General features: G+C 45.4%; 59 protein-coding genes, 1 tRNA gene, 1 pseudogene and 2 riboswitches. Of the genes and pseudogenes, 17 read left to right on the forward strand and 44 right to left on the reverse strand.

The window, feature by feature from the left end:
- Positions 1-121: 121 nt before the first annotated feature.
- From BLW49_RS17890 to BLW49_RS17900, 3 genes are all read right to left on the reverse strand, one after another.
- Positions 122-946 (reverse strand): metallophosphoesterase family protein, encoded by an 825-nt coding sequence (locus BLW49_RS17890; protein WP_090725933.1) that lies wholly within the window; start codon positions 944-946, stop codon positions 122-124.
- A 5-nt stretch (positions 947-951) separates the two neighbouring features.
- The gene (locus tag BLW49_RS17895; RefSeq protein WP_090725935.1) at positions 952-1,935 is read right to left on the reverse strand and encodes a metallophosphoesterase family protein; all 984 of its coding nucleotides are present in this window, start codon (positions 1,933-1,935) and stop codon (positions 952-954) included.
- A gap of 155 nt (positions 1,936-2,090) precedes the next feature.
- Complete coding sequence (locus BLW49_RS17900; protein ID WP_090725937.1) at positions 2,091-2,738, reverse strand: GntR family transcriptional regulator; 648 nt, start codon at positions 2,736-2,738, stop codon at positions 2,091-2,093.
- 184 nt (positions 2,739-2,922) lie between these two features.
- Between BLW49_RS17900 and BLW49_RS17905 the strand changes: the two genes are divergently transcribed.
- Positions 2,923-4,113 (forward strand): transposase, encoded by a 1,191-nt coding sequence (locus BLW49_RS17905; RefSeq protein WP_090725939.1) that lies wholly within the window; start codon positions 2,923-2,925, stop codon positions 4,111-4,113.
- Positions 4,114-4,207: 94 nt separating this feature from the next.
- Here BLW49_RS17905 and BLW49_RS17910 read toward each other — a convergent pair whose 3' ends face one another.
- Positions 4,208-4,723, reverse strand: a complete 516-nt coding sequence (locus BLW49_RS17910) for a hypothetical protein (RefSeq protein WP_090725941.1) — start codon at positions 4,721-4,723, stop codon at positions 4,208-4,210.
- 274 nt (positions 4,724-4,997) lie between these two features.
- On the opposite strand from BLW49_RS17910, the gene tnpB reads away from it, so the two are divergent.
- Entirely contained in the window at positions 4,998-6,119 is a 1,122-nt protein-coding gene (gene tnpB / locus BLW49_RS17915) for an IS200/IS605 family element RNA-guided endonuclease TnpB (RefSeq protein WP_090725943.1), read from the forward strand.
- A 76-nt stretch (positions 6,120-6,195) separates the two neighbouring features.
- Here tnpB and BLW49_RS17920 read toward each other — a convergent pair whose 3' ends face one another.
- The 20 genes from BLW49_RS17920 to BLW49_RS18010 all read right to left on the reverse strand — a co-directional run bounded on the left by BLW49_RS17920 (position 6,196) and on the right by BLW49_RS18010 (position 23,289).
- Positions 6,196-7,479: a hypothetical protein gene (locus BLW49_RS17920; protein ID WP_090725945.1), complete on the reverse strand. Its 1,284-nt coding sequence runs from the start codon at positions 7,477-7,479 to the stop codon at positions 6,196-6,198.
- Positions 7,457-7,882 (reverse strand): hypothetical protein, encoded by a 426-nt coding sequence (locus BLW49_RS17925; RefSeq protein WP_090725947.1) that lies wholly within the window; start codon positions 7,880-7,882, stop codon positions 7,457-7,459. The genes BLW49_RS17920 and BLW49_RS17925 overlap by 23 nt, the downstream gene beginning before the upstream one ends.
- A 133-nt stretch (positions 7,883-8,015) precedes the next feature.
- Positions 8,016-9,728 (reverse strand): M23 family metallopeptidase, encoded by a 1,713-nt coding sequence (locus tag BLW49_RS17930; protein WP_050769774.1) that lies wholly within the window; start codon positions 9,726-9,728, stop codon positions 8,016-8,018.
- 9 nt (positions 9,729-9,737) lie between these two features.
- On the reverse strand, positions 9,738-11,690 hold the full coding sequence (locus BLW49_RS17935) for a hypothetical protein (protein WP_090725949.1): 1,953 nt from the start codon (positions 11,688-11,690) through the stop codon (positions 9,738-9,740).
- Between the two features lie 17 nt (positions 11,691-11,707).
- Positions 11,708-13,705 carry a VirB4 family type IV secretion system protein gene (locus BLW49_RS17940; protein WP_090725951.1) on the reverse strand — a complete coding sequence of 666 codons (1,998 nt, stop codon included), beginning with the start codon at positions 13,703-13,705 and terminating at the stop codon, positions 11,708-11,710.
- Positions 13,706-13,879: 174 nt separating this feature from the next.
- A complete protein-coding gene (locus BLW49_RS17945; protein ID WP_090725953.1) occupies positions 13,880-14,665 on the reverse strand; it encodes a hypothetical protein in 786 nt (261 codons plus the stop codon).
- Position 14,666: 1 nt separating this feature from the next.
- Positions 14,667-14,993: a hypothetical protein gene (locus tag BLW49_RS17950; RefSeq protein ID WP_036714839.1), complete on the reverse strand. Its 327-nt coding sequence runs from the start codon at positions 14,991-14,993 to the stop codon at positions 14,667-14,669.
- A 10-nt stretch (positions 14,994-15,003) separates the two neighbouring features.
- A complete protein-coding gene (locus BLW49_RS17955) occupies positions 15,004-15,396 on the reverse strand; it encodes a hypothetical protein (protein ID WP_036714838.1) in 393 nt (130 codons plus the stop codon).
- 181 nt (positions 15,397-15,577) lie between these two features.
- Positions 15,578-16,030: a metal-dependent hydrolase gene (locus tag BLW49_RS17960; RefSeq protein ID WP_090725955.1), complete on the reverse strand. Its 453-nt coding sequence runs from the start codon at positions 16,028-16,030 to the stop codon at positions 15,578-15,580.
- On the reverse strand, positions 16,027-16,545 hold the full coding sequence (locus BLW49_RS17965) for an HD-GYP domain-containing protein (RefSeq protein ID WP_256209839.1): 519 nt from the start codon (positions 16,543-16,545) through the stop codon (positions 16,027-16,029). Before BLW49_RS17965 ends, BLW49_RS17960 begins: the two co-directional genes overlap by 4 nt.
- A 20-nt stretch (positions 16,546-16,565) precedes the next feature.
- On the reverse strand, positions 16,566-17,405 hold the full coding sequence (locus tag BLW49_RS17970) for an HNH endonuclease (protein ID WP_090725959.1): 840 nt from the start codon (positions 17,403-17,405) through the stop codon (positions 16,566-16,568).
- 22 nt (positions 17,406-17,427) lie between these two features.
- The gene (locus tag BLW49_RS17975; protein WP_090725961.1) at positions 17,428-17,841 is read right to left on the reverse strand and encodes a hypothetical protein; all 414 of its coding nucleotides are present in this window, start codon (positions 17,839-17,841) and stop codon (positions 17,428-17,430) included.
- A gap of 41 nt (positions 17,842-17,882) precedes the next feature.
- Positions 17,883-18,158, reverse strand: coding sequence for a stage V sporulation protein S (locus BLW49_RS17980; RefSeq protein ID WP_036714833.1), 276 nt, complete (start codon positions 18,156-18,158; stop codon positions 17,883-17,885).
- 122 nt (positions 18,159-18,280) lie between these two features.
- Entirely contained in the window at positions 18,281-18,526 is a 246-nt protein-coding gene (locus BLW49_RS17985) for a DUF3850 domain-containing protein (protein ID WP_036714832.1), read from the reverse strand.
- Between the two features lie 229 nt (positions 18,527-18,755).
- Entirely contained in the window at positions 18,756-18,974 is a 219-nt protein-coding gene (locus BLW49_RS17990) for a hypothetical protein (protein ID WP_090725962.1), read from the reverse strand.
- A gap of 195 nt (positions 18,975-19,169) precedes the next feature.
- On the reverse strand, positions 19,170-19,835 hold the full coding sequence (locus BLW49_RS17995) for a hypothetical protein (RefSeq protein WP_090725964.1): 666 nt from the start codon (positions 19,833-19,835) through the stop codon (positions 19,170-19,172).
- Complete coding sequence (locus BLW49_RS18000; protein ID WP_090725966.1) at positions 19,828-22,059, reverse strand: SF1B family DNA helicase RecD2; 2,232 nt, start codon at positions 22,057-22,059, stop codon at positions 19,828-19,830. The genes BLW49_RS17995 and BLW49_RS18000 overlap by 8 nt, the downstream gene beginning before the upstream one ends.
- Positions 22,059-22,853, reverse strand: coding sequence for a transcription termination/antitermination NusG family protein (locus BLW49_RS18005; protein WP_090725968.1), 795 nt, complete (start codon positions 22,851-22,853; stop codon positions 22,059-22,061). Before BLW49_RS18005 ends, BLW49_RS18000 begins: the two co-directional genes overlap by 1 nt.
- A gap of 28 nt (positions 22,854-22,881) precedes the next feature.
- Positions 22,882-23,025, reverse strand: coding sequence for a hypothetical protein (locus tag BLW49_RS28845; RefSeq protein ID WP_177178784.1), 144 nt, complete (start codon positions 23,023-23,025; stop codon positions 22,882-22,884).
- 33 nt (positions 23,026-23,058) lie between these two features.
- Positions 23,059-23,289 (reverse strand): helix-turn-helix transcriptional regulator, encoded by a 231-nt coding sequence (locus BLW49_RS18010; RefSeq protein WP_090725971.1) that lies wholly within the window; start codon positions 23,287-23,289, stop codon positions 23,059-23,061.
- A 134-nt stretch (positions 23,290-23,423) separates the two neighbouring features.
- Between BLW49_RS18010 and BLW49_RS18015 the strand changes: the two genes are divergently transcribed.
- From BLW49_RS18015 to BLW49_RS18025, 3 genes are all read left to right on the forward strand, one after another.
- Positions 23,424-23,843, forward strand: a complete 420-nt coding sequence (locus BLW49_RS18015; protein ID WP_177178785.1) for a helix-turn-helix domain-containing protein — start codon at positions 23,424-23,426, stop codon at positions 23,841-23,843.
- Between the two features lie 113 nt (positions 23,844-23,956).
- Positions 23,957-24,436, forward strand: coding sequence for an ImmA/IrrE family metallo-endopeptidase (locus tag BLW49_RS18020; protein WP_090725975.1), 480 nt, complete (start codon positions 23,957-23,959; stop codon positions 24,434-24,436).
- Positions 24,437-24,451: 15 nt separating this feature from the next.
- Positions 24,452-25,933: a recombinase family protein gene (locus BLW49_RS18025; protein WP_090725977.1), complete on the forward strand. Its 1,482-nt coding sequence runs from the start codon at positions 24,452-24,454 to the stop codon at positions 25,931-25,933.
- Between the two features lie 100 nt (positions 25,934-26,033).
- On the opposite strand, the pseudogene BLW49_RS18030 reads toward BLW49_RS18025, so the two are convergent.
- Together BLW49_RS18030 and BLW49_RS18035 are read right to left on the reverse strand one after the other, a co-directional pair.
- A pseudogene (locus BLW49_RS18030) lies at positions 26,034-26,921 on the reverse strand (CpaF family protein); the annotation flags it as partial.
- Positions 26,918-28,090 carry a nucleotide-binding protein gene (locus tag BLW49_RS18035; RefSeq protein WP_076312589.1) on the reverse strand — a complete coding sequence of 391 codons (1,173 nt, stop codon included), beginning with the start codon at positions 28,088-28,090 and terminating at the stop codon, positions 26,918-26,920. The pseudogene BLW49_RS18030 and the gene BLW49_RS18035, both read right to left, overlap by 4 nt.
- 296 nt (positions 28,091-28,386) lie before the next feature.
- Here BLW49_RS18035 and BLW49_RS18040 point away from each other — a divergent pair, with 296 nt between their 5' ends.
- Positions 28,387-29,091, forward strand: coding sequence for a thermonuclease family protein (locus tag BLW49_RS18040; RefSeq protein WP_076312590.1), 705 nt, complete (start codon positions 28,387-28,389; stop codon positions 29,089-29,091).
- Positions 29,092-29,221: 130 nt separating this feature from the next.
- Here BLW49_RS18040 and BLW49_RS18045 read toward each other — a convergent pair whose 3' ends face one another.
- The 9 genes from BLW49_RS18045 to BLW49_RS18085 all read right to left on the reverse strand — a co-directional run bounded on the left by BLW49_RS18045 (position 29,222) and on the right by BLW49_RS18085 (position 39,652).
- Positions 29,222-29,635: a thiol-disulfide oxidoreductase DCC family protein gene (locus BLW49_RS18045; protein WP_076311949.1), complete on the reverse strand. Its 414-nt coding sequence runs from the start codon at positions 29,633-29,635 to the stop codon at positions 29,222-29,224.
- 97 nt (positions 29,636-29,732) lie between these two features.
- Positions 29,733-30,008 (reverse strand): hypothetical protein, encoded by a 276-nt coding sequence (locus tag BLW49_RS18050; RefSeq protein WP_047912116.1) that lies wholly within the window; start codon positions 30,006-30,008, stop codon positions 29,733-29,735.
- Positions 30,009-30,222: 214 nt separating this feature from the next.
- Positions 30,223-30,642 carry an organic hydroperoxide resistance protein gene (locus tag BLW49_RS18055; protein ID WP_076311951.1) on the reverse strand — a complete coding sequence of 140 codons (420 nt, stop codon included), beginning with the start codon at positions 30,640-30,642 and terminating at the stop codon, positions 30,223-30,225.
- A 228-nt stretch (positions 30,643-30,870) separates the two neighbouring features.
- Positions 30,871-31,836 (reverse strand): LacI family DNA-binding transcriptional regulator, encoded by a 966-nt coding sequence (locus BLW49_RS18060; protein ID WP_090725983.1) that lies wholly within the window; start codon positions 31,834-31,836, stop codon positions 30,871-30,873.
- Between the two features lie 72 nt (positions 31,837-31,908).
- Positions 31,909-35,274, reverse strand: coding sequence for an amylo-alpha-1,6-glucosidase (locus tag BLW49_RS18065; RefSeq protein WP_090725985.1), 3,366 nt, complete (start codon positions 35,272-35,274; stop codon positions 31,909-31,911).
- Positions 35,275-35,327: 53 nt separating this feature from the next.
- Positions 35,328-36,920 carry an extracellular solute-binding protein gene (locus tag BLW49_RS18070; protein ID WP_090725987.1) on the reverse strand — a complete coding sequence of 531 codons (1,593 nt, stop codon included), beginning with the start codon at positions 36,918-36,920 and terminating at the stop codon, positions 35,328-35,330.
- Positions 36,921-36,972: 52 nt separating this feature from the next.
- Complete coding sequence (locus BLW49_RS18075) at positions 36,973-37,875, reverse strand: carbohydrate ABC transporter permease (RefSeq protein WP_090725990.1); 903 nt, start codon at positions 37,873-37,875, stop codon at positions 36,973-36,975.
- A 17-nt stretch (positions 37,876-37,892) separates the two neighbouring features.
- On the reverse strand, positions 37,893-38,861 hold the full coding sequence (locus tag BLW49_RS18080; protein ID WP_090725992.1) for an ABC transporter permease: 969 nt from the start codon (positions 38,859-38,861) through the stop codon (positions 37,893-37,895).
- A 35-nt stretch (positions 38,862-38,896) separates the two neighbouring features.
- On the reverse strand, positions 38,897-39,652 hold the full coding sequence (locus BLW49_RS18085) for an alpha/beta hydrolase (RefSeq protein ID WP_090725994.1): 756 nt from the start codon (positions 39,650-39,652) through the stop codon (positions 38,897-38,899).
- Positions 39,653-40,032: 380 nt separating this feature from the next.
- On the opposite strand from BLW49_RS18085, the gene BLW49_RS18090 reads away from it, so the two are divergent.
- Positions 40,033-40,947 (forward strand): serine hydrolase domain-containing protein, encoded by a 915-nt coding sequence (locus BLW49_RS18090; protein WP_090725996.1) that lies wholly within the window; start codon positions 40,033-40,035, stop codon positions 40,945-40,947.
- A 140-nt stretch (positions 40,948-41,087) separates the two neighbouring features.
- On the opposite strand, the gene BLW49_RS18095 is transcribed toward BLW49_RS18090, so the two are convergent.
- Positions 41,088-41,741, reverse strand: a complete 654-nt coding sequence (locus tag BLW49_RS18095) for an HAD family hydrolase (protein WP_177178786.1) — start codon at positions 41,739-41,741, stop codon at positions 41,088-41,090.
- A 212-nt stretch (positions 41,742-41,953) separates the two neighbouring features.
- Entirely contained in the window at positions 41,954-42,367 is a 414-nt protein-coding gene (locus tag BLW49_RS18100; RefSeq protein ID WP_047912125.1) for a hypothetical protein, read from the reverse strand.
- 140 nt (positions 42,368-42,507) lie between these two features.
- A riboswitch (cyclic di-AMP (ydaO/yuaA leader) is annotated at positions 42,508-42,665 on the reverse strand.
- 140 nt (positions 42,666-42,805) lie between these two features.
- Positions 42,806-43,029: riboswitch (cyclic di-AMP (ydaO/yuaA leader) on the reverse strand.
- Between the two features lie 376 nt (positions 43,030-43,405).
- Between BLW49_RS18100 and BLW49_RS18105 the strand changes: the two genes are divergently transcribed.
- Complete coding sequence (locus BLW49_RS18105) at positions 43,406-43,885, forward strand: glutathione peroxidase (protein ID WP_090726000.1); 480 nt, start codon at positions 43,406-43,408, stop codon at positions 43,883-43,885.
- 86 nt (positions 43,886-43,971) lie between these two features.
- Here BLW49_RS18105 and BLW49_RS18110 read toward each other — a convergent pair.
- A tRNA-Leu gene (locus tag BLW49_RS18110) sits at positions 43,972-44,054 on the reverse strand.
- A 319-nt stretch (positions 44,055-44,373) separates the two neighbouring features.
- Between BLW49_RS18110 and BLW49_RS18115 the strand changes: the two genes are divergently transcribed.
- Complete coding sequence (locus BLW49_RS18115) at positions 44,374-45,072, forward strand: urease accessory protein UreF (protein WP_090726002.1); 699 nt, start codon at positions 44,374-44,376, stop codon at positions 45,070-45,072.
- Between the two features lie 273 nt (positions 45,073-45,345).
- A complete protein-coding gene (locus tag BLW49_RS18120; protein ID WP_090726004.1) occupies positions 45,346-45,969 on the forward strand; it encodes a nitrogen regulation protein NR(II) in 624 nt (207 codons plus the stop codon).
- A gap of 123 nt (positions 45,970-46,092) precedes the next feature.
- Here BLW49_RS18120 and urtE read toward each other — a convergent pair whose 3' ends face one another.
- Genes urtE through urtA form a run of 5 tightly spaced genes read right to left on the reverse strand, consistent with a single transcriptional unit; the run spans position 46,093 to position 50,858 of the window.
- Positions 46,093-46,788, reverse strand: a complete 696-nt coding sequence (gene urtE / locus BLW49_RS18125) for an urea ABC transporter ATP-binding subunit UrtE (protein WP_090726006.1) — start codon at positions 46,786-46,788, stop codon at positions 46,093-46,095.
- Complete coding sequence (gene urtD, locus BLW49_RS18130; RefSeq protein WP_090726008.1) at positions 46,775-47,578, reverse strand: urea ABC transporter ATP-binding protein UrtD; 804 nt, start codon at positions 47,576-47,578, stop codon at positions 46,775-46,777. Before urtD ends, urtE begins: the two co-directional genes overlap by 14 nt.
- Positions 47,538-48,632 (reverse strand): urea ABC transporter permease subunit UrtC, encoded by a 1,095-nt coding sequence (gene urtC, locus BLW49_RS18135; protein WP_090726010.1) that lies wholly within the window; start codon positions 48,630-48,632, stop codon positions 47,538-47,540. The genes urtD and urtC overlap by 41 nt, the downstream gene beginning before the upstream one ends.
- Before the next feature lie 13 nt (positions 48,633-48,645).
- On the reverse strand, positions 48,646-49,551 hold the full coding sequence (gene urtB / locus BLW49_RS18140) for an urea ABC transporter permease subunit UrtB (protein ID WP_090726012.1): 906 nt from the start codon (positions 49,549-49,551) through the stop codon (positions 48,646-48,648).
- Positions 49,552-49,592: 41 nt separating this feature from the next.
- Entirely contained in the window at positions 49,593-50,858 is a 1,266-nt protein-coding gene (gene urtA, locus BLW49_RS18145) for an urea ABC transporter substrate-binding protein (protein WP_256209818.1), read from the reverse strand.
- A 403-nt stretch (positions 50,859-51,261) separates the two neighbouring features.
- Here urtA and BLW49_RS18150 point away from each other — a divergent pair, with 403 nt between their 5' ends.
- From BLW49_RS18150 to BLW49_RS18175, 6 genes are read left to right on the forward strand one after another with little or no spacing between them, the layout of a single operon-like run.
- On the forward strand, positions 51,262-51,564 hold the full coding sequence (locus BLW49_RS18150; protein ID WP_090726365.1) for an urease subunit gamma: 303 nt from the start codon (positions 51,262-51,264) through the stop codon (positions 51,562-51,564).
- 51 nt (positions 51,565-51,615) lie between these two features.
- Complete coding sequence (locus BLW49_RS18155) at positions 51,616-52,005, forward strand: urease subunit beta (protein WP_076311967.1); 390 nt, start codon at positions 51,616-51,618, stop codon at positions 52,003-52,005.
- Complete coding sequence (gene ureC, locus BLW49_RS18160; RefSeq protein WP_090726014.1) at positions 52,002-53,720, forward strand: urease subunit alpha; 1,719 nt, start codon at positions 52,002-52,004, stop codon at positions 53,718-53,720. Before BLW49_RS18155 ends, ureC begins: the two co-directional genes overlap by 4 nt.
- 33 nt (positions 53,721-53,753) lie before the next feature.
- Positions 53,754-54,452, forward strand: a complete 699-nt coding sequence (locus BLW49_RS18165) for an urease accessory protein UreF (protein ID WP_090726016.1) — start codon at positions 53,754-53,756, stop codon at positions 54,450-54,452.
- A gap of 45 nt (positions 54,453-54,497) precedes the next feature.
- Positions 54,498-55,217: an urease accessory protein UreG gene (gene ureG / locus BLW49_RS18170; protein ID WP_076311970.1), complete on the forward strand. Its 720-nt coding sequence runs from the start codon at positions 54,498-54,500 to the stop codon at positions 55,215-55,217.
- Positions 55,177-56,076: an urease accessory protein UreD gene (locus BLW49_RS18175; protein ID WP_076311971.1), complete on the forward strand. Its 900-nt coding sequence runs from the start codon at positions 55,177-55,179 to the stop codon at positions 56,074-56,076. The genes ureG and BLW49_RS18175 overlap by 41 nt, the downstream gene beginning before the upstream one ends.
- Before the next feature lie 75 nt (positions 56,077-56,151).
- On the opposite strand, the gene BLW49_RS18180 is transcribed toward BLW49_RS18175, so the two are convergent.
- Complete coding sequence (locus BLW49_RS18180) at positions 56,152-56,535, reverse strand: helix-turn-helix domain-containing protein (RefSeq protein WP_090726018.1); 384 nt, start codon at positions 56,533-56,535, stop codon at positions 56,152-56,154.
- Positions 56,536-56,800: 265 nt separating this feature from the next.
- On the opposite strand from BLW49_RS18180, the gene BLW49_RS18185 reads away from it, so the two are divergent.
- A complete protein-coding gene (locus tag BLW49_RS18185) occupies positions 56,801-57,643 on the forward strand; it encodes a DegV family protein (RefSeq protein ID WP_090726020.1) in 843 nt (280 codons plus the stop codon).
- Positions 57,644-57,671 lie beyond the last annotated feature (28 nt).

Consider the following 57,671-nt stretch of genomic DNA (forward strand, 5'->3'; position numbering starts at 1 on the left):
TGATATTGTCATTTTTCTAGACTCAAAGCACTTTTCACATAGAAAATTTCCAATTTACTCGAATCTAGGACTTGACATCATACCGCTGGACTTTTGAGCGGTGTTTTATCTTTGAGGTTTGTTACTTGTGAGCGGTAAGCTTCTGCGGATCGTATTCGTACACCAGCCGGTGTTCCCCCGGCAAATAACGCGGTTGGACGGCGATTTGCCCGTTCTTGACCGTAACGAGGTTGTAGCCGCTGTTATCGAGAAAATCCATGCTATGCCGGGCCGTCGGGTCGAGCCCGAAAGCGACTCCGGTCGCGGCGCAGCTTGGAATGCCGTTCAGGCTGCCGATATTGTGAAAATGAATGTGCCCGGACAACAGCCCGATGACGCCGCGGCCGGATATGGCTTCCGCCAGATCTTGCGGATTTTGCAGCAGGTGGCTGTCCATCAGTTCGGTCGGCGTTGCCGTTACCGGGTGGTGCAGCACGACGATGCTGCCTTGCTCCGCCGGTTCGTTCAACGTGGCTTCGAGCCAGGCAAGCTGAACCTCATCCAGACGTCCGTCGTGCGTGCCGGGAACTTGCGTATTCAGCATCACGATCCGCAGTCCGCGATCGACGAAGCTGTAATAATACGATTCTTCCGACGGCGCTTCTTCCAAATATCCTTCGCGGAACGGCGCGCGGAAGTCGTGGTTGCCGAGACCGACATGCACCGGAATGCCCGCCTTTGCGGATTCTTCATCGATCAGCGCTTTCAGATGGCGGTAATCCTCCAAATCGCCGTCCTGCGTCAAGTCGCCGCTGATCAGAATGAACGACGGCTTCGTTTTCAACCCGCGGATATCCTCGAACACTTTGCGCAGTTTGGCGGTCGTGTCGATCCCGAACAAGGGATTGTTTTTCGCCGGGGCGTTAATGTGAATATCCGTCAGATGGGCAAAATAAATCGGCTCCATATATGTCACGCCTCCTCGTGTCCATGGGCATGCGGCGGGTAAGCCGCTACGTCGGTTACGCCATCCAAATGAACGACACGGTAAGAGATTTCGCCCTCGCGCACGGTAGCCCACAAGATCAGGTTATCGTCCCCTCTCGTAGTTCCATGCGCCGCAGCTCCGGTACGGCCCAATTGAATATATGTGCGGTTGTTCTGCCGCGAAAACTCGAGCGAATGGAAATGTCCGGCAAACACGGTGTAGGGCCGCTCGCCCAGCAACGCTTCGATCCGGGCAAATTCGCCGCTGTCCGACTTCCAGCCCGGCTTGTGCATGCTGATGAACGTATGTTTTGCATCCGCATGGTCCGCCAGCACCTTTTCGACAAATGCCATCTGCTGCTCGCTGATTCCGATGCCGACTTTCGTCATCCCTTCCATCTGGTCCGGCGTCAAGCCGCTGTAGAACTCTTTCATATATTCCGACGTACGCTCGGGGTCGTGATGAACCTTCTCCGTTGCCCGCTTGACGAGGTCGATAAATTCATCCGGCATCTCCTCGAACGGGTCTTCCGTATTTAAGGTTATGAACAGCATGTCTCCGACGCGGAAAGCGTAATAGTCCATCCCTTTGCGCTCGCGCCACACGTCGACCATCGCCTGCGTCCCATAATCGTGATTGCCGACCGTCTGGAAGAAAGGCAGGCCGGCTGCCGCGATTTGCGCGTCGATGTACTCCCATTCTTCGCGGGCTTTCGCCGCGTCTTTCCAGTAGCCTTCCACCAGATCGCCGACAAACAACACGAAGTCCGGCCGCAAATCCCTCAGCAGTTGAAGACCTTGCTCGAACACCCCGGCCGTCATCATGCCGCAGCGGTCGCCCATGACCGCGAAGGAGAAATTGCCGGTCAAATCCTCGGGCAGCCGTCCGAACCATGGACGTTTGTCCGTCGCGATCCGGCTTTCGTCTATAAACATTTCGTTGCGCTTGCGATCCAATGGTGTCGTCATTTTCAAGCACGCTCTCCTTTCGAGTGAAAGCTGATTACACAAATAAGTATGCAGGTTGTATGTAAGTTGTGTGTTAACCTATTCAAGTACTTTTGTAAATTATTATTGGGGCGCAAAAAAACGAGCCCCACTGAGGGAAGCCCGCTTACCGAGAATTATATAATTCCGTTCATGATCAAGGTTTCGTAAGTCACCGTGTAAATTTCCAACACCGCCGCCTTGGCGGCATCCAGATCTCCCTTTACAAGCGCCTCATACGCTTTGCAGTTCGACTCCAGCGATTTGTGGGGTTTATATTGAGGGTACTGTTTGCGGTATGAAATCATTTTGAACAAAAACTTGCCTCTAATCTGTTCCAGCACGCCAAGCATATGCTGGTTGTGCAGCGTTCGGATGATCGTTTCGCCGAACTGAAGAAAACTCTCGTAATAGGCCGGAATGTCATGGTTCTCCTTGGCCTGGATTTGACGCTCCAGATGTTTGTTCAGCTCCGGCAGGTCAAACGCCAACCCGCGCCGCTCCGCCGTATTGATGGCGTATAGCTGCATGGAAATCAGCATTTCAAGCATTTCCGCATATTCGCGGAACGTAATTTCCTTCACCAGAACCCCCCGCCCGCGGTACGATTCCACGAATCCTTCCGTCACGAGCAATGAAATGGCAGCCCTGATCGGCGTCCGGCTCATTTCCAGCTGCTCGGCCAGATCGTTCTCCGACAGCAGCGTCCCCGGCAAATATTCGGCGGCAATGATTCGCCGGCGCAGTTCCTGATAAGCCCTGGTTTCCAATGTTGGGGAAGACATGTTATTCGCACAAATCCTTTGCTTTTTTAGCTTTATGTTAGCAGAACGATTTGTTTAAGCGTTTTGCAGTAATCTGAGGCCTTGAGCCGTAAGGATTTTCGGACATAAAAAAGGGACTTCACCCCAACTTGGAGAAGTTTTCAAGTGACCAAACCCAAAAACCTCAAGGATGGAGGAAGTCACTTTGTATATTCTCCAAGAATGTCTGTTTTCCTTCGAAGAACTTTTAAAAATTCAACCCAAGGAGAGATTGCCGATCTTCTTCAGTTCTCTTGATCTGAGACCGTATGCCAAGGAACTGAGAAGCCGTTCACCCCGAGGCGCTGAGGGATACTGCAGACAAGGTATTCTACGAGCACTCTTGGCTGCGCCGCTTGAAGGAATAAGTACCTTTTCAGGGTTGCATAAGCGTTTGGATACGGATCTCCGGTTTCGTTATCAGTGTGGTCTTCCGCTGGATCGAGAAGCTCCTTCCATATCCACATTAAGCCGAGTTTTCTCAGAACTGACGAGAAAGGACTTGGCAAAACGGCTTTTTGAGGATTTGGTCACACGCTGTCAGCAGGAAGGTATCATAGAAGGCAGTAACGTCGCCATAGACAGCGCCGCTCTCCGCGCTTACGAGAAAAAGCAGCCCAAACGCAAAAGCGAGCAAACGGGTAATGCGAACTGGGGCGCAAAAATTGATTCCTTCGGCAATAAAATCACATGGTTTGGTTACAAAATTCATCTGGCGGTCGATACGAAAAGTGAATTGCCGATCGCCTTGGAAGTAACGCCGGCGCATGTCAATGATGGAGAAATGGCGCCGGGCCTGATCGAGAAAACAGCGTCCAGGACGAGCACACGATTTTTCATACTCGATGCGGGCTACGACCAAATGAAAGTTTATGAGGCCGCCCGCAACGTCAAGGCACAAGCCATCATTCCCCTTAATCTTCGGGGGGAGAAGGAACCGCCTGCTGGCATGACCTCGAACGGAACACCGTGCTGTTCCATGGGTTATGCGATGACATACTGGGGAGTTGACGGCGATATGCATAAATTTCGCTGCCCGCATGCCACGGGTAAAGTCGACTGTCCGCTTGGCATGGCTGCCTGCTCGTCTTCAAACTATGGAATGGTCGTCAAAGTAAATGCGAAGGATGATCTCCGGCGATACAGCATCCCTCATCGGGATACAAAGCGTTGGAAGGAACTTTACGATGAGCGAACCAGCGTCGAGCGTTGCAACGCGCGGCTGAAAAGCTACTTGACGGCAGATGCCTTGCATGTCCGCGGGATTCAGAAAGTCACAACTCACCTGTATCTGAACGCCATCGTCCTGCTTGTATCTGCACTTACGGCAGCTCGTTCAACAAAAGCGGTCGCTTAAAAAACGAGCGTTTCCCAAAATTCTGCAGGTCTGCCCATTTGGAAAACCATAAAATTCCAAATGGCAAAAATACCTGCTGTCGAGCAAAGATCCGCTATGACTTTAACTCCGAAACAAAATTATGCAAAAGGCTCAACGAGAAAAAGGTCATTGGATGAATCAGTTGCCCCTGCAGGACCGTAAAGACGTAGTGATATCCAGACAAATGGACTTTCAAATACGCGGGCAATTCACTCAGCGTCTTTTCTTGCTGTAGCTTAATCAGCGTAGGGCTGTCAGGCTTGCTCTTGGGCTGAATCAGTAATCCATCAAACCCATCAAAGTGATGTAAATACTGGTGAATCCCCTGTAACATCCCCCTATCATAGTCAATCAGCAACTGATCCACCGACTGTGCATGCTCCAGCTCCGACACCCCCATGCGGTAAGCCACGCGCGGCAAACCCAAACATGGAAACTCAACAACCACGGCCGTTTCTTCCCGTTTTTTTACCAGATTCAACAGCTTCTCTAAGAGAAGTGAAGAATCTGTACCCGCTGGGTTCCATAGTGCAACCATAACGCCTGTCGGTGAGCGCGGTGGTTCTTTTTCTTTCTTCCATCTAAGCATTTCGTGTCTCCTTTCCGAATAAAAATCACGGGGATTAGATGTTCCCCTCATTCTTAAATAAAAAAAGCCTCCACTCAAAAATAGAGTAGAGGCTTACTTTATTGTATTTAGGCGAGAAGACTCCATCCTCAGCGAAGCAGGGTGGAGATGAATCGCCTTCGGACAAGGGATAACCCTCAACAATCTAACTAGTATTTTTCAAATAATGGGGATACTTTCACATGAATGTATACTATAATAGAAACAAATGTTCCTGTGAAAAGAGGTGAGTATCATGCTAGTCAATAAAGCATATAAGTTTCGCATCTATCCGAATAAAGAACAAGAAATTCTAATTGCCAAAACGATTGGTTGCAGTCGATTTGTGTTTAATTATTTTTTGGACAAGTGGAATCAAGCATACAAAGAAAACGGCAAAGGCTTAACCTACCATGCTTGTTCCGCCAGACTTACCCACCTCAAGAAAGAATTCGCATGGTTAAAAGAAGTCGATAGCATTGCGATTCAATCCTCACTCAAAAACCTCGCTGATTCGTTTTCTCGTTTCTTCAAGAAACAGAATAAAGCACCACGTTTCAAGTCTAAGAAGAATAAGGTACAATCTTACACGACAAAGCACACAAACAATAATATCGCCATTGTTGGTAACAAAATCAAATTACCGAAACTGGGTCTTGTTCGTTTTGCAAAAAGTCGCGAACTTGAAGGTCGAATTCTTAACGTTACAGTTAGACGTCATCCAAGTGGCAAATACTCAGTATCCATTCTTGTCGAAACAGAAGTGAATCCATTACCAAAAACAGATTCTGCTATTGGTATTGATGTTGGGTTAAAAGACTTTGCGATCTTGTCAGACGAAACAGTATATAAGAATCCTAAATTCTTCCGTACATTGGAGAAAAAATTAGCAAAAGCACAACGTATACTGTCAAGACGAAAAAAAGGTTCTTCGAATTGGCATAAACAACGAATCAAGGTTGCAAGGTTACATGAAAAAATGACGAACGCAAGAAAGGATTACCTGCATAAAATCTCTACCGAAATCATCAAAAACCACGATGTCATCGGGATTGAAGATTTGCAAGTATCCAATCTGTTAAAGAACTACAAATTAGCAAAAGCTATTAGTGAAGTAAGTTGGTCAGAGTTTCGCACCATGCTTGAATACAAGGCAAAATGGTACGGAAAACAGGTTATAACAGTTGCGAAAACCTTCCCTTCCAGTCAACTATGTTCTAGTTGTGGCTACCGCAACAAAGACGTTAAGAATCTCGCATTGCGTGAGTGGGAATGCAAAGAATGTGGTACACATCACGACAGGGATATTAACGCAAGTAGGAATCTTAAAAATGAAGCCATAAGACTTCTAACCGCAGGAACTGCGGGGATAGCCTAATAAAAAACTTTCGGTTACGAAGGTGTTCTTAGGAATCTCCATCTTCAAATTTCGTAAGAAATTAAGGTGGAGTAGTTCAATGTACAAACCATCGTTTTCTTTTTGCCTTGGGCTGCTCCAGCCAATAAGCAAGTTCCCCTGCATCCGTAAATGGATTAGCCTTTAGAGGATTCATAATAGAGGTTATAGCAGGGAACATCTCTCTAAATTCCTTGATCATATCTTCATCGGCATAGTTAATGATGAATGATGATTTTCTCAAGAGAACAGAGAGTTCGTTCAGATGTTGGACGATATAGTGCAAATCCCATGGTGCAGCTGAGAGCGTAATGAGTTGATATGGGCAACGCAAAAATTCTTGAGCAGCCGAATTCATTTTTAATCTTCCTTCGTTCTCATCCACCAATACGCCAAGGTCAAGAATAACTGAGTCATACTCGAGCGTATAAACTTCAGCTACATCAAATGGTGAACGATTAGGGAAGAAATCAATACCGTGTCGCTTGAACTTTAAACCGTCAAAATCTGTAGCAAAACTCACGATGTCTGATGGTCTGGGCTTATTCCTATATTCAACAAAAGCCGTTTTCAATCCCTTACTCGCTGTCTCATAGGCAATCTGGAGGGCTGTGTGTGTATTCCCACTCCTACGTGCCAGTCCCCCAACTGCAACGATGTAGGGCTGGGATACATGGATCGGCAGTTTCTCCGGTTGAGAATCGGTTTTCTTCTGCTTATCCACGTTTACATATTCCTGTTTTTCTTCTATAGTCACAGGACTCTCTACATGATCTGTTAACTCCCGGGCTTCTCTCTCTTTACTTTCATCATTTACCGGTACAGTATTTTTTTCAGCCCGTTTAAATCCCCTTGTCCAGTCAGACAACAGCGTCTGGACCTTTCCCTTATTCTTCTCTAAAGAGAACCCAACTTTCCTCTCAACTTTCTTTTGAGAAGGTAATTCAGGATTAAAGCCAGGAATATCAGCCAATGTTTTTTTCGTTTGAATCCATCTTTGTACATCCTCTATCCCGAATTGTTCAGCGGCATAAACATCATATATACCATACATTCCTAAACTCCGTTGCCACTCGCTATCTAATTCAGGCAAGATGACAATTAGCCGCATATCGGGTACGCGCATGCGCACCTCTTTAAGATGGGTTACGCAATCCTGTCTACGTATAACCCCCAGACTACCGTCAACAATCGCAATCTCTGCATCCACCTGCCCTGCTGATGCAGCAACTGCAAACTGCTCAAGCGTTACATCCGTACCAGTAATTGAGTGTCCCTGTTTTTCCAAGGCTCCAGCGAGCGGAGTCAGTATTGATAAATCAAATACCAAGTGCAGCTTCAACGTTACTTCCTCCCTTATCGAACAGCCAATCTAATATAGACACAACCGTATCAAATATCTGAGGCCAGAAATTGATGATCAGATATCCAATAATCGATAGAAACAAGAGTAGAAAAGCAATTGAAAGTAACTTCTTATAGAACAACCCGCCGATAAGTAAAATGAGAAAAACAGCTAGTGCAAGATAGATATAAAAGTTACTTCCCGATCGTGCTGCTTCGAAAAGTTCTTCTCCTTTCTTGTTTAAGCGGCTTCCTACTTCCTCGGGATTAAATCCCTTAGACCCTTCTACAATCTCCTGAGTTATTGAAGATGCTTCACTAGAAGCTGCATGGGCAGTAAAGGGGACAAAACTAACTAGTATAAGAACTGTGAATACTATCACCTGAATTTTTGAAATCAATGTACATCCTCCCTTTTATGGCATAACAAAAACAACCCCTAAAATAGAGGTTGTTGTTTTGGTATATTTTTACAATTAAAAGTCCATAGCTTCGCTAAGGGCAATACTATTGTATCTCGACTTTGGACACCCGTCAATCCCCTAATTGAGATAATTGTTCATAAATACTAGTTACGTTTTTAACCCAATTTGTTCCTGTTGCATATACCCCGTTTGGATTTTCAGGATCACTTAACCAAGCAATAGGACTAACTGTACTGGGCTTTCCCTTAGAAAGCTTTACTATCGTCTTAGCCGCAATTATAGCGGCATCCTTGGTTGTTAATTCAGCCCCCCTCCCCTCTTGCCAGCTTCCAAAGACATTCCATGGATTCTTCACTATCTTATCCGCATACTTATTGCTTTTTGGAACAAAGGATTGTTCTGCTCCAGTTATGGCAATTAGCAAATAAGGATCAACTCCTTGAGCTTTTGCCGCATCGTCAATCATGGTTAATATCTCTTTTGTAGCCAACATCGAATTTCGTTTGCCTAACCATTCAAGTAATACAGGAATATCCAAAGGGCGGTAAGTCAATATATCGGATGATTCATCGTAACCGAAATAAACCAGCGGATTCACAGGCTCTCCATTTACGCGCACTTCAAAGTGTAAATGCGGGCCTGTTGAACCGCCAGTATTCCCTGATTCAGCAATTTCTTCCCCTGCTTCAACCTCTTGACCCGATTCCACCTTAATTTTATCAAGATGATAATACCTTGTTTCTATACCATCATGCTGAATCATGATTGCATTACCTGCATTCCCCATGTAATCCGCAAAGATCACTTTTCCCGACTTCGCAGCATACACAGGTGTGCCTATTGGAACCCCAATATCCACGCCTGCATGCAGTTTAATAATTCCCGTAATTGGATGGACTCGGCTGCCAAAAGTGGATGTAATCTTGCTCCCCTCTGTCGGCCAAACTAATTCTCCTCCAACTGGATTAAATCCAATTAAGGAATCACCTTCCCCGTCACCATCTGAAAGATATGAAAGCCAGTATTCCAGAAGAAAATCCTGATCTTCTACTCTCTTGGCACCATGAGCATTAAGGATTTCTCTTAATGGCTCCCAATCTTCACTGTACATCGGTTCAATCCGTTGTAATTTGTCTTGGGTTACAGTTGTCGTCAGATCACCGCATGGAGATGGGGAAGTTTCAGTTGTTGTTTCTGAATCATAAGTATAGACATAATCATTTTGAATCGTCTCTGCCTTTTTCAGAAGAAGAACGGGCTGACGTTCAGTCACTGTTGACTTTTCGTACGTAACCTCACCATCCTCATCTTCATTTCGAAGACAAACCTCTTTCACCGTAACAATCTCAGAACTTTTCCATGTGAACTTGGGGCGTACTTCTTTAAAAGTCTCCTCTGGTTTCAGCACTACTTCCTTGACGTTTTCATCTAAAAATGCGTTAAAAAAAGATGGATCGTTGAGTGAACGATCCACCTGAGCCAGCCACTGCCAATTCAATGCATAGGTTTGGACTTGAGATTCTTGCTCTGCTGTTAACTCTTCATGCCAGCGGTCAGCAATAGCCTGATACTCATCAAACAACTGTTCATCTGAGTCTTCTTTGGTACCATAGAAAAAACCAGATGTACGATCCTTGATTGTATCGAACGTCCCTATCACTGACTGCTTCGGAAGCTCAAAGATCATAAAATAGAGCAAAAACAGCAGTAGTGCAATCCCTCCAATAGCCAGTACATAAGGAAGGATAGCTTTCAATATCGGCTTTAATGCTTTGTTAAGGAGTACTCGTCCTCCTTGCTTTAGTATTTTTTCAATATCCATTCTTTCCCCCTAAACATAATAATTATAGTGCTTACCTCCAGTTGATGGAGACTTATCAGGCCCTGATTTTGGAGACGGAATATTTTCTCTTGAAGATGAATTTACAGTTTCACCATTCGCATTCTTGATTTTATTGGCATCCATGACCCCTCCTGTGACTTCTCCACCATCTGAAATAATGTTACCTTTAAAATTTTCACCGTTGGTTCTAACACCCCGGTTTACGGCAACATTTCCAGAAGCACTTCCGGATCCACGAGCACGAGTCGGCTCAGTCTCAGCAAAGTTCGACTTACCCTGTGTCTTTGTTCCTTTGTCAGTATTATCCCCATCAAACTTCCCACCATTTATAGATACACCCTCATTGATAACACCTCCACCTGTTGCTTTTGGTCTGAAAGGCTGTTCAGTCACAACGTTCGTTAAACGTTGCATTGGCTTTTCTTCATACGGCTGCGGTTCCTCTATAGCTTCCTCTCTACCGCTGTTAACCCAATCTGCGACCTTCTGTGCACCGGAGTATGTTTTCTTGCCTAACCACATGCCGCCTTTTCCCACCAACTGAGCACCTTTTCCAATTCCTCCTCCAACAGCCCCGCCAACAAATGCTCCTTCTAATGGCTTACCTGCCATTAATCCAACTGTGGCTCCTAAAGCGGCCCCAACGCCTTTTGCTCCTTGATTTAGAGCAAATCCAGCAGCCTTCTTACTTATATTCGTCGCCCTATTTCTGAAACTCGGCTTTGCACCAGACATTACCCTAGATGATGAGCCGCTAGAAACAGCTCCTGCTGTACCAGCGGACGTAACATCACCAGAAGACGTATCGCCCATCAATTCAGATGAGCCGCCACCAGCCGACTGTGCTTTTCCCGATTTCTTTCCAGAAAACATTTTACCCATTGCAAGTAACGTACCAAAACCTAATGCTCGACCCATTTTGGTATCTGGTTGCTCTGTTCCCAAGAGACGTTTAACAAGATTTTGTATGGAGGAAAAGCCAAATAAATACGCCACAATCACCCAATTAGATACACCATCGCTACTAAAATAGAGCAAGAAAAAAAATAGCCCTAATGCCAAAGCATGGGCAACGGGCAATATCATATTGGCAACAAATTGATCCCACCATGTTTGCAAAGCGTTGCGATAACGAGGAAACAAGGTCAACATACAGCATGCAACAAACGTTACTAGTAGGATCATTAGATTAATAGATCGCATGGTATAGTCATAGTTTAGTTTTGCTGTCATAAGCGCAGCCAGCAGAACCAAAATGGAAACGATAAATCCCCGATAGCTAACCATATCATCATACCCAGCTTCACCTGTCCCCCAAATCGTATTGAGGAAGAGTCCTGGCTGAAGTCCGTAATCGACCATAACCGCCCAGATTAAATCCGTAAACCAGCTAACAATCGTAGCAACGAACTTCCACAAATACACACCAAATCTTAAAGATATTAGTCCAACAACAAAGGCTGTTGCATAATCTTTGGCCTTTGTTCTGCCTTCTCCAGTGTATCCGTGCCAGAGAAGTAAAAAAGCCATCAGTATAAGAGCAATAAAAATAGGATACGGTATAAAACGTTCCAAAGCAGTATAGATCGCGTCTATCGCATCCATCATTCCCTCGGAAAATACTCCAAGGTATAAACTTGATCGAAGGTCTTCCGTACCCCCCTGCAAGAACCCATCATTGGATGTTTCGGGATTTTTGCCGAATACCAGCAAAGTTACATCTTTCATATTAAATTTTTTTATCAAAAAATTAGCCGCTCCAATGAGGACATCAGAAAGGGTTCGCTCCATCAATCCCGGCTTGTTATCCTCGTCCGAATAATATTCCTCGACTTGCTTACCTATAATACCCTTTTCTTCGGCTGCAAAGGCAGGAGTTGCAAGGGCAAAACTGTGAACCAGCATTAGAAATAAACACGAAATGATCGTAATGCGGCGCAAGCTTATTCCCTCCCTTCCTATGCTGTTCCCTCAGCCCTAGTTCTTTCCTTGATATATCGTTTACGCTCCGCGTATAACGGATCGTTCGGGTCTGTGGTAAACAACATATGCTCATATGGGGATGCATCTACATGTACGATAGCCGATTGATTATCAACTTTGACGAGCATATCTCCCTTGCGAGCTTGATAAACAAGGAAGTCGGCTTCTCCTTCAGTTAACGCTAGTTTTCCGCGCACAGCATCAATATCCAGCGCCTCCTGAATGCCGATAATCTTAATCGGGCTGTTTTTAATGGCAGCCATTCCAGCTTGAGAGCGAGTAAACACCTCCAACCCCTGAGTAACAGGAACAATCCCTGTATTAGTGGCGCGTCCTTCACGAAACGCACTTTCTGCCCAAACAGCTCCAAAATCTTCGTCAAGAAATATATTCTGGCATTCCTCAATAATAAGGAGTTTCTTAACCTCTGGATGTTTCTTCGCCCAGCGTTCCATCATCCAACGCTCTGTAACAAACAAACCAATTGGACGCATGATCTCCGGATCAAGCCGATTGATAGCAAAACCAAAGATTGGCGCATTCTTCAACTCTACTGTAGAAGGACCATCAAATATCGAATATGAACTCATTTCACCTTTTCGGGTAAATGGCTGCAGCAACTCACTTGCTTTTCGGATCGCTTCACTTTTATGGGCATTCATTTTCTCCCATAACCCAATCAATTCAGGCATTGCTTTTCTTACCTTACCAGTCCTGAAAATGCCTTGACCTTGCATTGTTTGATCTGTCGTATATAAGCTCTCAGGATCTGTAGTTATCTCGTACTCCGCATACTGCTGTCTTATAGCTCGACCAATAAATACTTTCACTTCGCCGGTTAATACACTTCGGTCATAAACAGAAATCATTTTAAAGACTAGTGCCTGCACAGAATTCGCCGCTTCTTCGATATCAACAAATCTTGTTCCGTCTGCAAGTTCTGTAATGTCAACATCATATGGATTGATACGATGCTTAGAATGCTCGTGGAGTTCAATAAATGGGCAGCCCAAAGCACGAAGAAAGTCGCCGTACTCTCCCTTCCAATCAATAATTCCAATTTGCCTTCTTAGATGTGAGGAACGATGTGTAACTAACATGGTCACAAACGTTTTCCCGGCACCTGAACGTCCAATGATGCACATATTATAATTCGCTAGTTCTGGATGCCAGTTGTCCAGCCACACCGGGCGGCCCATCCTATCTTTACCAATTACAACACCACTACGATGATTTAAGCTACCTCCACCCCATGGAAAAAGATCAGCCACGTTAGAGCTTTCCAATGATAGAATGTGCTCTTTTTGAACTGCCGTAGTTTCGGCAGTAGGTAATACGGATTGCAACGCCGCAAGTTGTTGACCATCGGCTGATCGGAGATAGATCGACTTCCCAGCAAAGCGCTGAACAAGTGAGCGACACAGTTTCATGAGTTCTTTCCATTCAGGGGCGCTGACGATGACCTGAATAGACACTCGAAAACTTCGTTCAACATTCAATCGAATGCGTTTTTGTCGTTCTTTCAAGTCTGCAATTTCGTCTCTCATGGCATCAATCTTACGAACATCTTTTTCATCAGCCAAATCTGATAACAATCCTGCTATCCGTCTGCCGATCTCATCCAGTTCTCGATCATTTGATGACGGCTGAACATGGATCGCTAAGTCCACATCCCCATTACCATGATCTGCTCGAATTAAGGAATCCAGCATCCCTGCCCAGGTATTGCCCGAAGAAATCTCAGCATAAAAACTACGGAAATATCGAGTTGGTGTAATTGTTCCACCGACTTCTACCGCATAGTCATCAAGCTTAATTTGGTTAGCGCTTATATCTTTCGGAATTGTTTCTCGAATAAATGAAGGGGCAGCGAAGTCAGCTCCACTAGCTTTCCCGGTATCAAGATGAGCCTGGGTTTCATTTCCCATCCCCTCACCTTTTTTATTCCTTTTTAAAAAATTGAACACTTCCATTCCACCTTCTTACACCGCTAATTTATCTCCACAAACTTTACATGTACGCACAAGCTGACCGCCTAAATAGCTCAGTGAAAATCTTACACTCCCACAAGGACAACTCCGGGCCTACTTGAAACTTGATCAATTTCATTCTTCCTGACCCTTTTTACTGCATCTGACCAGGTTCCTTTACGCATTTTGCAACTCTTCCTGTGTTAAAGAGTGCTTTAATCTTTTGAATGAATCTGATCGTATTGCATCAATCATCCGCGCTTGTGGAGCCAGCTCACGTTGTAAGGTTTGGTAGGTATAGTTCCATATTCCCGCCTTATCCAGACGCTGATATCGCATTCCTACTTGTTCACAGAAGCCATATAAGATGTTCTCTACCTCTTCTAATACTTGCAATGCCAGATCAGATTGCTCTTCTTCTGATAAGTTATTTTTCTTAGGAGCGGCTTTGTCCAAAATCGCATTCATTCTCCCTGCCCCTGCCACACCTGTCTCTGCCTTCAAAGGGTCGTATTCAAAAATAATATATCCGTGATAATTCCTGATCGTGCCTTGATCCAAACTCTCTATCAAATATTGTCTTACCAATTCTCCCGATTTCTTCAGGTCAGGATATTCATCAGGAAGCTCTTGAACTGATTGTCCGTAGGCATCCGTATAATCCTTCATCTCAAACAGTTGGGATTGCGTGATGAATGTAACCGGTAATGAGATCGTGTTAATGAGGCCAAGAAAGTTAAGCCAAACTGCTTTGTTTTCCTCAATTGAGGCATTATCCAGATTAATAGGTTCGACTTCAACTACTAAGCGATATTTATTGCCGTTTTGAACAAGCCCATCCCATGTGATTTTGGAATTTTTCGCTCCGATTAGTTCCTGAACGGTAAGTGGTTTCTCTTTTTTTTGATAGTTCATAAAATAGAACACCGCTGCCGCTAAAGCTAAAATGAGCATCAGGACCATATCATGCTCCTCCTTTCTTGTACAAATATCTCCTTCTCCGCAATCTCAGCCGAAGCATCAGATAGTAATACTTCCATACCGGGAGGTTAGTCCCGGTATGTTTGAAATAGCAAAGATACATGCAGAATAAGAACGGTATAGAATAGTGGAGCCTTGAATAGAACCAGTCTGTCCCAATGCGCGGAACCACCTTGGACATTTGAACAGACAAATACCCTCCAACTGTCCACCATGCCGCTTGACTGAGACTAAGGCCAATGCCAAAGATTGTAATGAACTTTTCTTTGATCGCGCTTTTGTACGGTATCGGATGATATTGTCCCCACATAGCCAATTCCTCACAGTTTGGATAGGTCTATACCAAATAATTTGAAGACCGCGCCCAAGATATCTTCTGTCCAAAACGACAAAACTAAGAAAGCAAGGAAAAACACAATTTTCCCTTTCGTCTCTCTTAAAGTGTCCGGGGAAAAACCTGCCCGGAAATAGCTGATAGCAAGCCACAGCCCAAAGATAATTGTGAGTGTCACAAAAATGCGCCGCGCCATATCAACACCAGCAGTGGTTGATTCATCTACCTTTTTCTCCAAATTAGATACTTCGCTACCTTGGCTGCCTTGAATTCTCTCCTTGATGCTCTGTGCATGTACAGAATTCTGAAGAGGGACAGCACTGAACATAAACAACAAACCTGCCATCATAACAACTAAAATCTGCTTTAACCTTTTCAAGTGAATGACCTCCCTATTTGCATACTCCTACTCGTTTGTCTTTCCGGAACTCACTTACCGACCACGCAATACCATACTTTTTGCTAATCCAACCTGCAAACATCTTGGTTTCCTCCTTTCATATGTTCTCGATAAAAGCAAAAAAGCTCCTGCAATATGCAGGAGCCTCAATGTTGGTTGATTAAGTGATATAGAAATAATTATAGCCGCCAAGTACCATCCATGCTCCCCAAGCTGCCATTGCTGCTGTCTCCACAAATACCGGAGGTATACCAAAGAGCGGTATGCCGAATTTCCATGGAATCGGCCACAGTAAAGCAACTCTACCTGTAATGACATCCAACAACAGATGGGATACATAACCAATTAAAAAAGGCCATTGCCAGCTTGAATGAATGCTAAGCAATAACCATACGCAAAGCCCAAAAATGATGCTGTGTGTCAATGTTCTCTTACCAAAAGTAGCCTCTAAGACACTCGGTAAAACAGGAATACAACGCCCTAATAAGCTGTTCTGACGATCTATATCCGGCAATAAGGATGATACTGCTACAACGGCAAGCTGGGCTGGAGAGTGGATGCCAAGCACCATTGCGGCGGTCACTCCGCCAACTAGATGAGAAGCCCCATTCATACCGCAACACCCTCTGCCATCATCTGCAAGAATGCTTCGACCACTCTTGGATCGAATACCTCACCACTTTGATCTTTAATATAGTCCAACGCTTTTCCTACAGGCCACGCTGCCTTGTACGGTCGATCAGAACATAGAGCGTCAAACACATCACATACAGCAACAATGCGACCATACAGTGGAATGGCTTCACTCATAAGACCACGCGGATATCCTTGTCCGTCCCAACGTTCATGATGTGAGGCAATAATCTCCCTCGCCACTTCAATCTCTTCGCCTGTATGTACAGATAGAATGGATAATCCGTACTCTACATGCCGTTGCATCAACCTATATTCCTCTTCATTAAACTTTTCTTTCGATTGCAGTAAGTACGTTGGAATAGCTATTTTACCAATGTCATGATACAAGGCTCCCTGACCTATCAGATGAATCTCATGCTCACTTAGTCCCAACTGACGCGCTAATGACATTGAAAGTTTACTGACTCGCCTAGCATGATTATGATCAAGCATATTTAGCACATTTTCTAAAATCAATTTTGCTCCTCCTTAAGCAACTGCTTTAATTCATTTTCAAGCCACTTGGCGGCCTCGCCTCCGGTAGCCAGCATCTTTTGTACAGATGCCAATAACCGCTGAGCCTTCTTCTGTTCCTGATCTTCCTCTTGTTTAACAATCTCACCATCCCCCTCCTGCTCCAAAATGACCTTTCTTAAATCCCTCGTACTCAGAGATTCATCATTAGCTTTGGCCAATAGCACAGCAGGTTGGTTTGAATGACTGGCTACTCGGTGGTGATACCAACTGAGCGAAGGGATACGAGATTCTGGTGTCGGGAATGTACGGTACACATGCACCAGCTCCCGAATTTGCGCCGGGCTGATTCCAATCTGAGATGACAGGAATTTTTGCTTGGCTCCGGCAGCCAACATTGCGTCCAGCAACTGCCCTTTAACGAACCTTGTTTCTTGCTCTTGTTCATCAATCTGGATATACGCTTGCAGCAGTTCCTCAACCTTGGGCTGAGGGGCTGGCTGGGCTGGAGGAGACTGATAGCTCAGTTTCAAAATATCCGCCACTTCCTCTGGTGTTAGCCCTTCACGCTTGGCAACGACAGCTATTAATTCATTTCTGTCCAAATTGCCATCATGAAACAGTCTATGATGCCAACCACACAAATGAATTAGATTTTCCCTTCGATCATCCCCGCCAGCCCCACGAGTACGAATATGATGAGGTTCACCTTCTGCTGGATGACTACAACGTTCTCCAGTAGCAAGGTCGATGTACTCACAACTATGTCCAGATTCTTCACGTATGTTCTGGATGTTTTCTCTACTACGAATTCGTTCAGGCTTTGTTAATGTGCTCATATGAACGATTCCTCCAGGCTAATTATTGAGTTAATGACAATATTGGAGAAGAGCGGCGCAAATCTATGGCCTGTAGTGCCACGAGGTATAGCTCTCTATCCCAAGAACGTAAACCCACGGACAAGTCAAAATCACGACCATTCCAAAGATTCAAACCAAGCTCCAACAAGCATCTAGTTTGTCCGGTAAGCGGGGCAGTATCACCAGTTGTTTCTCCGCGATCTCTGCGCTCGGCAAAGTCACCCGGATCACTTAAATAATCAAAATACCAGTCAAACGGACCATGTACTTGCTTCTCTAAAACAAAGCATTTGTAAATCTCAGGATATGCTCCGATGTAACAAGCAGCGTAATAATCTCTTGCCTTTTTTACGTCAGGAAATTTCGCTGCAATACGTTGAAAATTAATTTTGTGTTGTTCGTTAGCAAAGTACATCCTTCCCGCCCCTTTCCACTTTCCAGAAAGTTTGTCATTGATCAATGGCTCTCAGACTCGACAATCAGTTTCATAGCTGTTCTCTGTTCCCCCTCGATCACGACATCCACAAAAGCAGGTATACAAGTCAAGTTGATACCTTGGGATGATACATACCCCCTAGCTACAGCTACAGCTTTAAGCGCCTGGTTGACAGCTGCTGCACCAACGGCTTGTAACTCCAGCTTCACCTTTCCATCGCGGATAAAGCCAGCCACAGCACCAGCTAGTGCGTTTACCGAAGATTTTGAAGATACTTTAAATACATTTTCAGACATATCGAATTCCTCCGTTTTTACTTTTTAAGAGTTGTCTCACTCTCTATAAAATACAAAAAGCCTCTGACCTGATAAGCAGTCAAAGGCTATCTATTGCGTTGCATTAAATTTCGGAATGTGCATTAAGCCGGCTCAATCGCCATGATTACATACCCTTCTGGTACAAATGGTTGCTCGTCGAAAATGTAAGTCACTTCCCGACCAACGTAACCTCCGGTGTACTTGTTGGTAACAGGATCAAACTCCTTGAGTAAAAGGACATCTCCAACTTTATAATCCTGATCTTTTTTGCGTACCTCGAATGTTTTTATTCCAGTTACCACAGCGCTAAAATATTTCGGATGGATTTTTAGTTCATGCGTTGTCATTTATCTCACTTCCTTTCGCTATTTGTGTCTTTAGTGCAATAACAGGCTTTGAGATATGGGGCTGACAGGGCTAGGGATGGGATTGCTCCATGTCTGCTTGACGCCATCATGCCTGCTTAGCGCTCCCTGTTCCTCCCTCCAGTGCCCCTCAGCCCATTCGCCAAAGTGACACCCACCACAGCCGGTGCTTCAAAGACTGTTCATGGTGCGCACGCGCATGCCCTGAGTTTTAAGGATCATCCTCCTCAACTTCAACCTCTTCCCATGTATAACTCACATTTTCTCTGATCCATTTTCGTACTACTTCATCCAACGACGTTTTAATCTCTGTTTCTGTTGGGTTTGATGCTTCCCATGAAATTTGAAGATCAATATCGTATGTATCTTCTGTATCTTCATCATCTTCACCAAAGCTAAATTGAATACGCACGTTTTTTGTTATCCTCAATCATTTCATCTCCTCCTGAATTCCATGGTCACTGTATTATATATAGATTAAGAAAGAAGACCACTCGCTAAAATCATGAAACCCTTGATACATAAGCATTTTTCGGCATTTTTGGGTGTCACCTTTTCGTGACACATGTGTCCCCTTTTGGTGACACCCCCTGCTCGCAAAAAACCTGTATTTTTTTGAACTGTATTATTTTCCCTTCTGCTTTTTTACAACTTCCAAAAACTTCTTTCTCTTAACCAACTTTCCATACTGACTATGTGGTTCAACAATGGCTTTGATCGGCAGTTTCACTCCAGACCTTTCCAAGATGTTGTAATGAATCATCAGTTGGACAATCCCACTTTGAAGCCTATTTTTATCCCCACAGCATATAATCTCTGGATTCAAGAAAAACGGACGCCGAGTGACATGACGTCCGTAAATTTTTAGTTCATGAACATTGGCGAATTCATACATAATCCCTTTTTCAATTAATGCAGATATCATTTCACTTGTCTTTTGCCGACTTCGCTTCAGATATGTTGCAATCTCCGACACGGAACAATATTGCCCGGATGTAGGATCGACAATAGCATTAACGTTCATTTTGAGCATTGGGGCAAGCGTAAAGATAAAGCTAAACTCAGCACTGGTTAAATATTGAATCTGACATAGATAAGCTATATTTTCATCAATGGTTTGAGAGAACCTTGTTTGATTTACTGCTCTCTGCCTTTTGCGTACAATCATGAACCCTTGTTCATTAGCTTTGGCTTCTTCGTCATTGACCTTACCTAGATCAATCTCAGTTCGCCTTTTCGCCTTCAATTCTGCCTGTTGAAGTGTCTGCTTTAACGCCCCAATCTTATCCATATACCTTCCTCTGCCCTGTAGGAATACTCTGCAAATTACTCTCAATCTTCTCCCTTAGCGCCGTATTACGCTGCACCATCTTGTTGTTGCTTATAGCCATACTAAGTGCCTTGCGAGTCCCTATCATGACACAAACCCTCTCTGCTCTCGTCAGGCCAGTATAGATCAGATTTCGAGCCAACATAACGTAATGGCTGGTAGAGACAGGCATAATAACTACAGGGGCTTGTCCACCTTGAGCCTTGTGTATGGTAATGGCATAGGCCAAGAGCAAGTCCTTTAGTTCGTGCTTACTATAGACCACTACTTTCCCGTGAAAATCACAAGCAAGCCCTATTTCATCCGTCAACTCACCACTTTCATTTTTGATGGATATCGTACCAATTACCGTCCCTATATCACCGTTTAATACCTGTTTATCATAATCATTCTTAGTCTGGATAACCTTATCTCCTTGACGATAGATGCGCCCAGCGGTCTTTATCTCGGCTTTATCTAATGCCGGTGGATTCACCACCGCTTGGAGTGCATTATTTAATTCTTCCGTACCAATAACCCCTTTTTTCATCGGTGAAAGCACAAGAATGTCTTCCAACCTATACCCCTTGTCCAAGAATCTTAGCACACTAAGTACGACCAGATGAGCAATTCGTTCCGGCTCGGGCTGCTCGATGAAAAAGAAATCATCTTTGGTTTTATCAATGACGACCTGCTCACCATGATTTATACGATGAGCGTTCATTATAATTTGGCTTTCTTGGGCTTGACGAAAGATTTCTGTTAGACGTACATGAGGAATACAAGCAGCGATCATGTCATGCAGCACATTTCCAGGTCCCACAGATGGAAGTTGGTCGCTGTCTCCTATAAGAACCACTTTTGTATTTGGCCCGATGGCTTGAAACAAGTTATATGCAAGCTGCAAATCCTTCATTGACACTTCGTCAATAAATATCAGATCAAAGGGCAGAGGCATATTCTCGCCATACTCCGGCTCAGCACCAAGACGGAATCCAAGCATCATATGAATAGTGGAAGAGTCCATGCCTGTTAGCTCTCCAAGTTTACGAGCCGCACGGCCTGTAGGCGCACATAGCCCAATGGTTGCTTCTGGATAGTGCTTTTTATAGATGTCAATCATGGCCTTTACCACAGTGGTTTTACCTGTGCCTGGATTGCCGGTAATGATCAACAATTGTTGCCTGAACAGTTCTCGAACTGCCTCACGTTGCTTTTCAGCCAGTACAATTCCGTGTTGCAGCTGATACTCGCGAATCATCGGTTCTAAAAAAGACATAGCTCCGCCACTCCGGGTTGCCATGCAAGCCAGCTTATGGGCAAGTTTATTTTCATAGATATACAGGTGCTTCGGATAAATCTTATCTTCTTCCCATATTACTTGTTCGTGAGCTGCCATTAACTGAAGCTCTGTTTCAATATCCTGTTCTGAAACGCCTCGTAAAAGCTCTTTAGTCCGATCAATTAGTTCGTGTTCAAAGACAAAGCAATGACCACCCTTATAGCACGTCTCGTTAAGAACATGCTGTAACGCTGCATTTAAGCGATACGGTGAGTCCATACTAATGCCTATTGTCATAGCTATCTCATCAGCCTTAAGAAACCCGATTAGATGAATCTCCGTGAGTCGATATGGGTTGCGCCGCACAATATCAACGCACTCGTTCCCCCATTGCTTATACATTTTCGTTACAGTATCCGCAGAAATTCCGTAGGGCAACAGCGTCATCATAATCTGCTGAATTTCAAAATTGCTTTTAATGCTATCTGCAATTTTCACTGCACTTTTCGTGCCAATCCCCTTAATACCCATTAGACAAGCGGCACCCTCATGCATAATTCGTTCCAGTGCCCGATCACCGAGCTTTTGAACGATCAATTCAGCAGTTTTCACTCCGCACCCTTTGACGAATTTAGAACTGAGGAAGGAAATAATCTGGTCCTTGGTTTTAGGCAAAGGCCGCTCCCAGTGATCTACAGCAAACTGTAGTCCATATTTGGGGTGAGTCTCCCACTTACCATGAACAGTAATCCGCTCCCCTTTGTTTACTCCGTAAAGATTGCCTTTAATGGCAAAGGGTTCACCGCCGTTTTCCGGCTGCCAACGCGCTACACCAAAGGTATCCTCCTCACTCAAACTACCGTTACGTGGATGGATGAAGTACACCACATGGCCTGTGCTCATTTCTAGTAATGGTGCTTCCATCAGCTAACACCTGGCTCACGAAGATATTTAAACAATAAAGTTATCAATGATCGCGGTGATTGCAGCCATTTGCTTTGAAGATCAACAGAGTATATAATTTTGTCCAAAAAGGTTCTTGGAAAACTCACAATTTCTTTGTTATTTCTTACAAATGCTCGTACCCTTTCAGCCATACGATTCTTAAGCTGCTGAATACCACTCAGTTCCTTCGCTACTACTCCAACCGGCTCTTCATAAACCTTTTCAACCAATACATTCATCTGTTGTTCAGCAACATCCAAAGCTTTTAGTGCTTGCGCGCGCTCTTCCTTAGTCTTGGCCATATTGACTTCATGCAGAGCATTCTTCATATTTTTCTCAACTTCATCGACTTCATTAGATGCCGATGTTTCTTCAACAGGGACTGCTATCTCAACTTGTTGTTCTTCTGGTTCCAGCCCGAGCATTTTTTGAAACTCATCAGCTCCGATAACTTGTCCAGAGCCAGTAAATTGTTTTATTACTCCGGGGATACTCTTGATGAGATGCCACACATCGACAGGTAAATGCGCCGAGCAATTATTTTCATCGACTGAGTAATTCATTTCAATAAAAATATAACCGGGCATAATAGCACGTTTAATCTCTTTTCCAAGCTTTCCCTGACCGAGCAATCGTCGAGTAGTTGTTGTAAATGTATGTACGGCCTTAATCCAATTTTGAGCGGATTCATTTCGAGCAAACGCCCACTCCATCAGCTTTTTAACATTGTTCTCTTTACCAGTCATAACCTGTATTGCAAATGCAGCTCCCATCAGAGTACCTCCTTCATCGTTCTACTCACTACATAGCTTTTTCTTGTTTTGCTTTTCGGCTAGCTTGAATCTCAGCAGCGTATTTGATATTTAAAGCTGCCAGCATTTTGTGCAGCTTATTCCAAGCTTTTTCAGATAAACCAGGGTTATAGAAAATTGGCTTCTCGCTCATTGGAGTCTCCTTTCAAACCGCTAGTAATATTCACTATTCGTGCACTAATGGACACTTATAGTAGTCGAAATGATCAAAAAAAAGCCATTCAATGCTAACATTATAGTAATGCGCAATCTTTGTTTTCAGATCATCTTTTGGAGTTCTTTCCCCTTGCTCATAAGACTTTAAAGTTCTTACAGGGATTCCGAGGTCGTTAGCAACTTGTTCAGCTCTTCTTTCTCCTCGAAGTTCTACTAGCTTTTGCCCGACTTCTTTGGACATTTTCAACACACCTCTTTTTTCACGTTTTGTAATCTACATCAATAATATAACACATTTAGTAACCTGTAAACACTTTTTGTGAGTTTTCGTATAAACAATCACAAAACGTGGTAATATATGAATAGGTGATGTACATGTCAAATTTCGGTGAGAGACTCACTAGCTTAAGGCAAAAACATAAAATGAGCCAAGAAGCATTAGCTGAGAAGTTAAAAGTCAGTAAAAGCTCAATTGGTATGTACGAGCGAGGGCAACGTGAGCCTTCACATGAAACTTTGCTCTTGATAGCTGATCTTTTTGATGTATCACTTGATTACTTAATGGGGAGAGATAAGGGTACTGCACCTAAAGCAGATTTCACTCGGATAGCACCAACTAATACGTCAAAACTCCCTCTGCTTGAACAAATTTTTTTCGATGGTTTTTTAGAGGCTTCAAACGAAGAAAAGGAAGAAATTATTCGCTACTGGCATGAAGAAATCAAAAAGAAAAAGAAAGTACCTCCTACAGAAAGAGACACTGACGAATCCGCTTGGGATTTGAAAGATAAATAATTCTATAGCCCTTTAGGGCTTTTCTTTTACAGTTTAAACAGAACATACGTTCCGTTTAAACGTGTTTTCAAAGCTTAGAACACCATAATCACCAAGAAAAAGGACGATGTTTCATGAACTTAAACTTAGAGCAGCAAGTGAATAAACTCTTGAATTATCTCAATATCCACTACCCACACGAAATTGACATCGAAGCCATCGCTTATGCTTGTAAAGCCGAAGTCTTTCCAACTTCAATCCGTAGCCATTGTACCGCCCATCCCACAAAAATAGGTTGGAGCGGTTTATATATCAACGATCAGTTATCTCTACCTGAATGGCGGCAGACCGTAGCCCATGAGTTGTGTCATCATGTTCTACATGTAGCCTCCCACTTAGAAATATCGAACTTACATATCCAGCGCCACGAAATACAAGCAGCACACTTCGCTGAGTATCTGCTTGTACCCCTTCACATGATCAATCATGACGATATTGCACACATCAATTACCTTGATGAAGGTATTCGCTGGATTGCTGAAGAATTTGTCGTTCCACTCGACTTAGCAAAAAATAGATGGGAAGCATGGAATGCACAAAACATTAATGTTTAAGGAAGCGATGTATAAATGCGTGTTGCTATCTATATTCGTGTATCAACAGACATGCAAGCAGAAGAAGGTTTTAGCATTGAGGGGCAACGTAGTCGTTTAATCAGCTTTGCAGAATCACAGGATTGGGTCATACACGACTTTTACGTTGATGATGGCTATTCAGCAAAAGACTTAAAACGCCCAGATATGCAGCGTATGTTGGAAGATATGGAGAAGAAACTGTTTGATGTTGTTCTCGTTTACAAACTCGACCGCCTTACTCGTTCCGTAGGCGACCTACACTCCCTACTTAAAACATTTGATCTTTATGGCGTGAAGTTTAAGAGCGCTACAGAGATTTTTGAGACGACGACAGCAATGGGGAGGTTCTTTATCACCCTTGTCGGTGCAATGGCTGAGTGGGAGCGTGGGACGATCTCAGAGCGTGTACGCTTCGGAGTCGAGCAAATGGTTGCGGAGGGGCGACGTCCAGGTGGCGTAGTGCCCTATGGATACACGCAGGACGAGCAACTCATTCCTGAAGAGGCTGCACTGATTCGTGAAGTCAGAGATTTGTATATGAGTGGTAAAGGTTATAAATCTGTGGCTATGATTATGAATCGCTCGGGTAAGCTTCGAAGAGGGCGAGAGTGGACTGATGCTACCGTTGCCTACACATTAGAGAACCCATATTACGCAGGAATCATTAGAATTAGTTCAAAGACCCCTGCCGGTACATATGTTAACAGCAAACGGGATGAGAGGGTAAAGTGCGTATATGGTAAAGGATCACATGAACCTATTTTTACTCAAGAGGAGTATGAAGAACTCAAGAAATTCATGAAACGGAAAGCTCAAGGCGGATTCAGCAAAGTGGGTGAATACTGGTTTAGTGGCGTACTGCGTTGCGGCCGTTGTGGAGCAGCTATGTTCGGAAGGATGACAACTAAAAGAACAACAACCAAAGGGACTGTTCGAACTCAGTATTACATCTGCTCTAACCGTCATCACAGTAAAACATGCGATCTTCCCATCTTTCGTCAGACACATATCGAACACTTGGTGTTCCAATACATTAATCAAATTCAAGAAGATATGGAAAAACTTAACGAAGAGGCTATGAAAATATTTGCTGATGAAGGAAAAAAGAAAAGTGCAATCGACAGCGCCAAACGCGAACTTTCAAAGGTAGCTGAACGTCGGGAAAAGTGGCAGTACATGTTTGTTGAAGGCTTGATTGGGAAGCAGGAAATTCGTAAGAGAATGGCTGAAGAGGATGAGCGTGAGAAGGAAATTCGCCAACGGATTGCCCAAGAACAAAAGGCTTTTTCTGGCATACCTCGAATTGAAGAACTGGTTGGATTAGCAGAAGGCTGGGCGTATTTCGATGATCAAGAGAAAAAAGAAATTATTCATACTGTCTTCGACAAGATTGTAGTAAACACTGACTTAAGAAAAATTAAAGGTGTAAAAAACAAGTTTTTTGATGCTTACATCCAAGAGATCTCGTTCAACTAAAGACTCCATGTTTGATTCACTACCACAATACCCATGATGGACTCCTTTCATGTATATTGTGGTGTTGATTCCAACTCATTTTTCTATACCACAATACCCATGATGGAGATCCTTCATGCCCGGTGTTCATGGCCTGCAGCATATCCAGCGCCTCACTTCCCCGAACCTCACCGACAATGATTCGGTTAGGACGCATTCGCAGAGAGGAGCGGATTAAATCCCGAATGGAAATTTCTCCTTTTCCCTCCGTATTTGCATTTCGGGTCTCCAGCGATACCAGATTCGGAACAGTAACGATCTGAAGCTCTGCTGAATCTTCAATCGTAATGATTCTTTCATCCGGAGGGATGAACTGAGACAATGCATTAAGAAAGGTTGTCTTCCCTGAGCCCGTGCCTCCACTGATAAACATGTTGTATTTGCTTCGAACAAGCTTGCGGAGCAGCTCCGCCGCTTCATCGCTAATGGCTCTTATTCGAACAAGATCCTCCATTGTCATTGGCTTGTCCGGAAATTTACGGATTGTCATCGTGGGTCCCTTTAACGCAACTGGCGGCAGCACGATATTCACCCTTGAGCCGTCCTTTAGCCTGGCATCCACTATGGGTGAGGATTCATTCACGATTCTGTTGACTCCGGAGACGATCGTCTGGATGATATCCTGCAGCCTCTCTTCCGATTCAAACGTGACAGGTGCCTGGCGCACTTCCCCCCTTTCTTCAATGAATATCTCCGTATGACCGTTAATCATAATTTCTGTAATATGGGGATTATCGATCAGCGGCTGAAGCACATCAAGTCCGCGAAAGGAATCATACAGCCTTCGGATGAGAGCATGCTTCTCACCGGAGGTTAGATGAAGGAGCCCGGAATGGCGGAATACCCTTGCCTCAATATGCTCCATCAGCTCCGAGTCACCTGCCGCAGAAGTAACATCAAGCGTCGAACGAATAGAATTCCTAAGTTCTCTAAACGAAGTATCCATCATGGCGAATATTCCTTCTGCAGCATTCCGGCAGCATCGCATAATCTTCGCATTTCTTTTTGATAAATCGGTGACCCGAGCAGCAATTCCGGCTCTTTCATCTGCTTCCACGATGGAATATATGGCAAATATAAGCCGGTATGCATATATTCATCAGGCATCGTATTTACAACCGTTCCCGTATACCGATTAATGACATAAGTGGACTTCTCCTGAATCTGCCCCGTCCTTATCGGATCAAGCTGCTCTTGATATTTCATCCACGCCGAAGCCTTAGCCAGCGTATGGATATCATCAGACAGAAGCCAGATCAACAGATGGGATCTATCCATTAAGGCCTCTGCTCTCTCATCCCATACCGAGTCATGGTCAGTAATGATATATTGATAATGCTCTGATGCAATCAGCACTTCTAATAGTGCGTGCACATCCGACTTTGTGAGCTGGCGCAGCTCATTCCGATTCCTGGCCGGGTAGAAATAATGGGATTTAATCTGTTCATTCCACATGACATAGGATCTGACATCAATTCTCTGTTCCGAAGCCTTTCCTCCTGAACGCCGTGCTCTGATAAGATACATAAGTCTGGAAAAGGCTTCTCCCAGCTCTTCCTCGCTTCCCGCCTGAAGGCTTGTCTGAAGAAACGGCTTGGTGCTGTCGAGTGTTTCCAGGTTCAAATAAAATACCGAATACCCCGCACGGCCTAGCTGCTTCGCAAGGTTTAAAGCAACTGTCGTTTTGCCGCAGCCCCCGGAAGCCGACGTGACCCCAATCACCAATGACTCCTCTCCGGATCTGCTGACTAAACGAACGTTGCCTGAGCTTGAAACAGCTTCTTCCAAGGCTCCAAGCAGAGCAGATAAGGGCTGGTACTTCATCACGAGGGGCAGATCTCCGTCAGGTGAATCCTGCTCTGCCAGCAATAGGATCGGGACACGCGCTTGATCTAATCCATCCCGCATTAGCTCTATAAATTCCAATTCACCAACGATTAAATCCGGCATCGATGCACGAGTCTGTTCATTCATATATCTCATCATCGCTTCCGGTTGCGAGAAGGCCGTTACATGAAACTTCCTTGAATATTCACTTCCTTGCACGTAATCGAGCACCGCATCTACGTACTCACGCGTTCTGCTTGCCAGTACAATCTTCCTTATGATCAGATGCATCTCTCCCTTCCAGCACAACGAAAAAAAGCACCGTCCATTTCCCGTATCTCCTACGGTATAATGGACGGTGCTTCCGTCACGTGCTGTTTAATTTAATGCTAGATTAGCATAATATTCCATGCTGAGCAAGCACATTTTATGATTATTTATTACGGAATCAAACATCCGTTCCCTTTTCTCATCTTATATAGTACACTATTGAAATGCCTGCTGCCTACATAACAACACCTTAGAATGGAGTGATCAATGTGTCGAAGAAGTGGGCAATCTTAAGCATTCTATGCCTCTTTGTAATTATGATAGGCTGTACGCAGCAAGATGAGCATGAATTTCCCAGGGTACCCGTTACACTGGATCGAGCCGTAGATGGAGATACATTCAAAGTCATCTACGAAGGCAAGAGCCAATCTGTTCGTATGCTGCTCGTGGATACCCCGGAGACCTCTCATCCGAAGCTCGGTGTTCAGCCTCTCGGCATTGAAGCGAAAGAGTATACCAAACAGGTACTTGAACAAGCTGACAAGATCGAGCTGGAGTTTGACATTGGGCAGAACCGGGACAAATATTCTAGACTGCTTGCTTATGTATACGTCGATGGTGTCATGCTTCAGGAATCATTGCTTGAAAAAGGCTATGCAAGAGTCGCCTATATTTATCCGCCAAATGTGCGATATGTGGATCAGTTCGAAGCCATACAGAAAGAAAGTCAGCGTGCAGCCATCGGTATATGGGAATACGAAAATTACGTCCAGGAGGACGGTTTCCACAAGGACGAATATGAATCTGAGACGGTACCAGGTACGAAAGACAACATTGCAGCTAATGGCAATTCTAGTCAACAGCCGGATCGTTCCTGTACCATCAAGGGCAATATCAACTCCAGTGGAGAAAAAATATATCACACCAAGGAATCCCCTCAATATACTAAAACCATACCCGAGGAATGGTTCTGTACAGAGGAAGAGGCTGAACTGGCCGGTTTTCGTGCACCCAAAAAATAATCCTGTGGATACGCCGGCTGGAGCATCCAGCCTCTTTGGCAGCATTCACAGCTCTAGCAATATACGCATTCAAAAAGCCGCCTTTCCATTATACTGAAAGGCGGCTAAAATCATATTTTATGCTTATTACTTATAAGAAACGTTCCCGAATCTCCGGTGTCGGCAGCATACAGGCATCTTCCCCATCTCGTCCGAACCAGCGATAGCGATTGCGGGCAATGAAATTATACATAATGTCTCGAATAAAATTTGGTACAACTATGAAGCCATAAGCCAAGTAATATGGAAACTTCAATCTTCGAGCTACCTTCAGCGCAGCTGTTGAGCGCGTGTGATATACTCCTTTTTCAATATATACAAAGGTATCCATGGCATCCACGGATAATCCGCCCTGCTCCAGTAAACGTCTTCCGACTTCAGATTGAAGCGAAGCAAAGTAGAATACACCTTCCGAATCCCGCTGAATAATCCATTTCGTTATACCCTGGCATAAATGGCACACACCATCAATGAGGACGATATGCTTGTCGCTATAATTCTGCATCCTTCATCTCTCCCGGATTATAATGAATGCATATAACAATATATAGAAAAAAAGCGCTAGGATGCTCTTCCTAGTCGCTCATCATCGAAGCCGCTTCTTACTTCGTCGCTTGTTCGATCAATTGATTATCCTGAATTTGCTCATGAATCTCGCCTGCAAACTTCTCCATGCACTTGCAGATAAAGTCTTTGCGGCATACCGGACAAGGTGTCTTCTGAAGACGGCTGATGCTTGTCATTTTCCATTCCGGATCACGGGAATAGAATACACGGCACAGTGTTCCGTCCGCGAGCTTCATTGTAAACTCGTAAAGTCCGGCTTCTTCATTTCGGCTGGCAGTTGTTAAGTCTACAATCTGTGGTCTATAAGACATGTAATCACCTGTGATTTCAAATTTATTCATGCCACGTAGCGCATTAGTACTTAGTCATATTAAAGAATTTTAACCCTGATGTCAAATCCCTATACACGAAAAATGAATAAACCTTCCTATTATCTGAAAATTTTCAGAATATAATCATTAAAAAAGCCGGGAACTCCAGCGTTTATGCAAGAGCCCCGGCATTTTAAACGAGATCGGATCGACCTTAAATTACATTAAGCTCAACCGGAATATTACCACGTGTCGCTTTGGAGTAAGGGCAGAACTCATGCGCTTTCTTCGCCAGTTCCTCTGCCTGTGCGCGGTCTATACCCGGAATTTTGACATCCAGACGAACAGCGAGCTGGAATCCGTCATCCTGCGGGTCCTTACCGATCATAACGTTGCTGGTTACTTCAACATCACTGAGCTTCACGCCTTCTTTGCGGGCGATGTTGGAAAGGGCGCTCTCATAGCATGCTCCATATCCAGCTGCGAACAACTGCTCCGGATTCGTTGCGTTGCCGCCTGCACCGCCGAGCTCCTTCGGAGTTGACAAGTCATGACGCAATACACCATCCGATGTTTCGAATTTACCGTCTCTGCCACCGCGTACTGTCGCTGTTGCTGTATACAATGCTTCCATTATAATCGCTCCTTCTCATCTGTAATCTTGGATTATCGTGCACTGCTCTTTGCTCTGTTATTCATAACAGCAAGGCAAGAGCAAACCATAGCAAGCTGTATATCCTCTTGCTGCAAAATCATATGCTGTAACTGATGCAGCACCAGCTGCAGCATCCGCTTGCCTATGCTTTTTTCTTAACCTTGTTATATACAATTTAAACATATGTGCATGCACGATAACTTCCAATCAGACTCGATTAGCAGATTCTCCCCTCACCAAAGTTACGTATATCCGCTCATTCTCCACCGTATCTCCGGAGAGCAGCTTAAGGAGCTGCTCCGCAGCGAGAGCTCCCCACTTTTGCTTAGAGTAGTTAATAGTAGATAATCTTGGCTGCATATAGCCTGCCAGCTCAATATTATCAAACCCGATCAGATGGATATGCTCACCGATCTTCAGATCCGTTTCCGAAATTCGATTCCATAATCCGATGGCCATCTCATCATTTAGACAGAACACAGCAACCGGCTCTTTGTATTCAGCAATAATTTGTTCAGCCGCCTTCTCTCCTCCGGTCTTCTCGAAGTTGCCGCCGATCTCGATACATTCCACATCATGAGAGCGCTCCGAGACCATACGCACTGCTTTCATCCGCTGCATAGAATCGTAAGAGCCTTCTGGACCGGTCACGACATATATTTTCTTATGTCCGAGTTCGATCAGATGCTCCATTGCCAGGGTAGCACCTGCTTTGTTATCCAAGAGCACCTGGTTAATGTTCGGATGATCGAGCTCGCGGTCCAGCACAACGATCTTATGACCCAAATCCGCATATTTCAGCAGTTCCTCGCTGGCAAACATCTGATCCAATATAATCGCACCATCGATCATGCGCTCTGGCAGCATTTTGTGAGATTGTTCGCCGCTGCATACAATCAGATCATATCCCTGTAAGTTACTGATTTCCTTCATCCCATGAAGAAGATCACCATATACGTCTCCACGGAAGTCCGTTAGAAATATCCCAACGATTTTTGTCTCCCGCTTTTTCAAATTACGTGCTGCCGCATTAGGCACATAATTCAATTCTTTGGCAATGGCCAGAATTTTAGAGCTTGTTTCGTCCGTCACCTTGTTGCTCCCATTAAGGGCATAAGAGACCGTAGAAATAGAAACCCCGGCTTTTTTGGCAATGTCCTTAATACTGACCAATAGTCCTCGCTCCCTCATTTGTAACCAAGCCTTGTTATTTGCTTATAGCTATCTTTGATAAAGTTAAGAAATTTACATATAAACATCTATTACATTTCGCTGCTGATCCAGCTCTTTATGCAGCACATGGCGTTTAATACGAAATCCGCCATCACGATAGGGATGATCTTCCCGAATCACTTCGCTCTCTCTACCATTTATAACAATTCGTGCAGATTGACTATCGTCTAAATGATACACAAAAGTTACTCTTTTGCCCGCTATTTCAAAATCAAACTCCATACCATCCAGGTCAGACGGCAGCACGGGGTCAATTATTAGATCCTGCTCGTCCTGGCGTATGCCGAGAGCATTTGAAATGAGCTGGTTCATATAAATTCCCGGACCACTGGAGTATATTCTCCATCCGCCCTTTACTTTGACTTTTCCAGCTCTAAGCTCATCGAAGCGCTCCTGAGCTTCATATCGGTTGCTGAATTTACCATCAGAGCTGCTAAAGTAAGCATTGCTTTGCCGCAGCTCCGCATTTGGAACCACTTTGGTGATACCAATCGGATTAATTAAACCAAGACCGCTCCACACCTCATCCTTATAGCCCAGCTTGGCCATCGCCTCAACGTACCTTATATGGGCATGTACATACTGCAGACCGACTTCACGCCCGAAGTTGGACGCCTGTTCAGCCCGTTTGAAATGTGTGCTTACCCCTCCGGCATACACGGCAGGTCTGTTCATCAGTCTTACGCCATCCGGGCAAAATAAACGTTCTTTAATCAATTCGTAATGGGACTTGGCCTGCTCCGGACTGAGCAGTTCAGCAATCATGCTTCTCGTCATCGGAAGCAGACGATACTGAATTCCTGTCTCCTCATCAGAAGGATGGAGCATAGGCTTTATATCCTCTGGATTCTCCATATAGATGAAGCCCGGTATCACATTCGTATTTAGCATGTACTTCTGGAAGTCACGCTTAATACCTTCGGATAGGTTCAGAAGCTCTTGTGCAAGGGTACTCTGAACAGACTCCATCGCCTGTGACAGCTGTCGAAGCGTTTGATAGGTAAGAGCTACTGTCCAGCTGCTGACCATGTACTGCTTGAGCTGGGCATTAGCCGGCTGCAGCGTATCATCCCAATCTCCATCTCCATAAGACGATAGGTAAGTATCATGCAGGAAATGGCTCTGGATATATTCTATTTCTTTCTGAATATGCTCCAGAATGGTAGAGGTATCTTCAGTAAAATTAAAGCCCTGCTTTGACGTGTACGGAACCTGTTCATCCAGAATATCGTAATCTTGTGTAGCATTTAGATAATCACTGAGCACTTTGAGCGGCCATACGATAATGTCGCCATGACTTTCTTCCTGCTGGATTTTGTTATATTGGTCAAACATAAACCACTGCGGCCAATTACCGTCATCCTCATATTGATGGGCATATACCATTTTAAGAATATCTCGAACTTGTTCATACTTCTGAGTCGCCATGAAATATTCCACAGGACCTTGGCATACGTCCCTCGTTCCCCATGCAGCTCCGCCGTATTGCTCAAGTCCGTGCGGAACCGAATAATGAACCAGCATATTATGTGTATACCACCAGGCAAGTGAATTCACTTTGAATAACGCTTCAGACCGCTGTTGATCAGGAAATTTTAGATGAAACCCATTCATGACACTGCGGAAAAATTCACGGTACTTCTCTTTCTCTTCCGTAAAATCAGGAGTAATCGAGGGTAGTGACTTGCCGTCCAGCAATCCCTGCATCGTTAAGGTCCAGCTATGACTAGCCGAAGTTTGCAGAACAGTGAGAGAAGCATCACCCGGTACGATTCCTTCAGCCAGACAAGTCTCGTCATGAACCTGAAGCTCCGCCCCATCCATCCACATGGTATAAGACAGCTCAGGATACACCTCATGACTTACAGCAGAGGAATCCGCCTTAAATATCAGCTTGCCTTCCTTCTCTGAATAGTGCACAGGCACTTCATACTCATTAACGTTCATCGTCATCTGATTGGACACCAAATACCGATAGCTGTTCCCACTCTCAGAACGAACCTGAAGCTGAACCTCTGGACGGTCCACTGATGTAAAATTCGTGATAACGAGCATATCATCCTTCAATTTATAATACCATCGAACGTAGTTAAATCCGATTTCAAACAGTGAAGCCATCGTTAATAAACGATACTCGCCGTCCAGCTCTACATATATCCGTTGTCCCGATGTCTTCGGAATATTCAATGCGCTGCGCGAATTACTCATGAGCTTGTTGAAGTTTGTGTTGCCCACCACAACATGGGAATTGAATATTCCATACATATAAGAAGTTGTTGTTAACACTTCTGTTCCAAGCTTCACATTGTTCCCGCTCATCAGAATATGACCGTGAGGGCGCTCGACCAGCATTTCCTTGCTTTTTAGCACCACATGCTCGTAGGTATCTGTGAAGAATGACAGCAATTCTCCATCCTTATGCTCCACTTCATGCCGTCCTGCGGCAGGAAACAGCTGATCTACTTCCTCATTGGTCAAGGAGCGCCCGGCGAGTGTCTTACCGACCTGCGGCTTATAGTTAGTGTCCGTCAGTTTAGCAGCTGAAGCCTTCTCATTCCGTCTTTTATGAGATTTAAAAGTATTCCATGCATCATCTACCACTTCCTTGTATTCCAGTTCGGTAATGGCTTGTTCGTGATGAGGCCGGAACAGTCCATAAAATATGAATGAAGCTTCGCCCGCAAGCACCGTCTGCTCGGATTGCAGAGCTGTATATGCGAATTCATACTGATATACTTCATTGGCAAGTGTCTTGTTCTGCAGTGCTTCGGGTATATTTGTTTCTTTATAGGTAAGTCCATAGAACTGGAAACCGTCTGTCGAGTAGCCTGCTGCACCCGTCAAGGATCCTTGCTGAAGATATGGGAATGTTCCGCCTTGCGGCTGATTTTGCCGGGAGCATACGACATACCCCTTCTCGGCATCTTCAAATACGGTATGGTCAATGTATTGAGACAAGTAGGCCTCATTGCTGCGTACAGCTCCCGTATCGGCAATTCCAACGTCCTGGCCGTAGATCACATCCACCTTCTGCTCTTCACCTTGAAGTGTTACTTCCCAGAACCACACACCTTGATCTGTCGGAGCAAAGGCTACTGTATAAGCGATGCTTCGCACAGTTCCTGTCCATTCTAGACAATTCCCTTTTTGATAAACACGGCTATCCGAGTGGATACCCAATAAAGGGTACGCTTCAATACCATTTTCAGAATGAATACGCAGGTAAATATTGTTCAGTGAACCGTCTAAGGGGCTCAGCATCAGCTGATTGATCATTACCTTGCCGCTTACCGCTTGAAATAAATCTCCGCTATCCCAAAAAGTAAAGGACAAATCGCCGGCCTGCACTCTTCTTCTCGCATTTGTCATTGTCGTCATGTGTAAGTGTGTTCCTCCTGTCCACTCTCTCTATTTACTGATGTATTTCCGCCCTACAGCGCATTCAGCTCATCCAGCACAGGCTGTACAAGCGACATTTTGCTCTCTACCCATGCTCTCCAGTTCGCTTCCAGGTCGCCTTCCTTAAGGATCAGATTCGTATACTCTGTCGCATAGTCGAAGGAGGCTTGATTCTTCGCTTTGGAATCGTACAGCTGCACTGTCCAGTCGTACTCCGCGAGTGCGCCGCCTTCTTCACCAAGCTTCGCCTTGTTCTGATAATGAGTGAGAGCTCTCTCACGGTAATCTTCTTTAATGGCAGGGTTAATCATGCTGAAGTCGTCGCCGAGCAGATACAACCCTTCAAACCGGCTCGGATATTTATCCTCCAGACTTGTTCCATTCTCCAGCAGGCTCTTCAGATTGCCATTCTCGTCATACTCCCAATCCGTTCCTTCAAATCCCATGTTAAGTATCAGCTGTCCTTCCTCACTGGTCGTATAATCGATCATATCCATAATGCGTTCAAACTTGGCATCATCAATATCCGGAGAGAAGATCAGTGCGGACCAGAAATTGGCCTGCTCCAGATTACGGTATTTACCGTCATCACCCAGTACGATTGCGGTATGAACAAGCTCATCACTCTCTACGCCCAGGTTCTTTCTCATTGCGGTGTCGACGTCTTGTCTATAAGAAGCTAGACCGCCAAGACTTGTCACAGCAGCGGTTCCGCTTACTCTGAAGTTGTCGCTGCCTTCACTGTTCTTCCACGTATAGAACTCAGGGTTGAGCAAGCCTTCTTTATATGCCTCCTGCATCAGCTTAAGACCTGTAAGCGTCTCTTCATCAGCAGCTCCCCAGTGATACTTCCCATCCTCGCCTTTGTAGAAAGCAGACTCTACTCGTGAATGCTCACTGTTCGGCATGATCATGTTCGTCAGTGCATCATCCGCATTAAAGGACAAAGGTACCAGATTGGAACCTACATTGCCTGGATCCTGCTCTTTCACAAGTCTTGCGTATTCCATAAGCTCACCCGTAGTGTAAGCATCTTTCAGCTCAAACCCTACTGCATCAGCCCAATCCTTCCGAAGTGCGATAACGCCGATTTGGTTGACCAGCGGATCTGCCGGCTTGTTCTCGTAGTACACGGGTCGTGGCAGCAAATACGTACCGCCAGTCAGCTCCTCCAGCTGCTCACCAAGGCCGGTCAGCTCATAGGCTGCTGCCACGTTGGGCCAGCGCTCTTTCCAATCTTCTGGGAATTCATACAGCAGTCCTTGATCGATATAATTCATCGCATCCCCATGCACGTAGTTCCATGTCGCTACATCTGGCAGGTCACCAGAGTTGATCCATAAACGAAGCTTCTCGCCCCAGGAATCCCACTCAATAAAGTTATACTCCCAGTCGATGTTGTACTTATCCATCCAGAACTGATGGAATTCATTGTCCAGCTGCCCTTCCTTCAATTGAATCGTGCTCGCTACGGAAACCGTCATTTTGTCCACGTAGTTTCCATTCTCATCCTTTTCGTTCCCACCGGATGCGCCTCCGTTAGAACAAGCTGTCATGACGAGCAGAACAAGCGACATGACGGTTACCAGTGCAGATTTCAACAATTTCTTCTGATTTGTTTTCATGTTATACCCCCATGTTTGATATAGAAGCTGAATGAAAAATATTAATGTATGATCAGGTCTTGATTGCCCCTGTTAGTACCCCTTTGGCAAAATGCTTCTGAAGCAGCGGGAAGAAGCACATAATCGGAACCATGGTCACAAAGACAGCGGCCATCTTCATTCCCGTAGAGAACGAGTTCTTTCCTACCGCCTCCACACTCGATGCATTCGACGCATTGGTCGAGGATTCCACGATAATGGCCCTCAGCACATTTTGCAACGGCAGCTGATCCTGTCTCCTCAGGAAGATCATGGCATCATACCAGCTGTTCCAATACGCTACACCATAGAACAAAGTAATCGTTGCTATGATCGGTGCAGCAAGGGGAAGTACAACCGAGAACAAAATTCTCCATTCACCGGCACCATCGAGCCTGGCTGATTCCATCAGTGATTCCGGCAGGCTATGAAAGTAATTCATCATCAGGATCATATTAAAGGCACTGAAGCTGCCTGCAAGAATGACGGACATTAATGTCCCTGTCAGATGCAGTGATTTCATGACAAGATAGAGAGGTACAATGCCCCCATTAAAAATCATCGTAAAAAGAACAAGGAAGAAGATCAGCTTCTTGCCCGGAAATTTATTGCGGCTAAGGCCATAAGCCATGCTTGTCGTTAAAAACAAACTGAGTGGCAGCCCAATCACAAGCAGCTTGGTTGTATTCCAATATCCGGTCAGGATACTCCCATCAGCAAAGAGCGCTGTATAAGAATCAAATGTGAACTCTTTAGGAAACATGAGCAGCGGATTCTCCGCATACTCCTTCGGCGTTGCGAACGAGATCATAATGACATTCCAAAAAGGAATTAAGATCAGCAGCGCCATCACACTCAGAACGAAAAGGATAAAATAATCGATAAACGTCATTTTATTGCTCAGGAACTTTGGTTTTTTTCTAGCTATCGTGCTCATCAGTTTATTCTCCTCTCCTATCGGAACAACCCGTCTCCGCCCAGCTTCTTGGCTACCCGGTCCGCTGCCAGCAAGAGGAACATGTTCACAAGTGAGCGGAACAGGCTGACTGCAGTCGAGAATGAAAAGTCCGTCGAGGACTGGAAGGTGATCCGATAAATATAGACATCAAGGACTTCGGACACATTCTGTGTCGCTGCATTCGCAAGGTTGAAGATTTGATCAAAACCGGAAGACATCAGCCCGCCGACATTCAAGATGAACATGACTGTAATCGTCGGAAGAATATTCGGCAGCGTAATCCGGAACATCTGCTGAAGTCTTGATGCACCATCAATCTGGGCTGACTCGTACTGATCCTGATCAATTCCTGATATGGCCGCAAGATAGATGATGGCTCCCCAGCCTGTTGATTTCCAAATATCTGTGAGCAGGAGCATCGGCACGAAGGTATCCTCTGATCCCAGGAAATTAATCGTTGGCAGGCCGACTAATGCAAGCGCACTGTTCACTAGTCCATCGTAGGCGAGGACATTGATGACAATACCTGAGACGATAATCCAGGATAGAAAGTGCGGGAACGTAAATACCGTCTGGAATATTTTTTTCGTTCTTCGCATCCGAAGCTCATTCAGCATCAGTGCCAGCAATATCGGAAACGGGAACTGGACGACCAGCTTCAAAATGTTGATATATAACGTTCGCCATACCGCATCAATAAAGGCAGGGTCTCTGAACACGTATTCAAAATTCTCGAAGCCGACCCAAGGACTTCCCCATATGCCCAGGTTCGCTTTATATTCCTTGAATGCGAGCGATAACCCGCCCATCGGCAGATAAGCAAACAGGATGAGCCAGATTAACCCTGGTATGAGCAGGGTATAAGTCATACGGTGTTTCCAGATCTCTGAGAACAGTCTTCGGCTTCTGGTTGGATCTGGCTTCACTTTTTTACCAGACCCAGACTCTAGAGCAGCTGGTTTCAATTTGCATCTCCTCACTCTTCATAGATCTAATCTTCTTAAGCTTCTTCACAAAGAAATTCAAAAGCAGTACCTAAATGCCTTTCCCAGAAAGACCAGTCATGAGCTCCCGGGCTCTCTACATACTTGAATTTATAAGTTGAATGATTCATATAAGCGGCAAATTCTCGATTCATGTCTACAAAAGGATCGTCACTCCCGCAGCAGCAAAGTATGGATGGGAGTTTCTTCCCTTCTTCAGCCCGCTCGCGGGCAAGCGCATACAAATCCTCTTGTGATTGAACCTCAAGATTTATACCGAATACACCTTGCATTTCCTTGATCATGTCAGAGGTCATGTCACTTCTATGCAGTCTCTGCTGGATATCCGTCACCCCTGAAAATGAAACGACTTTACGGTAACGTTCTGGATAAGTCAGCCCGCATTTGAGTGCTCCGTATCCTCCCATCGACAATCCTGCGACATAAGTCAGTTCGGGATCCTGGTTCATGTGGATGAGATTGGCACAAGTCCTGGGCAGCTCCTCCGTGATGTAATAAAAATAATCCAGCCCATGCGCCATATCGGTGTAGTAGCTTCTATTGGCCTCCGGCATGATAACTGTGCATCCATATTTCTGCGCATACGTCTCAATTGTGGTCATACGATGCCAAGTGCTCGCATTATCTCCTGCACCGTGCAGCAAATAAAGCGTGTACTTCGGTCGTTCCCCGTATTCTGTTGGAGAGATGACATGGATGCTTGTCGTCATACGGAGCGTCGGCGAACCTGTCTCTATTGCTATATAGGCCATAAAACCTCCTTTCTGATCCACTTTTTCGAATCGTTTCACCATACTATTATACGGTTATTCCTCTGTTTTACGTTAATACAGTCATTTGGAAGCGCTTGCTTCGAATCGTTTCGATTCCTATCATAATCTCTTCGCTTAAAGATTGTCAATGCAGTTTATACTGTTTTTTTACCAATCTCTAAAAAGCACAGCTGAAGATATTGACTTTCAAATGACCCTGTAATACCATATTTCACGAAATTCAGAGGACTGGAATCAATCTCCTAATCTCCCTCAAGCTGATTTATGAAATTGATTCCCTGTTCTAAACGTTTCGAAGCTATGACTTGTACTGAAACCAGTGTCAGAACACTGCTGGCGAATTAGGAATGGAGGAAACTATGATACGTACATTGAGCGGCTTTGAGAAGAAGATTAGATCACAAGACTTAAATGTCTTTTCGATTCGTGTGCTGCAGGATGGCGGGCTGGTTGGAGAATGGAACCGTGATCAAGACATGCGTCGTCAGCAACATTCTATCAGCAAATCATTTACATGCATGGCCGCTGGTCTTGCCATTGAGGAAGGAAAGCTCACACTGGATACAAAGCTCGGTGAATTTTTCAATTACAACACCACTTACCGCTCTCAGGATCCGCAGCTCCCTTCTCCTGATGAGCTCACCCTTTATGATTTGTTACGGATGTCTTCAGGGCATGACTCTCCACCGCTATGGCTGCCGGAGCGGCAGTCACTGACGGAGAAGGATTGGGCAAAATACTATTTATCCCTGCCGCTGAACCGCCCTCCCGGCAAACAGTTTACTTACAGCAGCGGCGATACCTTCATGATCTCGGCGTTGATTCAAGCAGCCGTCGGTGAGACGGTCCACCGTTATTTGAACTCCCGTTTGTTTGATCCTCTGGGTATACATCACGTGGAATGGGAAACCTCGCCTCTCGGAGTCACATTGGGATGCGCAGGTCTCGTGATCAGCACCGAAGAATTAAGCAGATTCGGCCAAATGCTGCTGGATGAGGGGGCTTATGAGGGCAAGCAGCTGGTGCCTGCAGAATGGATTCAATTTGTGACTCGCAAGCATATTGATTCTGTCGGTGAGGGAGACTGGTCGCTCGGCTATGGCTGTCAGTTTTGGATGTGTTCTCACGGAGCATATCGAGGGGATGGTGCACACGGCCAGCTGCTCGTTATCATACCGGACCGGAGAGCCGTGATTGCTGTTAACAGTGAGGAAGATCGTATACAGTCTATCCTTGACGCAGTGTGGGAAGATGTCCTGCCTATTTTAGAATAAAGCCGCCTGACTCATTCTTGAACCAACTCCCTGAACGCAGGAAAACTGCACCCCAGCTGTTAGCTTGCGGCTAACCATTGGAGCGCAGTTCCTGCACAGCAGCTACTATCTGCTGTATAAGCCTCAGTTTATTATTAGGTTTATAGAAGCAGGGCCGTCAGTGCGTTCAGATCATTCACAGTATAGTCCGGCGTATCCTTATCATCAGTGGAAGGCTGATAGCGGCCGTAACCCTGCATAATTCGAATCGTAATCATTCCAAGTGATTTGGCTGGGATAATATCATTATCAATACGATCGCCGATCATGATGGATTCCGAGGGCTCAGCTCCGGCTGTTTTCAATGCATATTGATATAAGCGCACATCTGGTTTAGACAAGCCTTGTTCGGCCGAACACGCGATAACATCCACATAAGAACGAAGTCCATATTTCTCCAGCCGCGCTTCCGTACCCGGACTTTGGTTAGCCACGATACCGATCCTATAGCGTTCACCCAGCTGCTCAAGAACAGACCGAGCTTCAGCGTAAGGCTCCTCAAGCTCCTTTTGAAACTTAAGCCTAGGCTTGATATACTCTCTGTCCTCCTCGGAAGGCACAAGCTCCGAAATCGCATACTGCATGGGAGAAGCTATGTAATTGGAATAGCTCTGAATAAATTTGCTGCGTACGTCCTCCATTGTAATGTTATACCCGAGTCCATTTGCTTCTCTCACAAATTGGCCGATAATGTGATCAACGGGAACCCATTCATTTACGAGTGTATCTCCTATATCAAAAAAGAGCCATTTCACATGATCAAACTTCCCCATAATGCCATTCTCTACCTTTCTATCTGTAAATATAGAAAAAGAGACCCATGCTTATATCACGAGTCTCACATGCTATGTTTCCTTTAACTCCAGTATATCAATCCTGTATCTAATTACGCAAACTGTATAGTAAGCACCTACACTAGCCATAAGCCGCAGCCTCCTGCTTCTATCGCTGTGTGCGTGCAGATCAATTAATTAACGGCAGCCCGTTCTCCATTTAACAGAAATCCTACTTCGCCCTTGATTGTAAAAATAACGTGGTCTGCGCCCATACCGCGGTATACTCCGCGAGGATGATTCAGCTGTGTAATAATGGTAATCGGCTTACGTGTCCAGGGTCTGCATATTTGCAAAAACCGGCAGGTCAGATTCAAGCTGTTCTCAAAAATAAAAATACGTCCTACCGCCGCATTAGGCAGCAGCCATTTACTTGTAAACGCCGTATCCATACGTATAATGTGCTCTACTCCAAGCCGTTTGACCTGCTTCTCTTCCTGTGCACTGTTCGTCAGAACAGCAAAAGAAAGCTTCTTGTACATTAATAATCGAATAAAATTTCTGGCCGCTTCATTTGGCGCCGTAACTAAAATAACTTCATCACTCATTACAATCATTTCCTCCCTGTAATAGAAAAAGACAACAAAAAAAGAACACCGACGATCAAAGGCATGCCCGGTGCTCTCCCACCTATATATCAGAACATGGCAAAACATGACCTGTGATATAGGCGCTACTCGGCTTGCTGCCTCTCCCTTTGTTACGCTTACGAGGTTAGCTGTCGGATTCGGACAAGAGAGATTGCCCTATTCACGGCAATAGCCATGAAATTCACCCCATGGATCGATGCATCCACATCTGGGTCCCCCGCTTTTTGGATCAACAAAAATTCAGCGCATAAATAAAACCACAGAGGATTAAACCTCTGTGGCTGATCGCTCACAAGATTTATCATTCCTCTCTCAAACGTTGGCACAGACGATACCTAGAGAATATTCACGTTAAGCTAAGTGAAGGAAAGAACCTTGCATCTCTTCCACATCTCTAGTTCAGCTCTGTACAGCTTACGAGGTTAGCTGTCGGATTCGGACGGTGAGAGTCGTCCTATCTGTTCCTGATGATTCCATATGACATTCCACATGAATCTTCGGTTCAGAATTCACCCCATGCATCGTGTATCATTCGGCTCTCACACCGAATCAAGCACGCTGCCTTACTCTGGTTCCCCCGCTCTCCGCCATATTAGGCAGAAATTAAGCGATCATAGCAATGAGAAACTATTTAAATAAACGGTTGTTCGTTTGCTCAAGATTTACGATATGAATCATACACCCGTTGAAAATCGATGTAAAGCTCCTTCAGCGGCTCATCTTGACGATTTAGCGTTGTTTTTGGATAGAATAAGAGTAAAACATTCATCAATATGCATGCAGCTTATCTGTTCTCAGTTTATCTCGTTATTTCGTTTAATTCTAATGCCTAAGTTTACCTTCGACAATCGTCCTCCTCAATTCTTAAGCTTTGTTTGACTTTCTCCATATATTGTTTAAAATTAAATTGTTATCAATATATATAAAGAGATTGATGAGGAACGGCAATACAAGCATCATTTATATTCCAAATTTATAGAAAGGATGGATGAAGGCATGTCGATTTATCAATACCAAGTGAATACACTTAAAGGCCAGAAGTTAAGTATGGAGGAGTACAAAGGAAAAGTACTCTTGATCGTAAATACAGCAAGCAAGTGCGGATTAACCCCTCAATACAAAGGACTGCAGGAGCTATATGACAAATTCAATGACCAGTCCTTTGAAATTCTCGGTTTCCCCAGCAACCAATTTGCCGAACAAGAACCAGGCTCAAATGATGAAATCGCGGAGTTCTGTCAAATGAACTATGGTGTGAGCTTCCCGATGTTTGAGAAGATTAAAGTCAACGGAGATGAGGCACATCCGCTATTCAAGCACTTGAAGGACAATGCACCAGGTATACTTGGCTCCAAAGCAATTAAGTGGAATTTCACCAAATTCCTTATCGATCAGAACGGAAATATTGTAAAAAGATACAGTCCACAAACGACACCGGACAAGATTGAATCGGATATCGCCAAGCTGTTAAAATGAGTATTCTGCATGTAATCCCCGTCGAAACCCACAATGGGAGCAAAAAAAAGAGCTTGAAGCAAATTGCTTCAAGCTCTTTCGTATGATGCGGTCGAGAGGACTCGAACCTCCACGGGTATACACCCACTACCCCCTCAAGATAGCGTGTCTGCCATTCCACCACGACCGCGCATCTTGTATAGCATTTTCTTGCCAACAAAATATATTATACACACTTATCAATCATAAGTAAAGTGATTATTTTAAAATATATTTTTTAATTTTTAGAGAAGGCTGTAAAGTTAAGTCAGTGTTAATATATATTACATTAAAAATAGGTATTTAACTGTTTATAGGATATTATTCCGTTTTATTATTGACATTATAAGGATGTTTATGTGAAAATACATATCAAACATAACGATATTCAAAGATAAATTGACATATACATAACATTCAAATTCACCCAAGATGGTTATCGCGTTTAACACAATAAGGGGGCGAATCTGGTGAACAGAGGAAATAAGCTTCTTGATTATGTAAAACTGCTTGATTCCTCACTTCAAGTCGGAGGATTCTCTCATTCCTTCGGACTTAAGTCATACATCGAGGAAGGTACGATCCAAACGACTACCGACCTGGAGACATTCATGCGATGTGAGCTGCATCCAAGTCTTGTGCAGTTGGAAGGCATGGCAATCAAGGCCATCTACACAGCAGTAGAGCAGAAGGATGAGTGGAGAATCGCCCTCATTGATAAGATGCTTCACGTCAAGCGAACCCCTGCTTACAAACGGGAATCCTCCAGAGCCATGGGAAAACGCCTCATCAAACTGTCTAAAGCGCTGCATCCATGGATGGACTTTGAGCATTTCGAAGCTCTTATCCATCGATATGATGCTGTCGGCTCACTCCCCGTCGTTCATGCCTGGATCAATACTCAGCTTGAGGTTACCGCCGACGATGCAGCTTCCGGTTATCTTCATGCTGCCAAGGATGTATGCCTGATTCACGCAAGACGACTATTAAAAATCGAAACCTGCGATCTCAACGCCTTGTCCAGCGTACTGGACAGTGACCTCGAAGAAGAATGGAACAGAGCCAGAAGCGCAAACCTCCAGCCCTTCCAGAGCTCAATTCTGTCAATGCAATCCCTCATACCGGGCTTTCCCTTCCACGAATCCGGTATTGAACATACAAGAGCTTAAGCCTAAGGCCCCTCCAGCTCACCTCTTCAGGGCCTCCCAAGCCCCTCCCTATCTAAAGCACGCCTGGCCCCCTCCTCTGCCAGCGTGCTTTTTTTCGTCATAATTCCACCTTACGCTGTCGCAAAAGAACGACGTATGTAAGTGATTAATGATTGTTAGATGACGCAAGAACGTATATAATATGATCAACCTTTTTTTTGGAAGAAACTCAATCTCAACACAACACCTCTGATCCATTAAAAATGTCAATATAAGTGTAGGGAGAGACTACTATTGTCCGAAGCCGAACCCTTTTTTATAAAGACCTCGTCCGAAGATTTCAAGTCAACCATTGTCATTATTGACGCTTACGGAACGATATGCTCGTACAACCATCCTCTGCCCGAGAAGATGTCCCGTTATGAATGTATTACCAGTACCAATTGGCTGGGTTCTAATTATTTCAATCTAATGGCGTCATTTCCAGGGGCGTGTCCACACAGCATGAATAACATTATCAATCAACTCAAAGAAGTACTAAACAACAACATGGCAGGCTATGTGTGCGAAGTCAGGATACTGCGGGACAACAGTTACATTTGGCTTCGTCTGGAGGCGTCTCTATATGAAACCTCCCTCCAATCTGACTTCAAAGGACTTATCGTTACTCACATTGATATCACACACCTGAAACACCTTGAACATCATCTCAAGGATGCCTCTTCCCAAATACGAACTCTTCGAGGAATGCTGCCGATCTGCGCTGTATGCAAGCGCATCAGAGATGAAGAAGATGAATGGAATACTGTGGAGAGCTTTGTCGAGAAGCATACACATGCCGAATTCACCCATGATATATGCCCTGAATGCATTCGCAAGCTGTACCCGCAATATGCAAGGATTCTAGATTACCCTTGAGCTAGTTAACACCAGCGTTCACATAGCTCATGAATCATCAAAAAAAAACACTCACCTAGAACGGACTCCTTCCGAATCAGGGCGAGTGTTTTTTGTAATACCGTATTTCTTAGTTTAAACCACCTAGACCGTGAGATAATGCTCAAATGCTGCCAGATCCAGATCCCCTGGCTTGCCATGCATCGCAATACTGCCCTTATCCATAACATAAATATAATCCGCAACACTGCGCACAAATTCCTCGCTTTGCTCTACCAGCAAGATGGCCGTATCCTTCTGATTCTTAATCTGAATGATAACATCGCGAATATCGTCTACAATCGACGGCTGAATTCCTTCTGTCGGCTCATCCAGTAACAGAAGCTTAGGCCTCGCGGCCAGCGCTCTTGCAAAGGCGAGCTGCTGCTGCTGCCCTCCACTTAGATCTCCACCTTGCCGCTTGTACATCGTAGGCAGCACCGGGAACATAGCAAGCACATCCTCAGGAAATACCTTGTTTCTCTTAGAGGCTGTTTCAAGACCCAGCATCAGGTTCTCTTTTACGGACAGTTGCGGAAAAATATCGCGGCCCTGCGGAACATATCCGATGCCTGCACGGGCTCTCTTCGCAGAATTCCACTCCGAGATATCCGTACCCTCCCAGCGTATTTCACCTTGGCTCGTCTTGAGAACACCCATAAGCGTACGAAGTAGAGTTGATTTACCGACTCCATTTCTGCCCATTAGGCACACGACCTGTCCTGGTTCGATATCCAGATGGACACGACGGAGCACCATACTCTCACCATATCCAGATTCAATATTTTTAAGTGACAGCATCCGGCTTCCTCCTTTTGCCCAAATAGACCTCGGCGACAACTGGATTCTGCTGAACCTCAAGCATGGTCCCTTCCGTCAGCAGCTTGCCCTCATGCATCACCGTAACCTTCTCTGCATATTGTCTGACAAACTCCATATCATGCTCAACAACGACAACAGAGCGTTTCTTGGCAATAATCTGAAGCAGCTCTCCCGTCTTCAGTGTTTCATCATCTGTCATCCCAGCTACCGGCTCATCAAGCAGAAGTACATGAGGCTCCTGCAGCAGCAGCATCCCGATCTCAAGCCACTGCTTCTCTCCATGAGACAGCGCCCCTGCCCTTACCAGGATTCGATCAGTTAGACCGATCTGTGTAAGAACTTCTTCCATCGCCTGACTTATCTCGCCTCCACGAAGACCTCGCAGCGAATGAAAAGCCCCTTTGTTCTGATCATCAGCAAGCTCCAGATTTTCCTTGACCGTTAGACCACCGAACACCGACGGCGCCTGAAATTTCCGTCCGATTCCAAGCCTTGCGATCTGATGCTCTTTTTTACGAGTCAAGTCGATTCCATCAGGAAGCAGCACTTTACCGGACACAGGCTTCGTTTTACCGCAAATGACATCAAGCATCGTAGTCTTCCCTGCCCCGTTAGGCCCGATCAGAAAGTGAAGCTCATTAGATCTGAGGTTAAGATTCATCCCGTTCACAGCGACGAAGCCTGAAAAAGACACCGTTATGTCCTGAACAGACAGAACCGTTTTTCCTTTAGGATGTAGCTCGTTCGGCTTCAACAACGGACTTGGCATCTCGAGCACCTCCCTTTCGTCTCCACCATCTGGACAGATTATGATATACCCCGACAAGTCCACGAGGCATAAACAAGACAATAGCTACAAATAAACCACCCATAACGAACAGCCAGCCCTCTGGATACGCCTCACTAATTCCTGTCTTCGCTGCATTCAGAATGACGGCACCAATCACAGCACCAATTAATGTTCCTCTGCCTCCAAGCGCTACCCACAGCACCATCTCAATAGAAGGAACGATACCCATCATAGATGGAGATATAATCCCTACTTGGAGCACATACAGCATTCCCGCAAGACCAGCAAGCGCTCCTGATAAGGTAAAAGCCAGTGTTTTGTACCAAGCAGGATCATAGCCGAGAAAGCGAACACGATTCTCTCCGTCTCGGGCCGCTTCCAGCACTTGACCAAACCGACTGCGAACGATACGTCTGCACAAAATATATGCAAGAACCAGAACCACCAGTGTTACATAATACAGCATAATTGTGGTAGTGGGATGGTGCAGCTGCATACCGAAAATATGGTTATAGCCGGTCAGACCGTTCGTTCCACCTGTCCACTCCTGTTTACCAACAAACAAGGTAACGACAATCATAACAAGCGCTTGTGTCAGAATTGTAAAGTATACTCCGGCGATCCGATTTTTAAAGGTGAAAAAACCGAGTAGAAACGCCAGCAGTGCCGGAAGTAAAATCCCGAGCAGCATCGCGATCGGAAACGATCGAAAGGGCTCCCAGAACCACGGAAGCTTCTCCACACTGTTCCATACCATAAAATCAGGCAGCGAAGCCCCACTTGCCTGCAGCTTCAAATACATCGCCATCGCGTACGCTCCAAGACCGAAGAATACACCATGACCCAAGCTAAGTACACCACCATACCCCCATATAAGATCCAGTCCTATAGCCAAAATAGCCACGGCCAGAAATTTCGCCAGCAGACTTAGTCGGAACTCCGTGGAAACAAGCGGCGCAAGACTCATTAGAATGAGGACTATCCCCCAGGCGATACGCTGTCCACGAACTCCAAGTTTGTTAACAATCGGCATCGGTATCCCTCCTCTAGTCTAAACTGCGTGAGCGCAGTGCCACGAGTCCCCGCGGTTTCCATTGCAAGAATGCAACAATACAAGCAAATACAAGCACCTTGCCAATCGATGCACTTGTGTAAGTTTCAAATAAAGTATTAAATACTCCAATACCCAGCGCACCCGCAACGGTACCTACCAGCTTCCCAACACCGCCAAGCACGACAACCATAAATGCATCCACGATATAATAGGTTCCAAGAGACGGACCAATAGGTCCGAGCAGCGTCAATGCACAGCCCGCGATCCCGGCGATACCAGAACCAATAGCAAAGGTAAGTCCATCTACCTGTCTGGTGGAAATCCCGAGACATCCCGCCATGTTGCGGTTTTGCATTACCGCTCGCATACGCCGTCCCTGAGCCGTCTTATAAATGTAGATATACATTAGAAGCAGCACTACAACCACCAACAGGATGATAAACAGTCTTGTATACGGAAGAACAATAGAATCCGTGACTGCGAATCCCCCACTGAGCCAGGAAGGACTGGTTACCCCGACATTCGGGGCACCAAAAATCGTCCTTGCCAGCTGCTGCAATATCATCCCAACACCCCAGGTAGCCAGAAGGCTATCCAGAGGACGTCCGTATAAATGACGAATGAGCAGTACTTCAAGCAGCCACCCTACTGCTGCAGCAATCAGAAAAGAAACCGGCAGCGCCACTAGGAAATAAGTATTAAACCAAGAAGCCGGCATGTAGGAGATAAACAGATTTTGTGTGACGAATGTCGCGTAAGCTCCAATCATGATCATCTCCCCATGCGCCATATTAATGACGTTCATGAGCCCGAAGGTAACAGCAAGACCCAGTGCAATCAAGAGCAGAATCGAACTTACACTAAGTCCATTAAAGGCTTGCAGTATAAACATATCCATCCGAGTTCTGCCTCCTTCCCTTAGTATAGAAGATAAGCGATTTATTCAGCGCTCAGTGATTTGCCCCATTCATAGGATTCAAGATATGGATCCGGCTTCACAGGCTCACCTGAATTCCACAGCTCTTTGAATTGTCCATCTGACTGCACTTCACCGATTCGAACAGTTTTGTAAATATGCTGGTTGTCGCCATCAATCGTTACTTTTCCGCTTGGCGCATCAAACTCGATCCCTTTTGCTGCTTCCTTCACCTTCTCCACATCTGTCGATCCCGCCTTCTCAACCGCAGCTTTCCATAAATAAACTGCCGTATATCCTGCTTCAATCGGATCTGCCGTTACACGGTCTTCACCATATTTTGCTTTGTAGGCTTCTGTGAACTTGGTATTCTCCGGAGTTTCTGTCGTTTGATAATAATTCCATGCCGCAAGATGACCTGTCAGCACATCAGCACCAATGCCTCGAATCTCTTCTTCTGCTACGCTGACCGACAGCGTCGTTATATCCTCAGAGGTGATGCCCGCATCCTTTAATTGTTTAAAAAACGCAACGTTACTGTCCCCATTCAGCGTGTTGTATACGACATCAGGATCAGCCGCTTTGATCTTGCTGATAATCGTACTGTAGTCCGTGTGTCCTAATGGTGTATACTCTTCTCCTACGACCTCTCCGCCCTCAGCCTGCAGCTGTGCCGTTATAATCTTGTTCGCTGTCTTAGGGAAAACATAGTCTGAGCCTAGCAGGAAGAACTTCTTACCCCGATTCTCCAGCAGCCAGCTGACCGAAGGTACGATCTGCTGATTCGTCGTCGCGCCGGTATAGAAGATGTTAGGCGAAGCTTCTAAGCCCTCATACTGAACAGGATAGAAGAGAAGTCCATTGTTCGATTCAACAACAGGCAGCATTGCTTTACGACTTGCGGAAGTCCATCCTCCAAACACCGCCGCCACTTTATCCTGCTGGAGCAGCTTCCCTGCCTTCTCTGCAAAGATCGCTGGATCAGAGGCACCGTCTTCAATGACAGGCTCGATCTGTTTGCCAAGCACGCCGCCGGCTGCATTAATTTCCTCAATCGCCAGCATCTCCGCATCCTTAACCGATACCTCGCTTATGGACATCGTCCCGCTGAGAGAATGCAGTACACCAACTTTAATCGTATCCCCGTCTGAGGCAGCTGCCGTTTCTGCTCCTTCCGTTCCAGTCGTTTGCTGTGTGGCCGTTTCTCCACCGGATGACACACATCCAGACAGCATCAGAACACCAGCGATCATGACAGGAAACCATTTGCCGAACTTTTTCTTTAACATAGACTCCACTCCCCTTTGTTTTTTCCCTCAGACCGAACATTCACATAAATTTTTCCAACAATGTTTGGTGATCACATTATAGGTGCATCTATTTTGTTATGTCAATATTCCTTACATAATTTTATTTTTCGCCTAACTCGATCATGCATCTTCACAAAATGATATGATTATCATTGACAAAGCATTCTTATCTGTGTGAGTATATTTAACATAAAATGATCTATTTCAATTCTATCGTTTCTAGCAAAGATAGATATTTCCAGCCTCATCGGCAGTAGGATGGGTTTAATGACACAACGAATAAAATGAACGCTTTTGCTCCACCCATCCGTTGTATTATGATGTTAGATATCAAACTTGAAAAATCTAGAAATAGATTGTAGTGCAGAAAGGTTGGATTCATGTGCACTGGACTGAGGAAGAAAAAGACAAACTGCTTGTTACCGTAGCTGCCAACTTGGCCAGGGAACGCAAGGCGCGCGGACTCAAATTGAATGTACCCGAATCCATCGCCATCCTGACCTCTGAAGTGCTGGAGCGAGCTCGCGACGGCATGACAGTTGCAGAGCTGATGCGCTATGGAGGAACGGTATTGACGAAGGAGGACTGTATGGAGGGTGTACCGGATATGATTCCGGAGGTACAGGTAGAAGCTACCTTTCCTGACGGGACGAAGCTTGTAACCATTCATGAGCCGATTCGCTGACTCTTACGCACTAGTAACAGAATACACGCATAGAAAGGCAGGGAATTCATCTTGATCCCAGGAGAATACAGGTTAAAGAAGGACGACATCATCTGTCATCCTGATCGTGACACGATTCAGCTCACCGTGATCAACCGGGGAGACCGGCCGGTACAGATCGGTTCACACGTCCATTTCTACGAGGTGAATGCCCAGCTTGATTTCGATCGCAAGAGTGCCTACGGACGCAGACTGCATATTCCAGCAGGAACTGCTGTACGTTTTGAGCCCGGTGAGGAGAAGCCTGTAGATCTGACTACATTTGGTGGGAAGCAGAGAATTCAGGGCTTTAACAATCTGACCAACGGATCACTGGATCAGCCTGCGGATGAGGTCAAGCTTAAGACATTTATCGAAAGGTTCGGTGCTCCCGCAGCGAATAATGAAGGTGATCCATCATGAAAAAAATGACACGTGAGCAGTATGCATCCATGTTTGGACCCACAACAGGTGATGCCATCCGACTCGCAGATACAGAGCTGTGGGCAGAAATCGAGAAGGATTATGCCGTATATGGTGATGAGAGCAAATTTGGCGGAGGCAAGGTCATCCGAGATGGCATGGGCCAATCAGCTTCTGCCCTGCGAAGCGAAGGAACACCGGATACGGTCATTACGAATGTTGTCATCATAGACCATTGGGGTATTGTAAAGGCGGATATCGGTATTCGGGATGGATTTATTTGCGGCATTGGTAAATCCGGTAACCCGGATACGATGGATGGCGTTGATCCTGCTCTCATTATTGGCGCAGCAACCGAAATTATAGCCGGCGAAGGGCATATCATCACTGCCGGAGGAATAGACACACATATCCACTTTATCGCACCACAGCAGATACGTACTGCCATCAACTCAGGTATTACGACGATGATCGGCGGTGGAACCGGACCTGCTACAGGCACCAAAGCCACAACCTGCACCCCAGGCGAATGGCATATACATACGATGCTGCAGTCCGCGGAAGGCTTTCCGATGAATCTCGGGTTCCTGGGTAAAGGAAACAGCTCAACAACGGAACCTCTCATCGAACAGATTAAGGCTGGGGCAATTGGACTGAAGCTGCATGAAGACTGGGGTACAACGCCCGCTGCCATCGACGCTTGTCTTACTGCAGCCGAGCAGCAAGACGTACAGGTAGCCATTCATACAGATACATTAAATGAGACCGGATTCCTGGAGAGCACGCTTGCCGCAATTAACGGCCGCACCATCCATACCTATCATACAGAGGGTGCGGGCGGTGGACATGCCCCTGATATCATTCGTGCTGCAGGAGAGAACTACGTTATCCCGTCATCCACGAATCCGACCAGACCTTACACTCGAAATACGGTCGAAGAGCACCTGGACATGCTGATGGTTTGCCACCATCTGGATCCATCCATACCAGAAGACGTTGCTTTTGCAGATTCACGGATTCGTCCGGAGACCATTGCGGCTGAAGATATCCTTCATGATCTTGGCGTATTCAGTATCATCAGCTCGGATTCACAGGCTATGGGCCGGGTAGGCGAAGTCATTATCCGCACTTGGCAAACTGCCGACAAGATGAAGAAGCAGCGCGGCAAGCTCTCGATCACCGAGAATTCGCCATCGGACAATGACCGGATTAAACGTTATGTCGCCAAGTACACGATCAATCCTGCAATCGCTCACGGAATCAGTCATATTGTCGGATCGGTTGAAGTCGGCAAATGGGCGGATCTTGTGCTGTGGAGCCCAGCGTATTTTGGAGTCAAACCAGAGATGGTGCTGAAGGGCGGCATTATAACCCAGGCACAGATGGGTGACCCGAATGCCTCTATACCGACACCACAGCCCGTATTTAACCGCCCTATGTTCGGTTCGTTCGGTAAAGCGCTGCAAAAAGGCTCCATTACCTTCGTATCCCAAGCTGCCAAAGAAGCCGGCATTGGCGAGCAGCTTGGCTTGACTAAACGAATTGAGGCTGTTAAAGGCTGCCGAAGCGTGACCAAAAAGGACATGATCCACAATAATGTTACGCCAGTCATAGAAGTTGATCCCGAAACTTATGAAGTCAAGGCTGACGGAGAGCCGCTCACTTGCGAGCCTGCCGAGAGTCTTCCTATGACACAGCGATATTTTATGTTCTGATCAGCTCATCAGACTTAAGGAAGTGGTTACACGTTGCAGACCAGCTCTACGATTAAATTACTAAGATACGCACAGCTGCTGGATTCGGCACTTCCCATAGGAGGCTTCTCCCATTCTTCAGGGCTCGAAACCTATACCGCCGAAGGGGTAATCCGGACAAGCGAAGAGCTCGCTTCATTCATTCGCAGCCAACTGACCGGGAGTCTCACCCGTTTAGATGGACTTGCCATGAAGGGTGTGTACGAGGCAGCAGCGAACAACAACCCTGAGGGAATCGCCTTTTATGACAAGCGTCTGTTTGCCCAGCGCTCCCCTAGAGAACTGCGAGAGAGCTCTCACAAAATGGGAAAGCGCCTGGTGAAGCTGGCGCGAAGTATATACACCGACCTAGACCTCGATTTGCTCGATATCTCTGTTCGGGATCATCGCGCTCTATGCTGCCTGCCGACTGTGCATGCCTATATCGCCTTCCAGCTGGAGATTGGTCTAGATGAGGCAGTAACCGGGCATTTATATACCGCAGTTACAGCTTATGTAAACAGTGCGTTACGGTTAATGCCGATAGGTCAGACTGAAGCGCAGCGATTGATTCAGGAGCTCATCCTTGATATCGAAGCAGCCTGGAACGCAGTCAAAGACACAGATCCTACGGGGATGAGCAGCTATAGCTTTGCTCAAGAAATTTATGCCATGAGGCACGAAACACTGCCAGCCAGATTGTTTATGTCTTAAGTAAAATGAACTATCTAATTCTTAAAAATCAGGAGGATGATTCATATGTGTGGAACAGGCTCAAATCATCATCATCACGCAAATTGGGAGAGAATTCCGTTCGATCACAGTCGCCCAATGCGTATCGGTATCGGGGGTCCGGTTGGCTCCGGCAAGACTGCCCTTGTAGAGAAGCTGTCCAAGGCATTGCGTACACGCTACAGCATAGCAGTCATTACCAACGACATCTATACCAAAGAGGATGCTGAAATCCTCCTTCGCCAGAATGCTCTCGATAGCAGCCGCATTATCGGTGTTGAGACCGGAGGCTGCCCGCATACTGCGATTCGCGAGGATGCTTCTATGAACTTCGAAGCCGTAGAGGAGCTGCAAGAACGCTTTGATGATCTGCAAATGATCTTTATCGAGAGCGGCGGGGATAATCTGTCCGCTGCCTTCAGTCCGGAGCTGGCTGATGTATTTATCTACATCATTGACGTAGCCCAAGGCGAGAAGCTCCCTCGTAAAGGCGGTCCTGGTATCACACGTTCGGACCTCCTGCTCATCAACAAGACCGACCTCGCCCCATTCGTTGGCGCAGACCTCAGCGTCATGGAGTCAGATACGCAAAAAGTGCGCGAAGGCCGCCCTTATGTGATGTCCAATCTGATGAGCGGCGAAGGCGTATCCGAGATTATCCATTGGCTTGAGCACCAGCTCATGGATGATGAGGCAGCTGCTGCCCATGAGCATGCTCATGAACACGGCCATCACCACTCCCACTAATCTCCGGTCAGAAGAGCGGACAGATCTGTATCCGTCCGGTACGAAACGAAGTGAGCTGTATGCCACCTTTGAACGCAAAGGTGGCCTCACTTATATTACGGACCGGTATCATACTGTGCCGCTGAGAATCAGCCGGACCTTTCGCCTTCCCGGCAGTGACGGAGAGCTATGTGTATACACCTCAGATGTATCACCGGGTGTGATGAATGGTGATGCGTATGATTCAAAATGGCTGCTTAAGGAAGGATCTCACGTAGTCCTCACTAGTACTTCGGCTACGAGACTACATCCGACACCGACCCTCCCTTCCTCTGTGAGCCACACCTTTCATTTGGAACAGGGCGCAATACTAGAGTACTTCCCAGAATGCGTTATCCCTTTTGCCGGGAGTCGGTCTGTCTTGACTACAGCATTCCATCTCGGTAACAACGCCACTCTAGTCTATGCGGATGTATGGTCGGCTGGCCGGGTACATCGCGGAGAGCAATTTGACTTTATTCACTTCCAAGGCCACACCGAGGTATGGAAGGAGCAAGAGCTCCTTGTCTGGGATCGATTCTCCCTTGAGCCGGGTCTTGAGGAAGTAAATAACCTGTCAGGGATGCTCGATTATACGCATATGGCCGCTTTATGGATTGCAGGAGAGAATATCAGCGCGAAGGAGCTTACAGTTATACGAGAAGCCCTTCCACAAACCGGCCGTATTCTAGCAGGCGCAACCCTTCTCGCAGGTGGACAAGGGATCGCTGTACGCATGCTCGGGAGAGCAGCCTTTGAGCTTCAGGAGTTTTGTATTGAATTGTGGAATCAGATCAGACCTGAAGTAATAGGTAAGGTCCCTCTGCAATTCAGAAAATAGAGTCAAATAAAGGCCATGATCTGCTGTACAGCAAATCATGGCCTTTCGTATGTAAAGCGCACTATCAAATCATAGTCAAGACAGTTCATCCGTACCGTTATCTGCTCGCTTCTGCTTCCGATAACGTGTGAATTCGATATATTCCTTAATGAATTCCTGTTCCTTTATCGTCAAACCAGAAATCGTATCATCCGAAAAAGCATGCTCCGAATGCCCCTTAGTCTCATAAGTCGCGCTCTGCTCTTTAATAAGAGTATCGCTTTTACCGACCATAATCCAGTCCAGACTGACATCAAAAAAGGCTGCAATTTCGATCAGCTTAGCCGTACTTGGTATAGATTTTCCCCGTTTCCAATCACCTAGATTTCCGGTGCTAATCTTAAGTTCCTCACAGAAGGCTTTTTTTGTCATCCCACGCTCATTAATTAATTTCTCAATTCGTAAATAAATAGAATGCATATAAGCCCGCCTTCCAGTTATGTCATTATCTAGTCCATTTTGCAAATAAACTTCACAATAATTTCATATTATATCATACACAAGTTCTATCCTCAGCCTACCATTTGAACCTGGTATGCCTACTCGTATATACTAATATAAATGTCCAGATTAATAGAGCAAAAGTGCTAACTGCCCTTCCCTTTTAAGCCTTTACGAATATACGAATATTAGGAGATTATCACTCGTCTTTAACAGTCTGGATTTTGGCATAAGGAGTGAATGAATGAAGAAGATTAAGATCGTGACGGACTCTACAGTGGACATTCCCCAATCCGTCATACAGCGTCATGGAATTGAAGTGGTACCTCTATCCTTTTCTATTAATGGTGTGAATTATGTCGATGGTATTGATATTACTCCAGAACAATTCATCCAGAAAATGAAGCAGAGCAACGAGCTGCCCAAAAGCTCACAGCCTGCAGCTGGTGAATTTTTGGAGCGTTACAACCGGCTTCATGAGGAAGGTTATGAAATTATATCCATTCACATGACAGGCAGTATGAGCGGTACGGTACGTTCAGCAGAAATGGCTGCCGAGATGTCCAGCGCCAAAGTAACTGTCATTGATTCTCAATACATTTCGAAGGGCCTCTCGTTTCAGGTGCTGGAAGCAGCAGCATGGGCAGCAGAAGGTAAGAGCACTTCCGAGATTGTCGATCGATTGACCGAAATTCGTAATCAGACTAAGCTATATGTCGCAGTAGATACCCTTGAGAATCTGGTAAAGGGCGGACGTATCGGTAAGAGCAAGGGCCTCATCGGCTCACTGCTTCATATTAAACCGATTGCTATGTTATCTGACGGTAAGTATACACCTGTCATCAACCTGCGCAGTCACGCCCAAATCGTCAGACATTTGGCCAAACAATTTGCAGAAGACGTGAAGGGCAAGACTATTCATAAAGTAGGAATTGCTCATGCAGAAGGGCATAAGTTAGCAGAGCAGTTGAAGGAAGCAATCATGGAATTAACAGGTCACAGTGATATTGATATCAGCTATACTTCTCCTATTATTAGTACGCATACCGGTGTAGGCGCCATTGGCTTTATGTATTATTATGGTTAAGCTATCAAAACTAAACTATAGATGTGAG

It is taken from the genome of Paenibacillus sp. PDC88, from assembly GCF_900106725.1.
GTDB lineage: Bacteria > Bacillota > Bacilli > Paenibacillales > Paenibacillaceae > Paenibacillus > Paenibacillus shunpengii.

Coding starts and splice junctions, on each gene's coding strand:
- BLW49_RS17890 (WP_090725933.1), bottom strand. CDS start 946: ATGGAGCCGATTTATTTTGCCCATCTGACGGATATTCACATTAACGCC.
- BLW49_RS17895 (WP_090725935.1), bottom strand. CDS start 1,935: ATGACGACACCATTGGATCGCAAGCGCAACGAAATGTTTATAGACGAA.
- BLW49_RS17900 (WP_090725937.1), bottom strand. CDS start 2,738: ATGTCTTCCCCAACATTGGAAACCAGGGCTTATCAGGAACTGCGCCGG.
- BLW49_RS17910 (WP_090725941.1), bottom strand. CDS start 4,723: ATGCTTAGATGGAAGAAAGAAAAAGAACCACCGCGCTCACCGACAGGC.
- tnpB (WP_090725943.1), top strand. CDS start 4,998: ATGCTAGTCAATAAAGCATATAAGTTTCGCATCTATCCGAATAAAGAA.
- BLW49_RS17930 (WP_050769774.1), bottom strand. CDS start 9,728: ATGGATATTGAAAAAATACTAAAGCAAGGAGGACGAGTACTCCTTAAC.
- BLW49_RS17940 (WP_090725951.1), bottom strand. CDS start 13,705: ATGGAAGTGTTCAATTTTTTAAAAAGGAATAAAAAAGGTGAGGGGATG.
- BLW49_RS17945 (WP_090725953.1), bottom strand. CDS start 14,665: ATGGTCCTGATGCTCATTTTAGCTTTAGCGGCAGCGGTGTTCTATTTT.
- BLW49_RS17950 (WP_036714839.1), bottom strand. CDS start 14,993: ATGTGGGGACAATATCATCCGATACCGTACAAAAGCGCGATCAAAGAA.
- BLW49_RS17960 (WP_090725955.1), bottom strand. CDS start 16,030: ATGAATGGGGCTTCTCATCTAGTTGGCGGAGTGACCGCCGCAATGGTG.
- BLW49_RS17965 (WP_256209839.1), bottom strand. CDS start 16,545: ATGCTTGATCATAATCATGCTAGGCGAGTCAGTAAACTTTCAATGTCA.
- BLW49_RS17970 (WP_090725959.1), bottom strand. CDS start 17,405: ATGAGCACATTAACAAAGCCTGAACGAATTCGTAGTAGAGAAAACATC.
- BLW49_RS17975 (WP_090725961.1), bottom strand. CDS start 17,841: ATGTACTTTGCTAACGAACAACACAAAATTAATTTTCAACGTATTGCA.
- BLW49_RS17980 (WP_036714833.1), bottom strand. CDS start 18,158: ATGTCTGAAAATGTATTTAAAGTATCTTCAAAATCTTCGGTAAACGCA.
- BLW49_RS17985 (WP_036714832.1), bottom strand. CDS start 18,526: ATGACAACGCATGAACTAAAAATCCATCCGAAATATTTTAGCGCTGTG.
- BLW49_RS17995 (WP_090725964.1), bottom strand. CDS start 19,835: ATGGATAAGATTGGGGCGTTAAAGCAGACACTTCAACAGGCAGAATTG.
- BLW49_RS18000 (WP_090725966.1), bottom strand. CDS start 22,059: ATGGAAGCACCATTACTAGAAATGAGCACAGGCCATGTGGTGTACTTC.
- BLW49_RS18005 (WP_090725968.1), bottom strand. CDS start 22,853: ATGGGAGCTGCATTTGCAATACAGGTTATGACTGGTAAAGAGAACAAT.
- BLW49_RS28845 (WP_177178784.1), bottom strand. CDS start 23,025: ATGAGCGAGAAGCCAATTTTCTATAACCCTGGTTTATCTGAAAAAGCT.
- BLW49_RS18010 (WP_090725971.1), bottom strand. CDS start 23,289: ATGTCCAAAGAAGTCGGGCAAAAGCTAGTAGAACTTCGAGGAGAAAGA.
- BLW49_RS18015 (WP_177178785.1), top strand. CDS start 23,424: ATGTCAAATTTCGGTGAGAGACTCACTAGCTTAAGGCAAAAACATAAA.
- BLW49_RS18020 (WP_090725975.1), top strand. CDS start 23,957: ATGAACTTAAACTTAGAGCAGCAAGTGAATAAACTCTTGAATTATCTC.
- BLW49_RS18025 (WP_090725977.1), top strand. CDS start 24,452: ATGCGTGTTGCTATCTATATTCGTGTATCAACAGACATGCAAGCAGAA.
- BLW49_RS18035 (WP_076312589.1), bottom strand. CDS start 28,090: ATGCATCTGATCATAAGGAAGATTGTACTGGCAAGCAGAACGCGTGAG.
- BLW49_RS18040 (WP_076312590.1), top strand. CDS start 28,387: ATGATAGGCTGTACGCAGCAAGATGAGCATGAATTTCCCAGGGTACCC.
- BLW49_RS18045 (WP_076311949.1), bottom strand. CDS start 29,635: ATGCAGAATTATAGCGACAAGCATATCGTCCTCATTGATGGTGTGTGC.
- BLW49_RS18050 (WP_047912116.1), bottom strand. CDS start 30,008: ATGTCTTATAGACCACAGATTGTAGACTTAACAACTGCCAGCCGAAAT.
- BLW49_RS18055 (WP_076311951.1), bottom strand. CDS start 30,642: ATGGAAGCATTGTATACAGCAACAGCGACAGTACGCGGTGGCAGAGAC.
- BLW49_RS18065 (WP_090725985.1), bottom strand. CDS start 35,274: ATGACGACAATGACAAATGCGAGAAGAAGAGTGCAGGCCGGCGATTTG.
- BLW49_RS18070 (WP_090725987.1), bottom strand. CDS start 36,920: ATGAAAACAAATCAGAAGAAATTGTTGAAATCTGCACTGGTAACCGTC.
- BLW49_RS18075 (WP_090725990.1), bottom strand. CDS start 37,875: ATGAGCACGATAGCTAGAAAAAAACCAAAGTTCCTGAGCAATAAAATG.
- BLW49_RS18085 (WP_090725994.1), bottom strand. CDS start 39,652: ATGGCCTATATAGCAATAGAGACAGGTTCGCCGACGCTCCGTATGACG.
- BLW49_RS18090 (WP_090725996.1), top strand. CDS start 40,033: ATGATACGTACATTGAGCGGCTTTGAGAAGAAGATTAGATCACAAGAC.
- BLW49_RS18100 (WP_047912125.1), bottom strand. CDS start 42,367: ATGAGTGATGAAGTTATTTTAGTTACGGCGCCAAATGAAGCGGCCAGA.
- BLW49_RS18105 (WP_090726000.1), top strand. CDS start 43,406: ATGTCGATTTATCAATACCAAGTGAATACACTTAAAGGCCAGAAGTTA.
- urtE (WP_090726006.1), bottom strand. CDS start 46,788: ATGCTGTCACTTAAAAATATTGAATCTGGATATGGTGAGAGTATGGTG.
- urtD (WP_090726008.1), bottom strand. CDS start 47,578: ATGCCAAGTCCGTTGTTGAAGCCGAACGAGCTACATCCTAAAGGAAAA.
- urtC (WP_090726010.1), bottom strand. CDS start 48,632: ATGCCGATTGTTAACAAACTTGGAGTTCGTGGACAGCGTATCGCCTGG.
- urtB (WP_090726012.1), bottom strand. CDS start 49,551: ATGGATATGTTTATACTGCAAGCCTTTAATGGACTTAGTGTAAGTTCG.
- urtA (WP_256209818.1), bottom strand. CDS start 50,858: ATGTTAAAGAAAAAGTTCGGCAAATGGTTTCCTGTCATGATCGCTGGT.
- ureC (WP_090726014.1), top strand. CDS start 52,002: ATGAAAAAAATGACACGTGAGCAGTATGCATCCATGTTTGGACCCACA.
- ureG (WP_076311970.1), top strand. CDS start 54,498: ATGTGTGGAACAGGCTCAAATCATCATCATCACGCAAATTGGGAGAGA.
- BLW49_RS18175 (WP_076311971.1), top strand. CDS start 55,177: ATGAGCATGCTCATGAACACGGCCATCACCACTCCCACTAATCTCCGG.
- BLW49_RS18180 (WP_090726018.1), bottom strand. CDS start 56,535: ATGCATTCTATTTATTTACGAATTGAGAAATTAATTAATGAGCGTGGG.
- BLW49_RS18185 (WP_090726020.1), top strand. CDS start 56,801: ATGAAGAAGATTAAGATCGTGACGGACTCTACAGTGGACATTCCCCAA.